A 55,957-nucleotide genomic window follows, 5' to 3' on the forward strand; every position below is an offset into this window, starting at 1 on the left:
TGGTCGAGGTCTGCAACGGCATGCCGTACCTGGCGCCCTACTGGCACCAAGGGCCCACGGTGTGCCTGGTCAACCATGTGCACACCGATCTGTGGAAGATGCGGTTCGGCGGGCCCCTCACGCCGGCCGCCCGGCTCGGCCGAAGACTTGAGCAGTGGGCGCTGACCGGTGCGCAGCACCGGAGTCTGCTGGTCGCGGTCTCTCCTTCCACCGCGCACGCGCTACGGGCGATCGGCGTCGAACGGGACCGCATCCGTGTCGTCCACAACGGTGTGGAGGAGCCGGGCCCCCGCGCCGACCGTTCGCCGGAGCCGCTGTTCGTGGCGGTGGGGCGGCTGGTCGAGTACAAGCGGATCGATCTGCTGCTCAGACTCTGGGAGCGGGTGCGGCCGGTCACCGGCGGCCGGCTGGTCATCGTCGGCGACGGACCCGAACGGGAGCGGCTTCAGCAACTCGCCGGTCCCGGCGTGGAGTTCGTCGGCCATGTCTCCGATGCCGAGAAGCACCGGCTGCTGTGCGCCGCCTGGCTGCTGCTGCATCCCTCGGCCGTGGAGGGCTGGGGGCTGGTCGTCACGGAGGCGGCGGCGCGGGAGACGCCGACGGTCGCCTTCGACGTGCCGGGGCTGCGGGACTCCGTCGTGGACGGGGAGACCGGTGTCCTCGCGCAGGGCGAGTCCTCGTTCGCCGCGGCCTGGTGCACGCTCGCCCTGTCGGGCCGCCGCCGCGAGGCGATGGGCAAGGCGGCACGTGACCGCGCGGCGCGTTTCCGCTGGCACCGCACCGTCAGACAGTTCCGCGCGGTGGCCGCAGAGGCGGTGAGGAGCTGGTCCCCGTGACCGGCCTCAAGGACCCCTCGATACGCCGCTCGGTCGCTCTCTTCCGTGCCTTCCGCCACGAACAGGACGACCCCGATGGCTGTTACGGGCTGCTCGCCCGGGACGCCGCCGACCAGGTCGAGGCCTACGACGGGTCAGTCGCCGGGCGTACGGTCGTGGACGTCGGTGGTGGTGGCGGTTGGTTCACCGAGGAGTTCCGGCGGCGGGGCGCGCACGCGTACCTCTTCGAACCGGATCTACGCGAACTCGGTGAGAAGCCGCCCGACGGCGCCGTGATCGCGGACGGCTATCTGCTGCCGCTCGCCGACGGGGTCGCGGACGTCACCTTCTCCTCGAACGTGCTGGAGCATGTCGCCGACCCGCAGACCTTCCTCAGCGAACTCGCGCGCGTGACCCGGCCCGGCGGCCTGATCTACGTGTCGTTCACCAACTGGCTGTCGCCCTGGGGCGGCCACGAGTGGGCGCCCTGGCACTACTTCGGCGCCGAGCGGGCCCGCGCCCGCTACCGGCGCCGTACCGGCAAGCCCGCCAAGCACACCCTCGGCGAGAACCTGTTCGCCGTCCACATCGGCACCACCCTGCGGCAGGTGCGCGCCCGCGACGACGTCACGGTCGTCTCGGCGCGCTCCCGCTACTGGCCGTTCCTCGCCGAGACCGTCGTGAAGGCGCCCGGCATCAGGGAGCTGGCCACCTGGAACCTCCTTCTCATCCTCCGGCGGTGTCCACCATGACGACGACCACGGTCCAGGCTCCCCCTCCGGCAGCCGTCCCCACCACCGCGGCCACCGCGGGTCCGCCCGAGGGACCGCGGTCGCGGCGCTGGCTGGCGGGGTTCTGGGCCGTGGTGTTCGTGCTGTTCCTGGTGGTGCACCCGGGGCGGCAGACCTTCGACACCAAGCTGGGTGTGACGGTCGACCCGGGAGCGTTCTTCTCCGACCTGGGGCAGTTGTGGCACGACCAGGGGTCCTTCGGCGGGATCCAGGACCAGTACGCCGGCTATCTGTGGCCGATGCTGCCGTTCTACTGGCTGGCGCACGTCCTCCATCTGCCGGTGTGGCTGGCCGAGCGGCTGTGGCTGTCGCTGATCGTGTCGGTGGCCTTCTGGGGTGCCCTGCGGCTGGCCGAGCGGCTGCGGGTCGGCAGCGGCGGATCACGGCTGCTCGCGGGGGTCGCGTACGCGCTGTGGCCGATGTTCACGATCGTCGTCGGCTCCACGTCGGCCGCCGCGCTGCCCGGTGCCTTTCTGCCGTGGGTGCTGCTGCCGCTGACCGACGAGCGCTACAGCGCGCGGATCGCCGCCCTGCGCTCGGCGCTCGTCGTGCCGTTCATGGGCGGCGTCAACGGCGCCTCCACGCTGGCCTCGCTGTTGCCGGTGGGGCTGTATCTGCTCTCCCGGCCGCCCGGTCCACGGCAACGGAAGCTCCTCGCGTGGTGGGTGCCGGGTGTGGTGGTGGCGACGGCATGGTGGTGGATCCCGCTGCTGATGCTCGGCGTCTACGGCGAGAACTTCCTTCCGTACGTGGAGACTTCGCAGACGACGACGGCCACCATGTCGGCGACGGAGGCGCTGCGCGGGGCCGGCAACTGGGTCGCGTATCTGCACTTCGGGCAGGCGTGGCTGCCGGCCGGCTGGACGGTCGCCGCGTCCGTGATCGTCATCGTCTGCTCGGCGCTGGCGGCCGGACTCGGCCTCGCGGGGCTGGCCCGACGGGACATGCCGGAGCGGCGCTGGCTGGTGCTGACCGTGGTATCGACCGTGCTGGTGCTGCTCGCCGGGTACGGCGGCGCGTTCGGCGCGCCCTTCCACGGGGTGGTGCAGGACTGGCTGAACGGCTGGCTGGTCCCCTTCCGCAACATCTACAAGTTCCAGACGGGCCTCGCCCTGGCGCTGGTGCTGGGCCTCGCCCATCTGGTGGGCGTGGCAACCGAGCCGCGCGGTGCCCGGCCCGTGCGGGGCCGCGGGTTCGCACCGCTGATCGTGGCGGTGCTGATCCTCCCGGGCCTGCTGTGGCCGTATCTGAACGGGTCGATCCTCAACCCGGGCTCCTTCCAGGAGTTGCCCAAGTACTGGAAGACCACGGCGAGTTGGCTGGAGAAGTACTCCCCCGACTCGCGTGCCCTGGTGGTCCCGGCCACCGCGCACGGCATCTACAACTGGGGCTCCCCCATCGACCAGCCCCTCGACGTCCTCGCCAAGTCCCGCTGGGCACAACGGGATTACGTCCCCTTCGGCACCCCCGGCAACCGGCGCGCGATGGACGCGGTCGAGGACGCGCTGGCCTCCGGAAGCGACGTCCCGGGGCTGGCCGACTACCTGAGCCGGGCCGGCATCTACTACGTCGTCGTCCGCAACGACCTCGATCCGAACCAGATCGGTGCGGTGCCGACCACGACCGTCAAGCGGACCCTGGAGCAGTCCGGGTATGTCCGGGTGACGGGCTTCGGACCGGTGATGACGGGGGGCGTGATCGCCCATGACGCCCCGCTCCAGGTGGAGGGGCTGTACCCGCGTCAGCGCGCGGTGGAGATCTACGAACCCGCCGACAAGAACGTCCCGCGCCCCGGCCAGGCGCATCTGCTGTCCGTGACCGACACGGCCGTCGTCTCCGGCGGCCCCGAGGCGCTGCTGCCGCTCGCCTCCCAGCTGCGCGACCGGGCGACCGTGCTGACCGGCGACAACACGCCCGGCCTCGGCACCCCGTCCCTGCAGATCGTCGGCGACGGACTGCGGCGCCAGGACACCCGGTTCGGGCTCGTCAGCGCCAACACGTCCTACACGTACACGAGTTCGGAGCGGAACTCACCGGACGCCACGCAGGACGCCGGCAGGAAGCCGCACCAGATCCTCCCCACCACGGGCCTCGACCACCAGACGGTGGCCCGGCTGCGCGGCGCCCGCACGGTGACCGCGTCCTCCAGTGGCAACTGGCTGTTCCACCTGCCCCAGTACGACCCCGTGAACGCCTTCGACGGCAACCCGGACACCGCGTGGACGGAGGGCGCGCCGGACACGGCGGACGGGCAGTGGCTGCGGATCGGCTTCAGCGGGACGTACGACATGCCGTCCTCGTTCAAGGTCACCCCGCTGCCGCAGGAGAGCGTGCGGTCGGCGGCGACGAAGGTGAGGGTGGAGACGGAGAAGGGGTCGAGGACCAGCTTCCTGCAGCCGAACGGCCAGACTCAGAGCATCAAGGCGCCTGCGGGCGGGACGAGTTGGATGAAGCTCACGATCGTCGACTCGGTGGCGCGCCACACCGGCCTCACCGGGGCGGGCTTCTCGGAGATCGCCCTGCCGCACGTCCAGGTGACGCGAGTGCTGCGGCTGCCGACGGACGCCGACGGCGCCGACGCCTCGGCCACGGAGATCTCCCTGCACCGCGCCCCCGACCCCACCGGCCTCTCCGCGACCGGCACGGAGAACGGGCTGCACCGCTCCTTCACCACGCCCACGGCGGGGACGTACACGATGAAGGCCGACGCGGCGCCGGTGACCGGTGAGGAGCTGGACAAGCTGCTCTACCGGGTCGCCCCCGACCAGCAGAACCGCATCGTGGCGACCGCCGACTCCACGGCGGCCCTCGGCGCGGGTCTGACCGCGCGCAACCTCACCGACGGTGACCTGACCACCGCGTGGATCGCGGGCGACCGGCCCACCATCCACCTCAGCTGGAACGGCAAACAGCCCATCGGGGAGGTCGTGCTGGCACCCGCCGGCGGGCTGTCGACCCGGGCCGCCCAGGTCGACATCAGCTCCCCGGACGGCGCGACGATCGCCGGCGTGGACGAGAACGGCGTGGTCCGCTTCGACCCGATCACCACCGACCGGCTGGACATCACGGTCACCCGGACGGCGCCGCTGACCCTGCACAACCCGGTCGCCGACGAGAACCTGCAACTCCCCGTGGGCTTCTCCGAGGCGTACATCCCGGCGCTGGACCAGTACCGCACCCGGCAGCCGAGCGCGAGCCGGACCTTCTCCCTGCCGTGCGGGGAGGGGCCGGACGTGGCGGTGGACGGGAAGCTGTACCAGACGGCCGTGAAGGGGACCGTACGGGATCTGACGCAGCGCCGACAGGTGGAGGTGACGCTCTGTCAGGAAGGCGTGGCCGAGGCGGACTTGGAGCTGACGTCCGGCACCCACCGGCTGGAGGCGGGGGACGCGGGACCGCTCGCGCTCACGGACGTCACGCTGACCCGGGGCACGGTCGCGACCCAGACCACGGCCGCGTCCCGCCAACTGACCGTACGGGACTGGCTGGGCGACCGCCGCGAGGTGACCGTCGGCTCGGGCGCGGCGACGTACCTGACGACGTACGAGAACTACAACGACGGCTGGAAGGCCACGCTGAACGGCAAGGAACTCACCCCGGTCCGCCTCGACGGCTGGCAGCAGGGCTGGCGGGTCCCGGCCGGGTCGGGCGGCACGGTCAAGCTGTCGTACGAGCCCGCGACGACGTACAAGGCCGGACTGATCGGCGGTGCGGTGGGGCTGGCGGTGCTGATCGGCCTGGTCGTCTGGCGCCGCCGCGAGCCCAACCCCGACCAGCCGCAGCGGGTCGCCCCGTTGCCGGGTCTGTGGCTCGGCACGGTGGCCCTGACGGTGGTGGCCGTACTGATCGCCGGCTGGTTCGCCCTGCTCGTCCCTGCCCTGGCACTGCTCGCGTACCGCCGGCACACCCTGCTCGTCCCTATCGCCTTCGTCGCCCTCGCGGGCGCCGGCATCGCGGCGGCGACGGGCGCCGGCGAGCCCCCGGGCGCGGGCCACGGCGCGTTCGGCCATCCAGCCCAACTCCTGGCGCTCATTGGCCTGTTCGCCGGCGTGGTCGCCGTACGCGAGCCGGACGAGGGCCCGGGCTCCACAGCGATCCTGCCCCCTGCGACAGCGGGCAGCGCGACGGGCCTCACGACCGGAACGACACCAGGCTCGGAGGCACCGACACAGACTCTGCCGAGACGCGGCCGCCGGGAGATCGGACAACGCACACCGGACACGGAGACGGAGAGGGAGAGGGAGAGGGAGACGGAGAGGGAGAGGGAGGGCGAACTGCGGACTCCGGGAGAGCGGACGCCGGAGTCCGGACTGAGCGGCGAGCCGTCCGCCTCCGGCAACACCGTGTCCGCGCGCGGGCCCGGAGCCGTCGAGTCCGATCCGCCGACCACTCGGTTCCCCTCGCGCAAGCCGGGGCCGCCCACGGAGAAGCAGGAGCCGGAGGACGGCAGGGGGAGGGCAACGTCATGACCGCACTGGAGCACCCCGCTCGCGCCGACGGACCGGTGCGGCCGCCGGTCCGCATACCGTTCCCGGTCGTGGACGAGGTCGCCCGGCACTGCCTCCAGGAGGAGGAACCGGAGACGGTCCACATCGAGGTCCATCTCCCGGGCCGGCTCGACCGCGACCGTCTGCGGGCGTCGTTCGCCGAGGCCCTGCGCCGCCACCCGCGCATCCTGATGCGCGAGGCGCCGGGACACTGGTACCGGCGCCGCTACGAGTGGGAGCTGACGCCGGAACCGGACGTCGAGGTGGTCACCTTCCCGCCGGGCGGACGCGGCGCGCTCCGGGACGCCCGCACCCGCGCCCTGACGACGGCCCCGCCCCTGACCCTGTCCCCACCGATCCGCCTTGAGGTGGTGGAGGGCCCGGGACCGGTGGAGGGCAGCGAGGCCACGGACGCGGTCGGCGCGGCCCCCGCGGCCACGCCCCGTCGGCCCGACGCGACCGCGGGCAAGGGCATCGTCCTCTTCCTCACCATCAACCACACCGCCCTGGACGGCCCCGCCTGCCTCCGCGTCCTCGCCACCGCCGCCGAGCTCTACGGCGGCCAGGACAACTCCCCCGCCGCACCCCCCGTCCGCACCCCCGAATCCCCGCCGCCCACCGCAGAGACTCCCTCCAACTGGTCCCCGCCCGCCCGCGTGGCCCCCGGCACCCCCGAGCCGTCCCCCGGCAACGGCATGCTCGTCACCGACCTCCCCCTCCCCCACCGCCCCAAGGGCTCCCCCTACACGGTGAACGACCAGCTGATGGTCACCACCGCCCTCACCATCGCCCACTGGAACAGGGAACACGGCGCGGAGCCCCGCCCCCTCCGCATCACCATGCCCGTGGACGACCGCCCCAGGGACGCCACCATGCCCATCGGCAACGGCACCCGGCTGGTCGAAGTCCCGTTCTCAACAGAGGAGTTGGGCGCGCACAGAGCCTCCGACATGCCCGGCCTCCTGCAGCGCACAGCGACCCGCACCCGTGCCCTCAAATCCCTCCCCCGCCCCCAACTCGGCCACGGGGCAGCCCTGCTGACCGCCCCGGTCACCCCCGTGGCCTGGCGCGCGGCCCTCACCCGCGGGCTGCGCCGGGCCGCCGCCCCCTGGACCTCGACCACGCTGCTCAGCAACATCGGCCGCATCCCCTACCCCCTGGACTTCGGCGAGGAGGCCGGTCGCGCGCACGCCGTCTGGTTCTCGGCCCCCGCCCGCATGCCCCGGGGCCTCACCGTCACCACCGCCTCCACCGCGGGCCGGCTGCACCTGGCCCTGCGCTGGTCGCGTGCCCTGCTCAGCCACGGCGACGGCGCCCACCTCAGGGACCTGTTCGAGCACTATCTGCACTCGACGGAGGTCAGCCCATGACGACCACCGCCCCCCGCCCCAAGGACCTCCGCGACTTCTACGAGGACCCGTCCGTCCCCGTCGCCTCCGGCACCCCCCGTAGCCTCCGCCAGGCCCGCATGCTCGCCGGCGCCCTCGGCCCGGCGACGGGCGGGGGCACCCCGCGCACCGTCCTCGACATCGGCTGCGGCGACGGCACGGCGGCCGCCACCGCGGCCTCCCTGCTCGCGGGCCACCGCATCGTCGGCGTCGACTGGTCCCAGGACGCCCTCCGACGGGCCCGCGCCCACCTGTCGTACACCATCCGCGGCGAACTCACCGGCGGCGGACTGCCGTTCCGGACCGGTTCCGCGGACGCCGTGCTGTTCAGCGAGGTGATCGAGCACCTCGTCGACCCCGACGCGGCCCTCGACGAGATCCGCCGTGTCCTGCGCCCCGGGGGCCATCTCATGCTCTCCACACCCAACTTGGCGGCCTGGTACAACCGCGCCCTGCTGGCGGCGGGCGTGCAGCCGGTGTTCTCCGAGGTGAGTCTGAGAGGGATCCACGGGCGGCCCGGGACGGAGGTCGTGGGTCATCTGCGGCTCTACACCGCCCGCGCACTGCGGGAGTTCGTCACCGCGTCCGGCTTCGAGGTCGTACGACTGGAAGGGGCCCCCTTCCACGGCGTACCGCGCCCCCTGCGCACCCTCGACCGGCTGGCCTGCTCGAGACCGTCGCTCGCCTCGATCCTTCTGCTGCACGCGCGGAAGACCTAGGGGGCGCGCCATGTGGTGGGGAGTGATCGCGGCCCTGATGGCGAACACCCTGTACAGCCTCGGTTTCGTCCTGGAGAAGCGGGCCCTGACCTCGCTGCCCGAGGTGTCGATCCGACAGCCCGCCCGGCTGCTGCGGCTGGTGCTGGGCAGTCCGCTGTGGATCGGCGGTTCCCTGGCCCTCGCCTCCGGCTTCGGCGCACAGCTCGTCGTCTACCGGACGCTTCCGATCGCCGCAGCGCAGGGCATCTTCGTCTCCGGCCTGGTGCTCCTGGTGCTGCTCTCCGCCCGGCTGCTGGGCGAGGAGACCACGGGCCGGGAACGGTACGCCCTCGGCGCGATCCTCGCGGCCCTGCTGATGGTCGTGCTCTCGCTCAAGGAGGGCTCGGACACGGTCAGCCGCAGCGCCCCGTACCAGCTGATCCTGTTGGTGTGCGTGCCGTCGCTGGCGGGTGGCGTGTGGCTGTACGGCGCCGCGGAGCGCCGTTCCCGACACCGGCACCGCGCGCCGACGACCGGCGTGGAGTACGGCGTGGCGGTGGGCCTGCTGTACGGCGTCAGCTCGCTCGCGATCAAGGGCGTGTCGAGCTATCTCACCACAAGTGGGCTGGGGGGTGCGGTCGTTGACGTACTGCGCTCCCCGTACCCGTACATCCTCATGTTCACCGGCGCGTTCGGCCTCGTCATGTCGCAGGCCGCGCTGCAGCGGTGCCGGGCCTCGCTGATCGTGCCGGTGTGCACGACGGTGACCTGTCTCTACACCGCCGTACTCGGCACGTTGTCGTTCGGCGAGGCGCTCCCCCACGACCCGCTGCGCCTCGCCCTGCGTCTCGCGGGTACCGCGCTCGCCGTCTCCGTCCTGCTGGCCATGCCCAAGCACGACACCGCACCACAACAACCCCCCATCGGTGCCAAGGAGTTGACACCATGAACCCCGACGACCCGCTGCTGCGGATCCTGGCCTGCCCGCTGGACAAGGGCCCGCTGCACCTGCTCGTACCGGACGGGCCGGCGGCCGAGGAAGCCCTCTACAACCCACGCCTGCACCGCCGTTACCCCATCGTCGACGGCATCCCGCAGCTGCTGCCCTCCTCAGGCGAGCAGGTGTCGGACGACGAGCACGAGGCTCTCTTGAAACGGATGGCCCAGTGACCCGGACCCGCACGATGGCCGCCCGGCTGGCCCCCCTCCTCCCCGTCCGGCTGGTCGCCGCCACCGCCCGGGCCGTCTACCCGCGCTTCGAGCCCGAGCTGGCCCGTCTCGGCGAGCTCTGTCCGGCCGACTGCCGGACGGCCGTGGACGTCGGCGGCTGGTACGGCCCGTGGACCCGCCGTCTGGCGAGACGGGCCCGCCGGGTGGTGACCGTCGAGCCAGTCCCGCACCTGGCCCGGCTGCTGACCTCCGCCGCCCCGCCGAACGTCCGGGTCGTCCAGGCCGCCGCCTCCGACCGCCCCGGCATCGCCCGGCTGTGGCTGCCGCCGGACGACGCGGGCGACCGGGGTGTGTCCTCCCTGGTCCGCCGGGACATCCACGCCCGCGCCCTGGACGTCCCGTGCGTCACCCTCGACGAACTCGGCCTGCGGGACGTCGGTTTCATCAAGATCGACGTGGACGGCAACGAACTGGCCGTCCTGCGCGGCGCGACCGGCGTCCTGTCCCGCGACCGCCCGGCGCTGTTCGTGGAGTTGGAGTCCCGCATCCAGCCGATCGCCCCGGTGGTGACGTACCTGTCGCTGCTCGGCTACGACGGCTGGGTGCTGCCCGGCACCAGCTGGGTCCCCCTGGCCCGCTTCCCCCTGGAGGCCCACCAGGCGTCCGTCCAGCACGTCGTCGCCCAGGGCCTGCTGGGCCGCGTCCTGCCCTTCCGCAGCCACCCGCGCTACGTCAACTCGGTCCTGTTCCTCCCGGACGGCCGCCGCCCCGGTGTCAGTGGCCTGAGCGACCATGGAGGACATGCCGTCCGCGAAGCGCCCCGCTAGTCCCTTCACTCCCCTCGACTTCCAACTGGTCCTGCTGCGCCGCATGGCCGACCACAACCCGGACCTGGTGGAGGACGCCCGGCACACGCTGGGCGTCTCCATCGCGGACATGCGGGAGGCCAACAAGCGCTGGCAGGCGATGCTGCACTCCTCCCGGTCCCGTGCGGCGGCCTCCCGCTACCGCTCCGTCCTGGGCGCACCCGAGTCGGTGGTGCAGCGCCGGATCGGCGACCTGGACTGCGAGGCCCTGCTGTGGCCGGTCCCCCTCTGGCCCGACCTGCGCTTCGAGGTCCTGCTCGCCCCCAACGGCGCGGTCTGGAACGAGTGGCTGATCCGCGCGCCGCACGCCCGGGGACCGCTGCTCAGGACGATCGCCGACCTGACCCCCTGGTCCTGCACGGTCGACGAGACCGCCCGCGCCTTCGCCCCCGCCCGCCCCCTGGAGGGCACGGCCCCCACCCGCTGGGGCCTGGCGTTCACGGCCCCGGACGAGGAGGGGACGACACGGCGGGAGGTGGTCGCGGAGTTCACCTGGGGCCTGCTGCAGCGCGTGGCCGTCAACGGCTGAACCGCCGGCTCACCTGTCGGCCGCCTCCAGTACCGCCGCCACGACCTTCTCCACCGACCCCGGATGCAGGAACAGGAACAGGTTCGGCTCCACCAGCTCCAGCTCCATCACCCGCGGCTGTCCGTCGTCCCCGTCCACGAGGTCCACGCGCGCGTACAGCAGCTTCGGCGCGTCCGGTACGGCGGCCAGAGCGCGTTCGGCGACGGCGAGTTCGGCCGGGGTCGGCGTCCAGGGCTCCAGGTCGGGGTGGGGCACCTTGTCGGCGTCGTAGGCGGCACCGGGTTCGAGGACGGCCCGCTTGCGGCTGGCGTGCAGCAGACGGCCGCCGAAGAACTGCAGCGCGCGCTCACCGCCGGTGTCGATGGCGCGCATGTACGGCTGCACCATCGCCGTGAACCCCTCCTCGTGCATGCGCTGGAGATGCCGTACGGCCTCCTCGCGCTGCCCGGGCGTGTAACGCGCCGCATACCGGGCCCCCGCGCCGGAGGTGGGCTTGACGACGTACTCGTGGTCCTCGGGGAGGTCCGGGGCGTCGCCGGGGGCGAGGTAGCGGGTGGGGACCACGGGCACGCCGGCCGCGGCGAGGTCGCCGACGTACCGCTTGTCGGTGTTCCAGCGCACCACCTCGGCCGGGTTGGCGAGCCGGGTGGCCGTGCCGCACTTGTGCGCCCAGGCCACGAACTCGGCCGCGCGCCAGCTGTAGTCCCAGGTCGAGCGGATGACGACCAGGTCGTACGCGGCCCAGTCGGCCTCGGTGTCGTCCCAGCACACGGCGTCCGCCTCGGCCCCCGCCTCGCGCAGCGCGGCCAGCAGCACGGGCAGGTCGCGGTCGCGGTTGGGCAGAGGCCGGGAATCGTAGGTGGCGAGGGCGATGCGGGGCACGGGGGACTCCGTTCGGGTGCGGGCCGGACCATCGCAGGCTAACCAGGACGGCCACGACCACGGCAACCGGTTTGACCTTCCCCCTCGGGGAAGCCCCAGCATCGGGCGAGGAACGAAAGGGGCGAGGAACGGATGGGGCGGGGATGGAATGCCATGGAAATGCTGACGATCGGTGCCTTCGCCACGGCCTCCCGGCTGTCCCCGAAGGCGCTGCGCCTGTACGACGAGCTGGACCTGCTGCGTCCGGCCCGCGTCGACCCGGACACCGGTTACCGCTACTACGCGGCCGACCAGCTGGAACAGGCCCGGCTGGTGGCCTGGCTGCGACGGCTGGGGATGCCGCTGGCCCGTATCCGCGAGGTGTGCGCGCTACGCCCGGCGGAGGCGGCCCGGGAGATCCGCGCGTACTGGTCGCGGGTGGAGGCGGAGCCGGCGGTACGGCGGGACCTCGCCGCGTTCCTCGTCGAGGAGCTCCTGCGGGAGCCGGGAAAGGACACCGACATGCTGGAACTGCGCTACTTCGCCCACTCCCACCCCGGCCGGGTGCGCCCCGCCAACCAGGACACGGCGTACGCGGGGGCGCGGCTGCTCGCGGTGGCCGACGGTTACGGGCCGGCCGGGGCGCCCGCGAGCAGCGCGGCCGTGGAGGCCCTGCGCTTCCTGGACACGGACGAGCTGCCGGCGGGGGACGTCCTGAACGTGCTGGAGGAGGCGGTGCGGGGCGCGACCGAGGCGGTCCGTGACGTGTCCGACGGCGCCGACGAGAACGGCACGACCCTGACCGCCCTCCTCTGGACGGGCTCCCGGCTCGCCCTGGTCCACATCGGCGACTGCCGCGCCTATCTGCTCCGCGACGGCGGACTGTTCCGGATCACGCACGACCACACGATGGTCCAGTCGCTGATCGACGAGGGCCGTCTCACCCCGGAGGAAGCGACGGCCCATCCGCAGCGCAGCCTACTCCTCAAGGCCCTCACCACCGGCACCCCGGACCTGGGGCTGCACGAGACGAGGCCGGGCGACCGCTACCTGCTGTGCTCCGACGGCCTCCCCACGGTCGTCCCCGACGCCCGCGTGCGCACCCTCCTCGCCGGCGCGCGGACGCCCGCCGAGGCGGTCCACGGCCTGGTCACGGAGGCCAACGCGGCGGGCGGCCCGGACAACGTCAGCTGTGTGGTGGCGGACGTGGTGCCGGCGTAGGCGCCCGCACCCGGTCCGTCACTCGTGGGTAGGGTCCAGTTCTGACCGGACTCAACGCTCGCGTGCACACGGACAGGAGATCGCGTGTCCTCTCTCTTCCCGGCCCTGGAGAGCCCGCACGGGCAGGTCGCCCTGCGGTTCGGCGACCGGTCGATGACCTATGCCGAGCTGGCGGGCGCGACCGGTGCCCTGGCGGCACGGCTGCCCGTCGGCAGCAGAGTCGCGGTGTGGGCCACGCCCGCGCTGGAGACCGCCGTCGCGGTGGTCGCCGCGCTGCGCGCCGGGGTGGCCGCCGTGCCGCTCAACCCGAAGTCGGGCGAGAAGGAGCTCGGGCACATCCTGTCCGACAGCGCACCGGTCCTGGTCCTGGCCGCGCCCGGCGACGAACTCCCCTCGCCGGTACGGGACTTGGCGCGCCTGGATGTCGAGGTCACCGGCGCCGGGAGCACCCTCCCCTCCCCCGCCGTCGCCGATGAGGACCCCGCCCTCGTCGTCTACACCTCCGGCACCACCGGCCCGCCCAAGGGCGCCGTCATCCCCCGTCGGGCGATCGCGCACACCCTGGACGCGCTCGCCGACGCCTGGCAGTGGACCGGCGACGACGTCCTCGTGCACGGGCTGCCGCTGTTCCATGTGCACGGCCTGGTGCTGGGCATCCTCGGCCCGCTCCGGCGCGGCGGCTCGGTCCGGCACCTGGGCCGCTTCACCACCGAGGGCGTGGCGCACGAGCTCGACAACGGCGCCACCATGCTGTTCGGCGTACCGACGATGTACCACCGCATCGCCCAGGCCCTGCCGGAGCAACCGGAGCTGGGCCGGGCGCTGGGCCGGGCCCGGCTGCTCGTCTCCGGCTCCGCGGCCCTCCCCGTGCACGACCACGAGCGCATCACGGCAGCGACCGGACAGCGGGTCGTGGAGCGCTACGGCATGACGGAGACGCTGATGAACACCAGCGTCCGGGCGGACGGCGAGCCGCGCCCCGGCACCGTCGGCCTGCCGCTGCCGGGCGTGGACCTGCGGCTCGTGGAGGAGGACGGGACGCCGATCACGGCGTACGACGGCGAGACCGTGGGCGAGATCCAGGTGCGTGGCCCGAACCTCTTCACCGGCTACCTCAACCGGCCCGACGCCACCGCCGGGGCCTTCACCGCCGACGGCTGGTTCCGCACCGGCGACATGGCGGTGCGCGACCCCGACGGCTACGTCCGGATCGTCGGCCGCAAGGCCACCGACCTGATCAAGAGCGGGGGTTACAAGATCGGGGCCGGAGAGATCGAGAACGCGCTGCTGGAGCATCCGGGGGTCCGGGAGGCGGCGGTGACCGGGGAGCCGGACGCGGACCTGGGCGAGCGGATCGTGGCCTGGGTGGTACCGGCTGACCCCCAGTCACCCCCGTCCGACAGCGAGTTGGCGGACCATGTCGCGCGCCGCCTCGCCCCCCACAAGCGCCCCCGAGTCGTGCACTTCCTCTCCTCCCTCCCCCGCAACGACATGGGCAAGATCATGAAGCGGGCCCTGACCCGTGACTGACACCGAACGCCTCGCGGCCCGAGAGTTCCTCGCACTGCTCACGGACCCCGCCACCTTCACCGAACTCCCCTCCCCCACCCGGGAGTCCGCCCCCGACGGCCCCCTCACCTGGCAGGGTTACGACGCCTCACGCGCCCGCGCCACCGAACGCACCGGCGAGTCGGAGTCCGTGGTCTGCGGCACCGCGAGCGTCCTGGGCACGCGGGCCGTGCTGATCGCCTTCGAGTTCGGCTTCCTCGGCGGCTCGCTCGGCGAACGCACCGGCGACCGGCTGGAGGCGGCGTACGGCCACGCCCGCGAACAGGGTCTGCCGGTCGTCCCCCTGGTCGCCACGGGCGGCAGCCGCATGCAGGAGGGCATGCTCGCCCTGACCCAACTCCAGCGTGTGGCCCGCCAGTCGGCGCTCACGCGAGAGGCCGGACTGCCCCAGATCGCCGTCCTGCGCGACCCGACGACGGGCGGCGGCTGGGCCACCCTGGGTGCCGGAGCGGACATCGTCCTCGCGCTCCCCCGGGCCCAGGTCGGCTTCGCCGGCTCCCGGGTGCGTCCACCCGACGCGGACCCGTCGGCGTACACGGCGGAGGCCCAGGTGGCGAACGGCACGGCGGACGCGGTGGTACCACTGGCGGAACTCCGGCAGACGCTGGGCCTTTGGCTGCGACTGCTGACGGACGGAGGGACGGGCGGGGGGAAGCAGCGGGGAACGGACGGGCACGCCGAGTTCTTCGGCATGGTCGGTGACACACCAGTACCCCGGTCCGGCATCGAACCCGCCCCCGTGCCCCACGCCCTCGGCTCCACCGACCTCCCACGCACCGGCTGGGAGGCCGTGCAACGGGCTCGTTCGCCTCAACGCCCGCGCGCCGAAGCCTACTTGGACACCTACTTCACCCGTCGCCTCGCTCTCAGCGGTGACCGGTGCGGTGGCACCGATCCCGGGATGCTCTGCGGGTTCGGTGAGCGGGACGGTCGTACCGTCGCCTTCGCCGCGCAGGCCGGCACCGCGACCCGGCCCGCCGGCTACCGCACCGCCGCCCGGCTGATCCGTCTCGCGGACCGGCTCGGGATTCCCGTCCTGACCCTGGTGGACACCCCCGGCGCCGCGAATGACGCGGAGGCCGAGCGGCAGGGCGCCGGGGCGGCGATCGCGGAACTGTTCGGCGCGGTGGCCGCCGCCCGCACCCCGATCACGACCCTGGTCATCGGCGAGGGCGGTTCCGGCGGCGCGCTGGCCCTGGCGGCCCCCGGCAACACGTACGCCACCCCGGACGGCTACTTCTCCGTCATCGCACCGGAGCTCGCGGCCGCGATCCTGAAACGCCCGCCACAACAGGCCGAACCGACCGCCGACCAACTCCGCATCCGCCCGCAGGACTTGGTGGACCTGGGCGTCATCCGCGGCATCTCGGGGCCGCCACCGCGCGGGCGTCAGGCATGAACGGCAGTGGGCTTTATTTCTGCTTTACATGAGGCTATATACTGCAAAACCCCCATTCAGCCGCACCCCACCCGGCCCCCTCCAAGCGGCGCCACCACTCCCACCCCCGCACGATTCCAGTAAGGCTCGCCGCACGGCGGGCCGAGGAACGAGGTCCGCCCACCCGGCGGTCCCCACGGTCTGTGCTCTCGGGAGGACCCGCCATGACCGCCAGTCTGGAGCAGCTGCGCCGCTGCCATTTCGCCGTCGACCTGGGGGCGGCCCGGACCCGCGTCTATGTGAAGGGCGCCGGACTCGTCGTCGACCAGCCCTCCGTCGCCGCCGTGAACACCAAGACCGGCGCCCTGATCGCCGTCGGCGAGTTCGCGGAGAAGATGACGGGCCGTACCCCGCACTACATCCGCGTCGTCCGCCCCGTCTCCGGCGGAACCGTCGTCGACATCGAGATGGCGCAGCGCATGCTCCGGCACCTGCTCGGCGACAAGGTCCGCCGCACCCTGCGCCGCAAGCCCTTCCTGCGCGCGGCGGCGTGCACCCCGCACGACGCCGATCCGCTCGCCCAGCGGGCCGCCATCGAGACGCTCGTGGGGCTGGGCGCCCGGCGCGTGGAACTGGTGGACACCCTCATCGCCGCCGCCGTGGGGTGCGGGCTGCCCGTGGAGCGCCCGGAAGCCACCATGATCATGGTGTGCGGGGCCGCGGCCACCCAGGTGGCCGTGCTGTCCCTGGGGTCCATCGTGACCGCCGAGCGCGTCCCCGTGGGCGGTGAGGCCGTGGACCATGCCATCGTCCAACATCTGCGCCACGAGCACGAGTTGATGCTGCCCAGCCAGTCGGTACGGCCCCTGCAGCTCGCCCTCTCCGGCAACGGCCTCACCCTCCAGGGGCCCGCCTCCACCGAGATCCACGGACGGGACGTCGCCACCGGCCTCGCCCGTTCCGTGCGGGTCGACACCGCCGCCGTACGGGACGCCATCGAGACGCCCCTGACCGCCGTGCTCGACGGCATCGGACGCGTCCTGCGCGACTGCCCGCCCGACCTGGTCGCCGACCTCGCCGACCGCGGAATCATGATGGTCGGCGGCTCCGCCCTGCTCCCCGGCCTCGACCAGATGCTCCGCGCGGCCACCGGCATGCCGGTGCACATCGCCGAACGGCCGGACGTGTGCGCCGTACAGGGTCTGGGGTACATGCTGGAGGGCAAGATCGAGCCACTGGTCCTCGACCCGCTGGCCACCTGAGCCTCGAGGACCCGGGTCCACCATGGGCCACCCGGCCCCGGCGGTCACCGGATGTGAACCGGTGCGCCCCGTGCGCGCCATGTCGCCCTGGGTTAGGGTGTATTCACCGATGGTGACGGGAGGGGACGCTCCGTGACAATCCATACCACCCAGTTCCTCGACGCGGCGGCCGCGGCCCCCCGCCTCAGCGTCACCCGCATCGGGGTGACCGGACACCGCTCGATCCCGCCGTCCGTCCTGCCCTACGTCCGGTCCGCCCTGCGGCGCGAATTCAGGGCCGGGGGCGTCGAGTTGGAGGCCATCAGCAGTCTGGCGGCCGGCGCCGACCAGTTGTTCGCGGACATCGCACTGGCCCATGGCGTCCCGGTGACGGCCGTGATACCGGGCATGGACTACGAGGCCCATCTGGGCGACGCCGAGACCCGCAGCACCTACCGCAGGCTCCTGGGCTCCTGCGCGACCCGCGTCGACCTGCCCCTCCAACCGACGCACGAGGAGGCGTACTTCGCGGCGGGCCGCTGGATCGTGGACCACTCCGACCGGCTGATCGCCGTCTGGGACGGCCGCCCGGCCCGCGGCCCGGGCGGCACGGGCGACATCGTGGCGTACGCGCGGCGCACCGGGGTGCCGGTGACCGTGCTGTGGCGGGACGGCGTGCACCGGGACTGACACGCACCCGCCGTCCCCTGCCACCAACTGCCCTCAACTGCCCTCAACTGCCGAACCGCACCAGCCACTCCGTGTGCGCCGGTGACATCAGACGCTCCGCCTCCCCCACCGCGTCGGCCCACCCCGCCTCCGTCACCGTGGTGGACATCGCGATCCGGGCCGTCTCCAGGTCCTGTTCGATGAGGGAGTGGGCGTGGGTCAGCGGTCCGTGCCGCCGTACCTCCTGCCAGGCGACGCCCGCCGCCGCGGCCGCGCTCAGCAGTCCCGCGAGGTCCGCGCCCCCGATCAGCCCGAAGGCACGCAGCATGGCCGCCGTCAGCGCCAGCAGGGTCAGGACGGCGGTGACGGCCGACCAGCGGGCGGCGGCGCGGTGCGCTCGCGAGGCCCGGTTCTTGTACCAGACCGTCTGCTCCAGGAGCCGGTCGCGCAGATAGATGTCCCGGCGTGCGGCGAACGACTTGGCCCGTACCGCCCGCATCTGCGGAGTGATCTGCCCCTCGCCCCGCTCCCACGTCCCCCCACGGGAGTCCTCCCAGCCGCAACTGCGCAGCTCCCGCAGCCGCTCCTCCAGCCGCGCCGCGAACACGGCGTCCGGGTCCGCGACCCGGGAGTGAAAGGGGCCGCCGTGCACCATGTACTGCCAGGCCAGCGACTTCAGCACTTCGGCCGCCGCCCGGTGCGCCTGCCAGCGGGCCCGGGAGCGGCGGCGCGAGGTGCGCAGCCCGAGGGCGATAGTCGCCGCGTACAGCGCGGCGGCGCACACCGTCCACACATGCCCGGAGGCCCGCTCGGTCAGCGCGGCGGCCGTGGTGGCCAGGAGAAGCACGATGAGGTGAGTGCGGACGGCCCGGAAGGACTCGCTCTGATGACGCAGCGCCCACTGGTCACTCACCCGGAACAGCGGTGGCAGGTCCTGATCGCTCAGTGTCGTGCTCGGTACGGGAGATGTCGCGGCTCCCATGAAGCCCCCTGAGTCCACTGCGCGCCCCCGAGTCTCCGCGCGCCCCCGGCTTCCAGCGTAAAAAGTGAATGCGTAAGGAAGCCAGTCCCGCGCGGCGGAGGTTCGCGGCAGCCGTCAGCGCCCGAACCAGCAGCGCACCGTCGTCCCCTCGTCGTCGGTGTGCAGGCGGACCAGGTCGGCGACCAGGTTGACCAACAGCAGGCCGCGGCCGCCGCGTTGGTCGCGGGAGGCGGGCCGGCGGCCGGCCAGGGGGTCGGTGATGCGGCCCGCGTCCCGTACCTCGCACACCACGGAGTCGCCCTCCGCCCACACCCGCATTGAGCCCGAACCGCCGCCGTGCACCACGCTGTTGGTGGTCAGTTCGGCGGTGACCAGGGCCAGGTCCTCGAGCCGCGCGGACGTCAGGCCCAGCCGGGCGGCCTCGGCCACGGCCAGGTGGCGCACGTCGCTGAGGGAGGCGGCCCGGAAGGCGAACACCGGGGCGTCCGGGACCGGCGGCAGGGGTTCGTTGTAGCGGGCGACGATCTCGCCGGGGGCGTACGCGCTGCTGTCCTCCGCCACGCCGGACCCGCCACGCACAAGGGTGGGGTGGGTGGCGTAGGCGTCGGCGATGACCTCGGGGGCCAGCCGCCGGGTGTCGTACGGGCACAGGATGGTCGCCGTACGCCCCTGGAAGGCGGCATTGATCAGCGCCTCGTGCTGGACGCAGGCGGGGTACTCGGTGGCGCTGCGGCCGGCCCAGATCGGCTCGCCGATGATGTGGACGCGGGTGCCGGAGGGCTGGGCGTCGGTGAAGGCCCGCAGCACGCCGGGGATGATCCGGCCGGGGTTGCGGCCGGCCTCCCGCATGTCCAGGAACCGTACGGCGTCGGCGGCGGCCCCCAGGCCGTCGCGGATCAGCCGGAGGTTCTCCGTCGGCACGGCGACGGCGACCGGTTCACCGGCCTTGAGGGCCGCCCGGACGAAGGGGACGGTGCCCTCCAGGTACTCCCGCTCGTCGGTGTAGAAGAGTGCGGGGTGGACAAAGGGGTCGTGGCGCTCGGTCGTGACGGTCATGGCGTATGCACCTCGATCGCCGGCAGCCCGGGCCAGAACATGTCCAGCAGGCGACGCAGGGTCGGTGGCGGTTGCTGCAGCACGATCCTCCTGCCCTCCTCGAGGGTCTGCGCGGCGGCCGCCAGCGCGCCCGCTCCCGCCACGTCGACGAAGGTCACGGCCGACAGCTCCAGCCGGTACACCCGCCCACCCTCGCGCACGGCCCGCTCCAGGGCCCGTTCCCAGTCGACGCGCGTCACCAGGCTCACCTCGCCCGCCACGCGCAGCCCATGGCACCCCGGCAGCGAGGACACCGTCAGCAACGGCGGTGACACCTCGGCCGGACGGGGAGCCTGGTTCCGGACACCCACGCGGTCTCCTCTCCCACCACGGGCTTCCGTACCCTACCCTCCGTCTTCTGGACGATTGGGGGGTACCCGCGACACGGGCCGGTCATTCCCCGCCCACTCCTCCGCTCATTCCCCGTCACGGGGGTATACACCGGCGCGCTTCGGGCAGGCGTCTGTCAGCACCGCCAGGTCCCCGCGGGGTTCCGGTACGGCCTCGCGGCCACACCCGGTGGCGATCGGTGACTCAACGTCGAGACGACTGTCGGGAGCAGCGAGGCGGACATGACCTCTGCGGCACACACACCCCTCGGAGGGCGGTTGAACACCCTGGTCATCGACGGCCGTGTGGTGGAGGGGCACGCCGTGCTCACTCCGCGCGGCGAGCTAGTCAGGGGCTGTGCGGACACCCTGGCCAGGAAACTGGATGAACTCCCGGACCGGGTCAGCGCGGTCGATCTGGACATGAAGGACGTCGTCTTCATGGACACGGCGGGGCTGCAGTTCCTCGACCTGCTCGACGCCTACGGCCGGCGGCACCGCGTCCCGGTGCGGGCCACGCACTGGAACGGGCAGCCGCGCCGGATCCTGGAGCTGGTCGGGCTGGACACCGAGGACCCGCTGCGGCACGCGTCCGACCGGACGGCGGGGCCGCGCACCACCTCCGCGGTCGCCCTGGAGCGCGCCGAGCAGCTGGACGAACTGCGGGTGGAGATCGAGCAGTTGCGGCAGGCGATCGTCTCCCGCCCGGTCATCGACCAGGCGCGCGGCGTGCTGATGGCCACGCATGGCTGCACATCGGAACAGGCCTGGGACATCCTGCAGGAGGCCTCCCAGCACTCCAACATCAAGCTGCGCGCGGTCGCCGCCGCGGTCGTGGCCGTGGCGGAGTCCAAGGGCCCGCCGCCCCCGGAGGAGGTGCGCCGAGCCCTTCGTACGGCGATCTCGCGCCGTCTGCACGGCAGTTCATGACGGCCGTCAGTACGGCAGGATCCGGCCCGACGGGGTCCTGCGGTCGATGGTCGTGTCGCGGGGCGTGCTGGGGCGGCGGTTGACGCGGACGCGGATCTGGCGGTTCATGACGCCTCCTCGGGCCTGGGAAGTCCCTCCGGCTGACGTGAACCAGCCTGGTCCCCGCGCCTTCCCGGCACATCGTGCCCACGAAGTCACCTGTCCTAACTCCCCGGCAGGAGACGGGGCATGACCCGCTACTCCCCGGGGAGGAGGGCGACCCCGAGACAACCCGGCCCGTTGAGGATCGTTTCCGACCGACAAGGCCCCATCTCACCCCTCACGAAAACGGAACGGAGCGGAGCGGAGCGGAGGGTGACCAGCCCACACGACCTCCGCGAAACGGCCGGTCCGGACTGCCCCCGAGTGACCGACCCCGAGAACTCGGTGACCTTCCGGCTCCATCTCGAAAGGCCCCATCCCGAAAGGCCCCCGCCCCCGAAAGGCCCCCACCGCACCATCCCCCACACCGCCCCCGAAGGCGCACACTGGAGGCCCACCCGGAGGGCCCACCCGGAGGGCGCCATGTGCACACCCCGTCTGTCCCTACGGCTCCCGCGCCTCCTGCAGTTTCCCCGCCGTCCCACCCCACCCCGGCCGCCCCGCCCGGCCCAGCTACGGGCCCTGGTCGCCGTCCTGGACGAGGCGGTGGCAGCGCAGTCGCCGGCCGACGCGGCGGTGGCCGCCTGCGGCGAACCGGGTCCCGTCTCCTGCCTCACGGCCCGCGCCTGCGGCCGCCAGAGCATCGCCCTGCACCGTCTGCGCACCCGCCTGCAGGATCTCCGCCTCACCGACCCGGACCTGGCCCTGGCCCAGGACCGGGCCGCACGTCTGCTGGCCTACGACCTGTGGATGCTGCGCGAGTCCCTGAACCTGGCCTTCACGGTCCACCCCGACCCCCGTACCGAGGCCGCGCGGCTGCGCCTGAACGGCCTCGGCCGCCACGCCGACGACCTGCGTCGCCTGCGTGACGGCCTGCGCGACGGTCTGCGCGCCGAGGTCAGCTGAGGCCGAGCGAGGACAACGCGGTGGTCCAGTCGCTCGCGATGGCCGCACGCGCGTCGTCGAGATCCACCGTGCCGTTGCAGACGGCCTTCTTCATCTTGTTCTCCACGGAGTCCTTGCTCGCGGCTGTCTCGTCGCCGTAGCGGGGCTCGGGCCAGAGGTTCTGCTCGCTCTTGGGCGCGCCGCCGAGTTCGAGCGGCACGAGGTGGTCCTCCTCGTAGTCGGACGTACTGGTGTCGTCGTAGCCGTACTCGGCTATCTGCTTGACCATGAGCGCGTTGGTGTACGAGGTCGACGGCCGTACGGTGGCGGTCCAGCCGGACACGCAGATCGTGGAGTCGATGGTGGCCTGGGTGACGTCGGGGTTGTAGGCGCCGGGCTGGCAGGTCGGGTCCGGCAGCGGCAGATAGTCCTGCGAGCAACTGGCGGCGTGGGCGGCCGAGCCGGTGCTGAGGATCAGTCCGGCGACGCCGAGGCTGAGGGACGTGGTCATGGCGGTGAGGCGGCGCGTGGGACGCATGGGGGTCTCCCGCGATCGGCCCGGGTTGTCCGGGCGGTCGTGGGCATGACAGCACCCTGAGGGTCTATGCGGGTAGAACCGTTGGCCAAAGAATCAACTACCTCGCCCAAGCCTTACCGCGCCATGGCCCTCGATTGCCCAATACCTGGGAACCCCTTGGGCGTTGGGCAACCCGCTGGAAACCAGCCCGCCCAGGAGCTCGCACGGTCGGCCCGGCGGGACCGACCGGCCTACGGAGAGGTGGTCAGCGTGCTCGGCGCGCCCGCGGGCGGCGTGCTGGAGGTCGACGTGGCCGGGGCCGGCGGCGAGGCCTCACCGGAGTCGGCCTGGGCGACGACGACTCCGATCACCGCCGCGGTCACGGCCGTCAGCGTGATCAACCACCAAATCCCGATCGGTTTCGCGTGAGCGGCCATGGCACCCTCCTTCGACGCGAGCGTAGGCGCGTCGGCGAGCTCTGGCCCGCCTTTTCCCAACACTCGACAACCGCACCACCCCACCGCCGCCCCGGCCGCCGCCCCCACCCGGCCGGATACGCCGTTGATCGACATGTCCTCAGCGCCTAGGTTCCAACGTCATGACGAACGTACGCATCGGCGTGATGTACGACCGCGACTGGGCCCCGGAGGACCTGCCCGGCTTCGCCCGGCGGGCCGAGGAACTCGGTGTGGACGACCTGTGGGTGGTGGAGGACCTCGGCTGGAACGGCGGGGTGTCGGCGGCGGCCGTGGCGCTGGCGGCGACGGAACGCGTCCGGGTGGGCATCGGCATCGCCCCCGCGCCGCTGCGCAGCCCGGCGCTGCTGGCCATGGAACTGGCCACCCTGGCCCGGGTGTTCCCCGGCCGGCTGGTGGCGGGGATCGGTCACGGCGTCCCGGAGTGGATGGCCCAGGCGGGCGTCGCCCCTCGCTCCCCGCTGGCCCTGCTGGAGGAGACGATCACGTCGGTACGGACCCTGCTGCGAGGCGAGCGCCTGAATCTGGCGGGCCGGGAAGTCCACTTGAACGAGATCCAACTGGTCCATCCGCCGGCCGAGGTCCCGCCGGTCGTCGCCGGCGTCGTACGCCCCCGCTCCCTCGAACTCTCCGGCCGGGTCGCGGACGGCACGGTGATCACCGAGGGCCACGGTCCCGCCGACCTGGCGAACGCCCGCGCGCTCGTCTCGAAGGGCGGCGCGCCATCCGACCACACTCTTACGGTCCTCGCCTTCGCGGCCGTCGGTGACGACCCCGACGAGGTGGCCGGCGCCCTGCGTCCCCACGTCGAGGGCCACGCCGCCTGGCTCGGCCGCCCGCAGGAGGAGGTCTTCACGGTCTCGGGCCCGGCCCCCCAGGCCGCGTCCCGCATCCACGACCTGGCGACGGCCGGCGCGAACACGGTCGTCCTGCGCATCGCGGGCGCGGAGCCCCTACGTCAACTGGAAGCCATACTGACCCACCGCTGACCGGGCCCGCCGCCCCGCGGCAAGAAAAGGAGGGGGCCGGAGCTCTCGCTCCGGCCCCTTTGCCGTCGTATTCGCTACTTGCGCGTCGCCGCCGTGGGCCTGGGCTCCGTGCCCTCCGCGCGGAGCGGGCTGCGGTCCGGGCGGGGCTTGGGGGTGCCGCCCTGGGCCGTGGTCGTCTTCTTCTTGGGCTGGGGGGTGACGTCCTGCGGGAAGGTCAGCTGGTCGTTCATCCAGGTCAGGGTGGCGGGCATCTCCCGTACCCAGGTGGGGAAGTTGTGGCTGCCGTTGTCCGGGAGGATCGAGGCCACCCGCATGGGCGCCTTGACGGCCTTGATGAAGGCCTGGGTCTGCGTGTAGCCCTTCTCACCGTGCTTGCTGGTGGCGACCAGGACCGAGACCTGGGGCGCCGGCAGGTGCTTCAGCCGCCACATCAGGTCGTGGCCGTTGACCCGGGCCTGACGGCCCAGACCGCTGCCGAAGAGGTTGCCGGTGGTGGGGTCGTCCTTGACCCGGTAGTCGGGCGACAGGGCCGCGGCCGTGGTGTAGACGTGCGGATCGCGCATCGCGAGCTGGAGGGCGCAGCTGGCACCCGAGGAGTAGCCCATGACGCCCCAGGCGCTGGCGTAGTGACCGGCCCGGTAGACGGACTTGATGGCCTCGGGGAGGTCCTTCGCCAGGAACGTCTCGGTCTGCGGTCCGCCGGGGACGTTCACGCACTCGGTGTCGCGGGGCGGGGCGATGGTGGGCCGGATCATCACCACGATCGTCGGCTGCATCTGGCCCTTGCTCTGCAGGTCCGCGGCGGTCTGCGGGACCCGCAGGTGCTGCGCGAGGTTGAAGATGGAACCCGGGTAGCCGCTGAGCGCGACGATCACCGGGAAGCGCTGGCGGTGGTACGCCTTCTGGAAGTACTGCGGCGGCAGATAGACGAAGGCCGGGTCGACCACACCGGTGCGCTTGCCGATGATCTTGACCGACTCCACCCGCCCGACGGACGCGGCCGGGCCGTTGGGCAGTCCGCTGACCCGGCTGAGCTGGTCGTTCCCGGCGGGCTGCACGAGCGAGCCGTGGACACTGCTTATGCCGTTCACCGCCCCGTCACCGTTCTGGTCGGCCGCCTGCGTCACACCGACGGGAGCGGTGTCGACGTGGCCGAACAGCTCGCCCCAGGAGCCGAAGAACTGGTACGACGAGTTCACCGCGCAGGCGAACGCCGCGACGATGGTCACCTGCGTCACCCCGATGGCGCCCAGCCGGCCCAGCACATGCCACAGTCCCGGCTTCGCGAACCGTGGCCACAGCCAGACCAGCAGCGCCACACAGAGGGCGGCCAGCGCCACCATCGCGTATACGGTCGTTTGACTGGTCAAACCCATGTCACTCAGTCCCTGACTTCCTGCCCGTGCACAGTTCCTACGCACAGAAGGAGGGCAGAAGAGCCTTCCGCGTTCCGTAACGAGAGTTTTAGGCGTAAGACATGGCCTGTTCCGCTATGTCATACAGGGAATCCCGCCCCCACGAGTGACGAAGGTCATGGGGACCGCACGCACCGCTGCTCAGTGCCACGCCTCCGAGAGGCGTACGAAGGTGTGGCCCGATGCCAGCAGGCGGGGGACGGCGGATGCGATGCCGCGGGCCGTGCCGCCCTCAGGGTGGTTCATGTGGCAGATGACGACGGAGCCGGCCGGGGCCGAGCCGACGGTCGTGCTGACCTGTTCGGGGCTGAAGGTGGCGCCCGCGTCGCCGTTGACGGAGAAGCCGGCGAACCGTTCGCCGAGCGCGGTGACGATGCCGGCCGCCACGTCGTCGCAGTACGCGGTGCCGGAGCGGAAGAAACGCGGTGGGCTGCCCAGCAGCCGGGTCAGCTCCGCCCGGTTTCCGGCGACCTCGTCGTAGACCTCGGCGGCGCTGCGGGTGCCGGGGATGCCGTAGGCGGAGCGGCCGGTCACGGAGAGGGGGAGGTGACGGGTGCCGTGGTTGGCGATCTCGAAGAGCGGCTCGGCGGCGAGGCGGCGGAAGACGGCCGGGTTGGCGTCGATCCAGCGGGAGTTGAGGAACAGCGTCGCCGGTATCTCGCGCCTGCGCAGAAAGTCGATCAGGGCACGGTCGTAGCCGCTGCCGCCCCGGCCTCCGCAGGCGTCGAAGGTCAGCGCGATGGCCTTCTGGCCGACGGGGAGCCGATGCAGTACGCCCGGTGCGTCGAAGCCCCACGTGCGGGGCACGGCGTGACCGTAACGCGCGACGATCTCGGCCCGGGTGACGGCGGGAAGGCGAGCCGGCCTGACCGTCACGGTGGGCGAGGGGGCGGCGGAGGAGTCCGCCGTGGGGGGAGCGGGAGTGGGGGAGAGAGAGGAGGCGGAGGGGGTCGTCGCCGCTGCCGGTCCGGTGGGCTTCCCCGGCGCCCCGCAGGCGGTCAACGCTCCCCCCGCCAAGGCCGCCAGCACCAGCCGCCGAGTCGTACTCATCCACTCCCCCACCTGCCGAAACGTCCGTCGGCCATGCTAAGCAGCGCGCTCCCCGCCCCCGACCGCACACCGGACAAGCCTTCCCCAACAATCCTTTGTTGATCATTTGCCGCACCCGACCGAACCATCCCGGCCGAGCAGCTCCCGGCGCGACACCGGGCGGGCTGGAACCTCCATGGCGGTGCACCTCTCAGCTGAGCAAGCCGAACACAAACGAACAGCACGGCTGGGGCGGGAGGTCAACAGTTCCGCACGGGAAAAGCGCCAATACGGCATACCCGCCCACCCATTCCTTCATGAACAAACAAAGTCGATCGCACGCTTCTTGACGTCCCGGTGGACAGGCGGCTCTCATGGCCCACTGAACGCCGACGGCATGACGTCGGGACCTCGAAGGAGAGGCGGAACCATGCCCGATCGAGCCCCCCAAGACTGACCCCCGCGCGAGCGGTGGCGGACGGCCTGCGCCGCGTTCCTCGCCCTGCTCGCGGGCCTCGCGCCACTGCTGCTGCCCGCCACGCCCGCCAATGCCGCCACCGTCTCCTTCACCCTGGGCGCGACCAGGACCGACCAGAACGGCAACACCCTCCAGCTGCACGGGCTGGGCATCGTCAAGGTCGGCGGTACCTGGTACGGCTTCGGCGAGGACAAGACGGGCGAGACCTCGTCGGACACGTCCTTCCAGGACATCCCCTGCTACACGTCCACCGATCTGGCCACCTGGACGTACCAGGGCGTGGCCCTGGCCAAGCAGGCGAGCGGCGACCTGGGCCCGAGCCGGGTCGTGGAGCGGCCGAAGGTCATCTACAACGCGTCGACCAGCACGTACGTGATGTACATGCACATCGACAGCACCAACTACGGCGACGCGCGGGTCGGCGTGGCCACCAGCAGCACCCCCTGCGGGCCCTACAGCTACCGCGGCAGCTTCCGCCCGATGGGCAACCTCAGCCGGGACATGAACCTCTTCCAGGACACCGACGGCACCGCCTATCTGCTGAGCGAGGACCGCAACAACGGCCTGCACATCTACCGGCTCTCCGCCGACTACCTCTCCGTCGACAGCGCGGTGGCCGTGCTGGGCGGCAGCGGCTCGGCCAGCTACGAGGCGCCCGCGATGGTGAAGAGCAACGGCGTCTACTACCTGCTCGCCTCCCATCTGACCGGCTGGAGCGCCAACGACAACGTCTACACCACCGCCACCTCGCTGAGCGGACCATGGGCGCCGATGCGCGACTTCGCGGCGCCCGGCACCCACACCTACAACAGCCAGACGGCCAACATCATCACCGTGCAGGGGAGTTCCGGCACCACCTACCTCTACGCCGGTGACCGGTGGACCACCGGTGATCTCGGCAACTCCCCGCTGATCTGGCTGCCGTTGACCATCCGGGGCACCGTGGTCAACCTCGGCCAGTACCCGAACTGGTCCCTCGACACCGCCGCCGGCACCTGGACGCCCGACTCCGGTGTGCCCACCAACGCGGTGCACACCCTCACCAATGCGGGCAGCTCGATGCTGATGGACGTCTCGGGCGGGTCGACGGCGAACGGTGCCAAGGTCATCCAGTGGCAGTCCAACGGTGGCGACAACCAGAAGTGGACGCTGAACCGGGTGGCGGACAACGTCTACACGCTCAAGAGCGTGAAGAGCGGCCTGTGTCTGGACGTACCGAGCAAGTCCACCGCGGAGAACGTCCAGTTGCAGCAGTGGACCTGTAACGGCGGTGCCAACCAGCAGTTCGCCGCCGATCTGGTCGGCAGCCTCACCGGCACCAAGTTCATGCTGGTCAACGTGGGCAGCGGGCTGAACATCGGGGTTGACTCCTCCTCCACCACCGCGGGCGCCGGCGTCGTCCAGCTGACCGGCACCGGTGCCACCGGTCAGCAGTGGACGCTGTGAGCGGCCGCCGGTACGTCACCTGACGTCGACGAAGTCCCCCGCCGTCTTCGCCGGTCCGGTCGTGGCCGTGCCGGCGAAGACGAAGCGGAAGTAGCCGTCCCTGGTGGCCTTGGTGGTGGTTTTCAGCGAGCCGCCGCTGCCGCTGGTGACGGTCTTGAGGGTGGTGTAGGTGTCGCTGTCCTTCTTGCGGAACTGCAGCAGCACCGGCCGCCCCTGGTAGCCGGTGTACTTCCCGCTCCCCCAGTCGGCGCGGGTCAGCTTGCCGGTGACGGTGATGGTCCGGCCCTTCTTCACCGGCTCGGGCGAGGCGTTGACCGTCAGCGTTGCGTACCGCTTGAACTGCGCCGTGCCGGCGACGTCGGCGTCCGTCCAGTCGTCGGTGGTGTCCTGTGCCTCGGCGAGCACCTTCCAGGTGCCGGCGAGGCCGTTGTGGCGGAAGTCCCGCTTCGCGTCCACCCCGAAGCTCACGGTGCAGTCGGAGGTGGTGGGGTCGGTGGCCGAGACCGTGCAGGTGCCCGGCGGCGGATACAGGGGCAGGTGGCCGTCGGCGTCGTCGGTGTTGGGACCGTGCCACAGGTAGGCCCAGGTCTTCGCGACGCCGTCCGGGTCCGTGGCCCTCCAGGTGATGGTGACGGTCCGCTTGGTGGTCAGGCCGAGCACGATGTCCTTGCCGCCGTTGACGACGACGTCCGAGAAGGTGGTGTCACTGGGGGCGGCCCGGTCCGCCGCGTGGGCGGCTGCGGGAACCACCGACGCGGACAGGGCGGTGGCGAGGGACACGGCGGCGAGGGCCGGGCGGATACGCATGGCTTTCCCCTTCGGGATCGGAGGACTCGCCCGTCTCCCCATGGCGAGACCTGATGATGCGTCACGCGTGTTGGACACTCTCGGGCCCGTGGTGGTTGTCCCGAGGTTGCCGGCAGTTCTTCGAAAGAAAAGGCGGTGTTCGCGTCCGCCGGGCCGGGGTCGGCAGGTCGGACGCGGACACCGCCGCGGACGGGTCGGTCAGAAGGCCGCGAGTCCGTTCGGGGTTCCGTTGCCGGTGGGGGCGTCGTAGCCCGGTACCGCGGTGCAGATGTAGTCGCCCTCGCAGTTGCCGTTCGAGCCGTCGGTGACGTCGTTGAGGCTCGCCGCCGGGGCGGAGTAGAGGCGGGAGGCGTCCGCGTAGGCGCCGGGGTGGCCCGCGAGCGCGATCACGCCGGCCACGTACGGTGCGGAGGCGCTGGTGCCGCCGACGATCGTCCAGCCGCCGCTGCCGCGCGGCACGGAGGTGACGTAGACCGCGAGTCCGGTGTCGGGGTCGGCGACGGCGGAGACGTCCGCGATCGTGCGGCCGGGGCAGTCGGTGTCCTGCTGCCAGGCCGGTTTGTCCACCCAGGCCGAGCAGCCGCTGCCCGACCCGGACCAGGCGGTCTCCTGCCAACCCCGGTCGTTGTCGGCGCGGTTGAGCGAGGTGCCGCCCACCGCGACCACGCCGGAGTACGCCGCCGGGAAGCTCGGGACGGTGTAGCCGGAGTCGCCGGAGGAGGCGACCACCGCCACGCCGGGGTGGCTGTAGTCCTTCGCGAAGGCGGTCGTGCCGTGGTTCTCGGTGCCGCCGTAGCTGTTGGACACCTCGGTGGCGCCCAGGGCGACGGAGGTGTCCACCGCTGCGGCCAGGTCACCGATGGTGGGTTGGTCGGCCTCGACCAGCAGGATGCGGCAGCGGGGGCAGGCGGCGGAGGCCATCTCCAGGTCGAGCGCCGTCTCGGTGGCCCAGCCGCTGACCGCGCCGGACGCCGGCAGGGGCCCGGTGTCACCGCGCTGGTTGACCTTGCGGAAGCAGCCGTTGTCCGTGGTGCACGGGGGCAGTCCGTAGGTCGCGCGGTAGACGGCGAGGTCGGCCTCCGCGGTCGGGTCGTCGTAGGCGTCGACCAGGGCGATGGTCTGGTCCTCGCCGCCGGTCGCGGGCAGCCGGTAGGCGGCGCGCAGGTCGGCCGGGCCGTAGCCGTCGGGGAGCCGGGTGTCCGCGGTGGTCGCGCCGGCGCGGAGCCTGGCGGCCGCGGCCGGTCCGCGTACGCCCAGGCCGCCGTGGACGTCGGTGCGGACCAGGGCGAGGCACCGGGCCTGTCCGGCGGGGGCGGTGGCGCAGGCGTGCTCGACGTTCGGCCGCGCGCTCGCGGTGCCGGCCGCGTGGGCGGTGCCGGCGGCGGGGAGCGCGAGGGCGACGAGCAGGGCGGTCACGGCGGGGCGGGCGGCCCGTATCAGGCGGGTGACGCGTCTGGGGTGGGCTGTCATCCGGGGCTCGTTCTCCTGGTTCTCCCGGTCGGGGGCGGGGGTCGTCATGAGGTGGTGGCCGCGACGGAGTAGGCGTGTGTGATGGTCTCGGTGAGACCGTTGCCGTCGGCGTCGGCGGCGGTGACGCGGAGCGCCGGGCTGCTGCCGCGCGCGGAGGCCGGGTTGGACCAGCGGGCCCGGTAGTGGCCCTTCGACCCGTGCAGGGCGGTCTTCTGCCAGGTCGTGCCGCCGTCGAAGGAGACCTCAACGGTGGCGGAGGTGATCGCCGCCCGCGAACCGGCCCCGCCGAAGGTCACGTGCGAGATGTCCAGGCCCATGCTCTGCGTGGTCCGGTGACTGGTGTTCAGGTCGTCCGCGGCCAGGTCGAAGCGCGCGGTGAGCAGCGGCAGCACCCGGCAGGGCGTGGACGCCGACTGTCCTTCGCAGGTGAACGGGGCCGGCAGCAGGGAGTGGGTGTCGTTCGCCGAGGGCAGCCCGAAGGTCAGCTCGGTGCGGGCGGTGGTGGACTGGCTCAGGGTGCTGTCACCGCTGAAGTCCTGGTCGGCCACCAGGCGGTAGCGGGCGTCGGGCGCGGTCTGACCGTCGACGTAGACCGCCGTGTTGCCGGGCCTGTCGTCCAGCAGGGTGCCGTCCCGGTAGAGCTGGGCGGCGAAGGCGGCCGGCTGCTCGTCGTAGACGCTGGGGCCGCCGTCGTGGTCGGCCTCGCTGTCGGTCGTGGAGAGGTAGGCCAACAGGTTGCCGTCCGCGAGACAGGCCGAGCAGTCCGAGCCGCCGAACGGGCCGCGGGTGTACTGACCCAGTCCCAGGCCGATCGGCCCGCGGGCCCAGTCCTGCGTGTAGGTGCGGCCGGCGGTGAAGGGACGGTCGCCCGAGGTGAAGGCGAGGCTCGTGCCGGGGAAGGACTGCTGGACCCAGACACCGCCGTTGTTGGCGCTCAGGTAGTCGGTCACCCGGGCCGGCATGGTCTGCGGCACCGCCGCCGAGAAGGCGGCCGGGAGCCCGGGGCCGAGTTCACCGCTGGTGATGATGCCGTCCGGGGAGGCCGCGGGGTCGCGGACGTAGCGTTGCCGTACGGCGGCGAGCTGCTTGCCGGTGACCGTGATCCGCTGGTCGGCCGTCACCGCGTCGGAGAGCCGCCCGGCGAGGTCGTAGCGGTAGGGGTCGCCGGTGGCCGGGCCGTGGCCGGACCACTGGGTGAAGTAGGCGACCTTGCCGGTCGTGGCGGCCGGCTGGGGATTGACGTAGACGGGGGTGGTGTCGGTGGTGACCGCCGAGGCGGTGGGAGCCCAGTCGATGGAGCCGTCGGCGACGTCGGTGACGTCGGTACGGCCCCAGGTGGCGGCGGCGTAGTCGGCCGTGGCCGGGCGCGGTGTGGCGGCGGTGACCTGCGCCGTGGCCGTACGGGCGTCCAGGTCCGTGGTGGTCGCGCCGGTCACGTCGAGGTCGGTCAGCGTGACCAGGGACTGCGCGGTGACGTTGCCGGAGGCGTCGAAGTCCACGACCGGCGCGGCCAGGCTGTAGTGACCGGAGGGCACGGCGACCTTCTCGATGCCGTCGTCCACCGGGACGACCACGCTCATCCTGGTGGCGTCGTCGGTGTTGGTCACCAGGACCTGCCCGTTGAACCCGGCGCCGGACCGGTCCTCCGCGGTGATCCGGAGGATGTTCAGCTTGTACTTGGCCGAGGCGCCGCCGCCCGCCGTCGCGTTCTTCGTGCTCGCGCCGGTGCGGCCCACGGAGGTGACTCCCGTGAACAGCGGGGTGCTGCCCGGCCGGTGACCGGCCTTCACGTCGGCGGCGATCCGCTGCTTCAGCAGCCGCGTCAGCTTCCTGCCGGAGGCGGCCGTGGTGTACCCGCGGGCCGAGGTACCACTCGTGGACGTCAGCGTCAGCCCGGTGGGGGTGCTCGGCTTCGCGCCCCGGGCGTAGGACACGGTCACCGGGACGCGGCCGGCCGCCGTCGTCCCCTTGGCCAGCGCGGTCACGTCGAACAGCGAGAGGTCCAACTGCCTGCCGACGTACGGCTGGGCCACGGCGGGGATCACATAGCGGTCCCCGGAACCGTCCTGGAAGGAGAGGAACGAACCGTTGCCGGAGGTGTGCGAGGCCGGGCGCACGGCGAGGACGCTCGGCTGCCCGGACCTCGAGGTGACCGTGACCCGGTCGCCCGTCACCAGCGTGACGGTACGGGTGTCGGAAACCTCCAGGACCGCCTTGCCCGGCGGGGTTTCCTGGGCGGCGAGGGCCGGGGCACCGAGGGTGGCCGCGGCGGTCACCAGGACGCCCAGGGCCAGGGCTCCGGTCGTTGAGAGCCTGCTGGAGGACAGGGTTGATCTGGGGCGGGGCCCCGTCGGTGTGGTCATGGACGCCCAGGCTGGACCAGCCATGTGATCGCGACCGGTTGGGAATATGACCGGACCGCAACAGCCCCGGCTATGTGATCATCGTGTAACAGCGCCGCGATCGGTCGACGGGCGCCGCCGATACTGAGCGCATGCCTCGTGTGCTCCTCGTCGAAGACGATCCCGGCGTCCGCGAAGGGGCCCGGCTGGCCCTGCGCCGCCAGGGGCACGACGTCGCCGCGGCCGCCACCGGGGAGGAGGGGCTGGACCGACTCCGGGCGTTCCGGCCGGACGTCGTGGTGCTCGATCTGATGCTGCCGGGGATGACCGGTCTGGAGGTGTGCCGACGGATCCGCGCCGACAGCCAGGTGCCGATCATCATGGTGACGGCGATGGGCGACGACATGGACATCGTGGTCGGACTCGAAACCGGTGCGGACGACTACGTCGTCAAACCCGTCCAGGCCCGGGTGCTCGAGGCCAGGATCCGCGCCGTACTGCGCCGCCTCGACACGGGACCGGCACCGGACGGTGGTGGCCCGACGATCGAGACGTACGGCGAGCTCCGCATCGACCGGGCCGGGCTCAGCGTCACCTGTGCGGGCGCCGAAGTCCCGCTGGCACCCTCCGAGTTACGGCTGCTGCTGTCCCTGTCCGCCTCCCCCGGCCGCGTGTTCAGTCGCCAGCAACTCCTGGAAGCCGTCTGGGAACACGGCTACCACGGTGACGTCCGGCTGGTGGACGCCTGCGTCAAACGCCTGCGGACCAAGCTGGGCGAACCCCCGCGGCAACCGCGTTACGTCCAGACCGTCCGGGGGTTCGGCTACCGGTTCAACAGTCCCCGGTGACATCTCAGGTGCCGCAGCATACGTCTCTCTGGCGCCGCAGGCCGCGTGGCCTACGGCTCCGTCTCGGACCCGACGGGCGGCATGTCCGCGGGAGCAGCGGCGGCTGCTCCCGGTGAGGCTTCAGGAGGCGATGGTCGTCGCCTGGCCGGTGCCGCTGTTCTGCAGCCACTGCGACCAGGACAGGTTGAAGTCCGCGTAACCGTTGTCGCCGGCCGCCTTGCCGCGGGGAGAGCCGGTGATGGTGATCGGGTCGCCCTGCTTGACGAAGTCGTAGAACCACTTGGCGTCCGACAGCGACAGGTGCACGCAGCCGTGCGAGCCCTCACCGTGGCCCGGATACGGGTCGCCGGTGGAGTAGTGGACGTAGGTGCCGGAGTTGGTGAGGTGAACGTCCCACGGGAGGGTCAGGTCGTAGTAGTTCGGGTCGCCCTTGGTGCAGCTGATGCCGACGCTGCACGAGGTCATGTGGACCTCGGCCTCCTTGTCGATGACCGCCATGGTGCCGTCCCACGAGGGGAACGCCGCGCTGCCCGCATCGATGGGCAGGGTCTTCACGAGCGTGCCGTCGTGCGTGACCCGCATGGTGTGGCCGGTCACCGACACGGTGGCCTCGTTGTCGTCGCCGATGGTGAAGGCGTGGTGGTAACCGTGCGTGCCGTAGCGGCCGTTGCCGTCGGTGACGCCGGTCAGCTCGGCGTCGACGCTGACCGAGGTGCCCGGCTTCCAGTAGGTCTTCGGCCGGAAGTCGACCCGCGTGTCGCTGAACCAGTGCCATGCGCCGATCGTCGGCACCGAGGTCGTGATCTTGAGGGCCTTCTCGATCCCGGCCCGTGCTGAGACGGCGACCGGCTTGCTGAAGACCACGGACACCGGCATCGCCACACCGACGGTGGTGCCGGTGCGCGGGGTGATGGACTCCAGGAGCATCGGCGGCCCGGCCGGCGTGCTCGGCTTGGCGTGGGCACCGGACTTGCCCGTGGCCGCGGCCGCGTTCGCCGAGGCCGCCTTGCCGTTGGACGTGGTCGCCGGGTGGTTTCCGGTACCGCACGCGCTCGTCCCCACGAGCACCACGCCGGTCAGCAGCGCGATCGCGACGGCCGTCCTGCGCCGGCCCGCGGTCACGCGCTTGTTCCCCCACAGCTGTGCATGCCTGCGCAATTCATCGCTCCTTGGATCGTCCCCCATGTCGAACATCTCATCGCACGCGTGCGCCCGATCCATGACCGATTCGTCTTGACCGTGTAACCGTCGTCCCGCTCACCGGGTCAGTGGTGGGGTGAGCGCATCACCCGCTGGATCCGGTCCTCGCGGGCGTGCACCTGCGGCCAGCGGCCGGCTGCCCGTACTGCGGCCACAGTGGCCGCCGTGGCCACCAGGACGACCACGGTGACCAGGACGACCACGGTGAACATCAGCGGTTGGCTCGCTGCGGTTCGGCCGTGGCCAGCGCCCGGAACGCCGCCCACCGCACGCGGGGCCGTGGCAGGCCACGGCGTTCCAGATAGCGTGCGGTGGCCCGATGCGTCCGGCGCAGCACCCGCAGCGCGTCACTGGGGCGCCCGGAACCCATCGGCTCCACCACGGTGCCGGGCACCAGCAGCCAGCCACCGTCGGTGTGCCGCAACTCTCCACGGACGAGGGTGTTCCGCATGGTGTTCAGCCGCTCGTCATGCCGGTGCACCAACAGGGAGGCGGGACCGGCCGTCACGGCGACGTCGGCGGGTACCGTCACCGCGAAACCCGCGTCCGTCGCCACGGGCCGAGTCCGGGCGAGTACGGGTGCTCCCGTCCCGTCGCACGCAGCGAGCACCGCGTCCGGGTAGCGGGCGAGTTGCGCGGCCCCGAGCAGGGGTGACGCGGGGGAACCGGTGACCGGCCCGGTCGCGGGCAAGGAGGCCGACGGAGGACGCACAACGGCCTGCTCCGGGGTGACCGTGATGAGCAGACGCAGGTAGTACCACTCCATCAGCCGTCGGACGCCGGGGGCGAGGTAGGACCGGCTGTGCGGCTGCCGCTCGAAGAGCATCCGCCAGTAGTCCTCGGCGCCTTCCGGCCCCGTCATGATCTCGTCCGGGCAGACGGCCCGGCCGCGGACGAGGATCTGCGGTGCGTGGTCGAGGCCGCTGCCGGTGGGGTCGGACCAGAGCAGGGCCACCCGCCCGTCCCGGCGTATGTTCAGCGCCTTCTGCGCGAAGGCCAGGGACGTGGTCAGCAGCAGCGTGCCGTCGGGCCGACGTCTGACCGCGGCGGGCCAGGCCACCGGTGCGCCGTCCCGGCCGAGCGTGACGAACTCGCAGGTCCGGTAGGCGTCCAGGACGTCGAGGGGGACGGAGTCGAGGACGGTCACCGGCCCGCCTCCTCGGGCAGCGCGCCGCGCAGGGCACGGCAGGACGCGACGTACTGCCGTCGGCCGACGGTCTTCCACAGCAGACGGCCGAGGAAGGGGGCCTTGCCGAGGAAGTAGGCGCGCTCCTCGGGCGTCGCGTCCTCGAGGATCGCGCCGACGGCCGTCATCACCTTGTTCCTGGGCAGCTCCTCCAGCCCCCGTCGGCCCAGCACGTCCCACTCGGCGACGGTCAGGTGGGTGGCGACCAGCGGCAGCACCAACCGCTCCTCGTCGTCGAGGTGTTCGAGCAGCGCGGTGCGATGCTCGGTCAGGGCCAGGGCCAGTTCCTCCCGGGCCATGGGGTCGGCATCCCGCAGCCACACGGGCAGCCACTCGGCCACGATCGTGAGGCTCCGGTCGATGCGCTGGTGCTGTTGCTCCATCCGGTCGACCAAGTCACCGTCCGCGCCCCGGGCGTGCAGCAGTGGCCACACCAACTCGTCCTCCAGGGAGTGGTGATGGTGCAGCCCCATGACGTAGTCGTCCAGGTGGGTCGCGATCCGTGCCGCGCGGGTGGTGTCGCCGTCCGGCACCGCCCGTACCAGTCGGGGCGCGAGCGCCGACTCTCGCCGGAAGACGCGGTGGACGACCACCATCTCGTGGGTGTAGGGCCGTTGGCCGGAAGGGGAGGGAAATGCCGTACTGCGGGACACGCCTGCTTGCTCCAACATCGAGGGCCGTCAGATCCCGCCCACGGTCGCCCGACCGTCTTGGCATCTGCTTGGCATCTGCTTGCCACCACCCTTGGGAAGACCCTTGGGACACCGCTGACCAGCGCGTTTAGCGTCTGTTGAACGGCCTGTCCGCGCCGCTCGGGTAGATTCGCGCAGCGTGCTGCGTATTCGAGTCCTCGGCCCCCTGGGCGCCGAGCTCCGGGGGACGTCCGTCGCCCTGGGAGCTCCCCGGCAGCGGGCCGTTCTCGCGCTGCTGGTCGCGGCCCGCCAGGAGGTGGTGCCCGTCGACCGCATGGTCGACGAGCTGTGGCGCGGGGCGCCCCCGGCCAAGGCCACCGTCTCCCTGCACGCCTATGTGTCGAACCTGCGCCGCCTGCTGGAACCGGAGCGACGCCCGCGCACCCGCCCGGCCGTCCTGGTCACCTCCCCACCGGGTTACGCGCTGCGGCTGCCCGCCGAGGCGGTGGACGCCTGGCGGTTCGAGGCCCTCGTCTCCCGGGCCTGGAGCGCCCCGCCCGCCCGGGCGCGGGAGTTGCTGGCCGAGGCGCTGGGGTGGTGGCGGGGTCCGGCGTTCCTGGGGCACCGGGACGAGCCGTGGGCCGTGTCCGAGGTGGCACGGCTGACCGAACTGCACGCTCAAGCTCGCGAGTTGGCCGTGGCGGCCGACCTGCGCACCGGACACGCGTCCGAAGCGGTGCTGGCGGCCGAAGTCCTGGTGCGGGACAGCCCGTTGCGGGAGGAGGGCTGGCGGCTGCTCGCCCTCGCCCACTGGGCCTGCGGCCGCCAGGGCGACGCCCTGTCCTGTCTGCGCCGCGCCGCCGCCGTGCTGCGCGAGGAGCTCGGCTGCGACCCCGGACCGGCCCTGGCCGAGCTGGAACACGCCGTCCTCGCCCGGCGGTTGGACGTACTGCGCGCTGCCGTACCGATGGATGCGCCGGGGACGGCCGCCGGTGTTCCCGACGAGGAGGACGGCCTCTTCGTCGGCCGGGAGGCCGAACTGAGCGCCGTGGACGCGGCCGCGCGGGCGGCCCGGCGCGCGGGCGGTGTGGTCCTGGTGACCGGCGAGGCCGGAGCGGGGAAGTCGGCACTGCTCGAACGGCTCGCCGAGCGGCTTGAGTCCACGGGGTGGACGGTGGTCATCGGGCGCTGCCCCGAGTACGAGGGGGCGCCGCCCGCATGGGCCTGGGTGGAGGCGCTCGGCGCCCTCGCCGAGCACGTGCCGCCGACGCACCCCGAGGAACTGGTCGCCCTGCTGCGCGAGCCGGAGGCCATGGCCGCCACGACGCGAGACGAGGCCGCCGCGGGACGCTTCCGTACCCACCGTGCCTTCGCCGCCTGGCTGCGGGCCGCGGCGGCCGGACAGCCGCTCGCCGTCCTCCTGGAGGACCTGCACCGCGGCGACGGCGAGACCCTGGCCCTCCTGGAGGCCGCCGCGCAGATCACCGGTGTCCCCCTCCTCATCGTGGCCGGCTACCGCCCGGCCGAGGTGGGCGAAGACCTGGTCAAGACCCTCGGCCGGCTCGCCCTCCGGGCCCCGCGCCGCATCGCGCTCGGCGGACTTCCGCCCCGGGACGTCGCGACGGTGGTCACCGCCGTCTGCGGCGAACCCGTCGACGAGGACACGGTGACGGCGCTCGCCGAACGCACCGGCGGCAACCCGTTCTACGTCCTCGAAAGCGCCCGTCTGCTGGTCAGCGAGGGCGCCCTGGTGGCCGTGTCCGAAGTGCCGCAGGGCGTACGGGACGTACTGCGCCGACGCCTGGCCCTGCTGCCCGCCCAGGCCCGGTCGGCCGTGCAACTGGCGGCCGTGGCGGGCCTGGAGGCCGAGGTCGCCCTGCTCGTCGACGCGGCGGAGACCGACGAGGACACGGTGCTGGAAGGACTCGACGCCGCGCTGGCCGCGGACCTGCTGAGCGAACCCGGGCTCGGGCGGGTGCGCTTCGTGCACGCGCTGGTCCGCGACACCGTGTACACCGACCTGTCCGGGCTGGGGCGGGCCCGGCTGCACGACCGCATCGCGCAAGGGCTGCGGCGCCACCGCCCGCACGATCTCGCGGCCCTCGCCTTCCATTTCGCCCGCTCGGGCAGGACGGCGAACGCGCCCCTGGCCGTCGACTACGCGCTGCGGGCGGCCGAGCTGGCCGAGCGGCGGTACGCCCACGACGTCGCCGTGGGTCTGATCGAACAGGCTCTCCACGCGCACCGGGCGGCCGTCGCCGACCCCGGTGCCGCGCCGGACGAGACAGTCGCGCTGTTCGTACGGCTGCTGGGCGCGCAGCTGCGGGCCGGGGCGACGGGCGCCGCGCGGGACACCCGGCAGCGGGCGGTCGACCTCGCGGTGCGGGCCGGCCGGGACGACCTGCTCGCCACGGTCTACGGCGCCTGGACCGAGCCCTCGCCTTGGCGCACCCGGCTGGAGGGCTTCTTCGACCGGACCGCCCTGGCCCGCCTGGAACGGCTCGCCGGCGACCGCGCGCTCGACCGTGCGACACGCGCCCGGGTCCTCCAGGTCCTCGTCGACGCCGTGGCCGCCGAGGAGGTGCCGCGGGCCGTGGAGGCGGCGCACACGCAACTGGCGCTGGCCCGGGCGGAGGGCGAACCGCGCCTGCTGGCCTCGGCGTTGATGACCTCGGCCAAGTTGCTGCCGCACGAGGTGCAGGGTGCCGTCCGTATGCCGCTCGTCGCGGAACTGCGGCAGCTGGCCGAGACGCACGACCTGCCGGCCTACCGCTGGGTGTGCGAGCACCTCTACGGCATGACCGCCGCGACCCGCAACGACCCCGCCGGGCTGCGCCGGCACAACGCCGAAGGGCTGGAACTCGCCCTGCGCTACCGCATGGTGTGGGCTCAGGGCATCGCCGCCGCGACCTCGGCGATGCTGGCCGCGGTCACCGGCCGCTTCGACGAGGCCGAGGCCCGCTACGCCGAGGCCGACGGTCTGTTGCGGCGCGTCGGGGCCCACCACGCCACCGGCCCCCGCACCCTGGGCCTGATCACCATCCGTCTCGCGCAGGGGCGGGCGGACGACATCGAACCGGTCGTCCGCGATCTGCACGCGGAGATCGGCACCCCCGTCGCCGTCGCCCACGCCCTGGTCCTGGCCCGACTGGGACGGCTCGAGGAGGCGGCGGCGGTGTCCTTGCTGCCGCGCCCGGTCACGGACCACCTCTACGGGATAGAGCTGGACTACCGCTGCGAAGTGGCGGTCCTGCTCGGCGACACGGAGACGGCGGCCATGCTGATCGAACAAGTCCTCCCGATCCGCGACCAGTTCGCCGGGACGGCCGGCGCCGCCTACGCGACCCGCCCCCTGGCCCACGCGCTGGCCGATCTGTACCGGCTCGTCGGGGAGGACCGGGCGGCGGCCGACCACTACGCGCTGGCCGAACGCGTCGCGCTCGCCTGGGACGCGCCGCACCGCGTCACCGAGGCCCGCCGGGCGGCCGTACAACTGGAGGCGGAACGGAAGCGCCGCCGAACCCTGGGTGTCTGATGTCCGTCCCGCCCGGGCGGCGTAGGCGCGTCACGACCGCCGTGCGTCGGAGACGAGCGGCAGGCGCAGGGTGAAGACCGTTTCCGTGTCCGGGGTGCTGGTCACCGAGACCGTGCCACCGTGCGCCTCGGTGAGCTGGCGGACAATGGCGAGGCCCAGGCCGCTGCCGCCCGTCTGGCGGCTGCGGGACTTGTCGGCGCGCCAGAAGCGGTCGAAGACGTGGGGCAGGTCGTCGGCGGCGATCCCGGTGCCGGTGTCGGCGACCTCGATCAGGATCTCGTCGCCCGCCCGGCGGCAGCGCAGGGTGACACTGCCGCCGGGAGGAGTGTGCCGGATGGCGTTGGACAGCAGGTTGCCGACGGCCTGACGCAGGCGTACGGGATCGGCGGACAGGGCCGGGGTGTCCTCGACGCGGGTGGTGAGCGTGACGCCGACGGTCTCGGCCCGGCCGCGGTGGGCCCCGGCGACGTGGTCGAGGAGGTCCCGCAGCCGCAGGGGCTCGGGGTGCAGCCGGAAGCGGCCCGCGTCGGCCTGGGCCAGATGCTGGAGGTCGTCGACGATGTGCTGGAGCAGCAGGGCCTCCTCCAGCAGGGAGGCGACGAACGCGTCGTCGGAGACGGCCAGTCCGTCCTGGGCCGCCTCCAGCCAGCTGCGGATCGTGCTGAGCGGGGTGCGCAGTTCATGGGCGACATCGCTGACCATGGCCTTGCGCTGGACCTCCACCCGCTCGCGGCGCTCCGCCAGGTCGTTGAAGGCGGCTGCCAGCCGGCCGATCTCGTCGTGGGTGGTCACCGGTACCCGCAGATGCTGCTGGGCCGGGTGGCGGGCGGCGTCGGTGAGCGCGCGCAGGGGCCGTACCAGGCGGGTGCCGACGGTGACGGTGACGGCCACGGTGAGGACGAGGACGAGCGCGGCGACACCGGCGACCCGGGCCGTGTTGGCCGAGGAGAGGTCGAAGCCGGGTGCGGCCGTCGATCCGGCGGGGGTGGCGACGAACAGCAGCGCGGCCGGAGCGACGTACGGGGCGAGCTGCTCGCGGCGGGCGGTGTCGATGCACGGCTGGACGGCCGCGCCGCCGGCGTTTCCGAGGGGACTGAAGCTGAGATCGACCTCCACGGGCCCCAGGTTCTGGCGTCTCAGGCAGCCGGTGACCAGGGCGTTGAGCTGGTCGAGCGCCCGTTTCTCGGTGAGAGTGGGATCGTCCAGCCGGTACAGCTGGCACACCTCGCCGACCTTTCGCTGGGTCCCGTTGTCGCCGCCGAGGACGAGGGCGGGCCTCCCGCTCGGCTCCTCGGTGACTCCGGCGGGGGAACCGACGCCGCGCAGACAGGACTGCAACTTCCCCACCCGGCTGAGCAGTTCGGCACGCTCGGTTTTCGGCAGCCGGTACGGGCCGACCGCCCGTGGGTCGATGCCGTCCGCCTTGACTCCGGGCAGCAGCGCGGGGTCGGCCCGCAGGGGGTCGATCAGCGCCGAGGCCTTGGTGGGGAGGGTGGTCATGGTGCCGGACGCGGCGATGGGCAGACGGTCCTGGGTGGTCAGGGTGATACGGCGGCCGGTCCGTTCGGTCAGCCGTTTCAGGACGGGCGTGACCGCAGACCAGCCGGTGTGGCCTGCGGCGTAGCCGATGAGCGTGTCGTAGATCTGGGCGTCGTCGGCGAGGACCTGTCCCTGCTCCTGCTGGATGGCGCTGGTGGTGGTGCGCGCGGCGAGCCAGGCGGTGGCCGCGACCGAGCACACGGCGATGGTGATCGACGCGGCCAGCAACCGGACCAGCAGACTGCGCCGCAACGGCACTCTGCCCCCGGCCCTGCTCCGCTCAGCGTCCACGGCTGCCGTCGCTGAGGCGGTAGCCGACTCCGAACACCGTCTGCAGATAGACCGGCCGGCGGGGTACGGCCTCGATCTTCTTGCGGAGGTTCAACACGTGGACGTCGATGGTGCGTTCGGTGATGTAACGGTCGTCCCCGCGCGTGCCGGCCAGGAGCTGGCGCCGGGTGAAGACGCGCTCCGGTTCGGCGGCCATCGTCGCGAGGACGTCGAACTCACCCGGGGTGCAGGCCACTTGGCGGCCCTCGATCTCGACGGTACGGCGGACGGGGTCCACCGCGAGGGCGCCGACCCGCAGCACCGGGTCGTTCGGGGCGGCGGCCGTCCGGGTGCGCCGGAGCAACGTGCGGACACGGGCCATGAGTTCACGGGGGCTGTAGGGCTTGGTCAGGTAGTCGTCGGCGCCGAGGTCCAGGCCGAGCAGCAGGTCCTCCTCGGTGCTGCGGGCGGTCAGCATCAGCACCGGCAGATCGCTCTCGCGCCGGAGGATCCGGCACACGTCCAGACCGTCGACGACCGGCATCATCACGTCGAGGACCAGCAGGTCGGGCCGTTGCCGGCGGACTTCGTCGAGCGCCGTGCGCCCGTCGTGGACGAGCAGCGCGGTGTGCCCCTCCCGCTCAAGGTAGCGGCGGATCACCTCGGCCTGTTTGATGTCGTCCTCGGCCACCAGGACACGGGCGTTCATGACGGTCAGGGTAGGCAGGACGGGATCAGGTCAGACGGCTTTCTGACGGCGTCCTGACAGGATCGTCATAACTTCGGGCCATGGTCTGCGCCATGTTGAAACCCTCCACTCGAGCCGCGGTGTTCACCTCCGTCGGCGCGGCCGGCCTGCTCCTCCTCACCGCGTGCGGGGGCGCCGGCGGGAACGACGACGCGGACAAGGGCGGCAAGGACGAGGTCGCCTCGCTGAACACCCCTGCGGCGAAAGGCGGTTCGGCCAGTGCGAGCGCCGATCCCGACGCGGGCCGGCCGCAGATCCGGCTGGACAGCACCCAGGACGACGTCAACCGCATGTGGGACGGCTGGACCGCCTGCCTGAAGGAGCACGGCGTCGACAAGACGTACAAGAGGCACCCGGACGCCCCCGGCGTGAAGGCCTGCGACGGGAAGCTGCCACTCGATCCGCCGGAGCTGGACCCGGCCAAGAACCCGGACTTCGACGACGACACACGGGCCATGGTGAAGTGCATGAACGAGCACCACATCAAGAGCGTGGTCACGGACCGGGGCTGGGGCCTGGTCGACGGGGCGAGCCTGAACGCCCCCAACTACGACCAGATCATGGTCGCTTGTCAGGTGAAGGCGTTCGGTGACCACAACTGACGACACGGAGGCCGCAGTTCCGTCGAGCAGACGGCGCGTACCACCGGGCAGACGGCGGGTGGTCATCGGAGCGGTGGCCGTGGCGGTCGTCGTGGCGAGCGCGCTGACCGTGACCGCGTGGCGGCAGAACGGCGGCGGGAAGCCGGACTCCGGCGGCGGCGCCGTACACACCGCGACCGCCGTGGTGACCAGGAGCGACCTCTCCAACGCCCAGACGCTGGACGGAAATCTCGGCTACGGCCGGGCCACCACGGTGAAGGGCGGCAGGAGCGGCCTGCTCACCTGGCTGCCCGCGACGGGGGCCACGGTGCGCCGGGGCCGGCCGCTGTACCGCGTGGACAACGTGCCGGTACCGCTCTTCTACGGCGGCACACCGCTGTACCGGACCCTGGAGGCCAGGGGCACCACCGGGCCGGACGTGAGGACGGTGGCCGACAACCTCAGGGCACTCGGTTACGACATCGGCGTACAGCCCGCGGTGGGCACCTGGGTCACCCCGCGGCACGTCACGCCGACGGCCCCCGTGAGCCCGTCGAGCGCACCGTCCAGCGCCTCCCCCTCCGCCCCTGCGGCGCCCTCCACCACCCCCGTCCAGGTCAAACGGGGCGACGGTGTCCTGACCGCCGGCCTCATCGCCGCGATCAAACGGTGGCAGACCGCGGCCGGCATGCCGGCCACCGGTGTGCTGGGCGTCGGTGACGTCCTGGTGCTGTCCGGCGCCGTACGGGTCGAGGGCGTACAGGCGCAGCTCGCCGACCCGGCCGACGGGACCCTGATGACGGTCACCTCCACCGCCAAGTCGGTGACCGTCCAGGTGGACCCGGGCGAGGCGGGCTCGATGAAGCGGGGCGACACGGTGACGGTGAGCCTGCCCGACGGCTCCACCGCCCCGGGCACCATCGCCTCCATCGGCGCCACCGTCCGCACGACCGACGCCTCAAGCGGCGACGACTCCTCCGGGCAGCCCCGGCTGACCGTCGGCATCGACCTGCGCGACACCGCGGCGGTGCGCGGGCTGAACTCCGCCCCGGTCCAGGTGAAGTTCACCTCGGAGACCCGCAAGGGCGTGCTCACCGTGCCCATCGGGTCCCTGACGGCGCTGCGCGAGGGCGGCTACGCGGTCCAGTTGCCCGGCGGCCGGCTGGTGGCGGTGAAGACCGGCATGTTCTCCAAGGGCGTGGTGGAGATCAGCGGTGACGGCATCAACGCCGGGACCAAGGTGGTGACGACGTCATGAGCGCGCCACCGGTGCTGGCGGTGCAGGGCGCGAGCATGGTGTACCCGGGCGGGGTCACGGCGCTGCACGACGTCTGGCTGGCCGTCGAACAGGGCGAACTGCTCGGCATCGTGGGCCCGTCCGGGTCCGGCAAGTCGACGCTGCTGAACATCATGGGCACGCTAGACCGGCCGACCAGCGGCACCGTGGAGATCGACGGCCAGGACGTGGCACGGCTCTCCGACCGCAGCCTGTCGGCGTTGCGGGGCCGCCGACTCGGGTTCGTCTTCCAGCAGTTCCACCTCACCGACGGGCTGACCGCCGCCGAGAACGTCGCCACCGGCCTGTTGTACGCCGGGGTGCCGCGCCGCAAGCGCCGGCCGCTGGCCCTGGAGGCACTGGACCGGGTGGGGCTGGCCCGCCGGGCCCGTCATCTGCCGCAGCAGCTCTCCGGCGGTGAGCGGCAGCGGGTGGCCATCGCCCGCGCCCTCGTCAACCGGCCCGTCCTGGTGCTCGCGGACGAGCCCACTGGCGCTCTGGACACCGCGAACGGTGTGGCCGTACTGGATCTGCTGACCACGCTGAACCGCGAGGGGACCACCATCGCGGTCATCACCCACGATCGGGACATCGCGGCCCAGTTGCCGCGCCGGGTGGAGATCCGCGACGGCCGCCTGCGCTCCGACACCCGCGTCGACGCCGACGCCCGCATGGAAAGCTGGTCATGACCATCACATCGACGCGGCGGCACGCCACCGGCGGGGTCGGCGACAGCAGGCCGGTGCGGCTGGCGCCGCTGGACATCCTGGGCCTGGGGCTGCTGGGCATCCGTACCCGCAAGATACGCGCGGCCCTGTCCGCGCTCGGCATCTCGATCGGCATCGCCACCCTGATCGTCGTCACCGGGATCCCGGCGTCCAGTCAGAAAGCGCTGATGAAGGAACTCTCCGCGCTGGGCACCAACATGCTCAAGGCCGTACCCGCCAACCAGGACCCGCCGGTGCTGCTGCCTCCCGAGTCGGTGGACATGGTGCGCCGGATCGGGCCGGTCACGGCGGCCAGCGCGGTCGCCAACACCCATACGGAGGTCTTCCGCAACGACCGCCTGGGCGCCGACGACTACACCGGCCTGACCGTCCTGGCCTCCAGACTCGACCTGCTGCGGACGATCAACGCGCGGGTGGCCTCGGGCCGCTTCCTCACTCCGGCCACGGAGAGGTTCCCCACGGCCGTCCTCGGCTCGGTGGCCGCCTCCCGTCTCGGCATCCCGAGGATCACCACCGGGCGGCCCGCCCCGCAGATCTACGTCGCCGGCCACTGGTTCACGGTCATCGGGACCCTCGCCACGACCCCCCTCTCCCCGGACATCGACCGCTCGGTCCTGGTCGGCTGGGACGCTGCGCGCACCCTGCTGAAGTTCGACGGCCACCCGACCGTGCTCTATCTCAAGGCCAGGGAGTCCCAGATCGAGGCCGTACGTGACGTACTGCCCGCCACCATCAATCCCCCACTGCCCGGCGTGGTCCAGGTCAGCCGCCCGTCCGACGCGCTGGCCGCCAAACGGGCCACCGCGTCCACGTTCTCCGCGCTCTTCCTCGGACTCGCCGGGGTCGCGCTCCTCGTCGGCGGCATCGGAGTCGCCAACACCATGGTCATCTCGGTCCTCGAACGCCGCCGCGAGATCGGCCTGCGCCGGGCCCTGGGCGCCAACCGGGGCCAGATACGCGCCCAGTTCCTCACCGAGTCGGTCGTCCTGTCAGCCCTCGGCGGCCTGGCCGGCACGGCCCTGGGCACCCTGGCCACGGTCGCCTACGCCACCCACCAGCACTGGCCCCCGGTCATCCCCCTCACCTCGGTGACGGCCGGCCTCACCGGCGCGATCCTGATCGGCATGCTGGCCGGCGTCTACCCGTCCCTGCGAGCGGCCCGGTTGACACCGACGGAGGCACTGGCGACGGCCTAGTGGCACGTGCCGAGTACGATGCCGACGTATGCGCTGAACAGTTACATTGAATCCCGGAACATTGTTCAGCAGTACCGAATCGGAGATCTCCATGGTCCAATCTGTGCATCGAGCGGTGCAGATCTTGCGGGAACTCGCCTCCGGCGGGCCCCGGCTGGGTGTGACGGAACTCGCCGAGCGGCTGGGCGTCGCCAAGCCCACGGTGCACGCGCTGCTGCGCACGCTGGAGATCGAGGGGCTGGTCTCGCAGGACCGGGACAGCTCGAAGTACCAGCTGGGGCCGGACCTGGTGCAGCTGGGCAACGCCTATCTGGACACCCAGGAACTGCGCACCCGGTCACTCACCTGGGCGGACACCCTGGCCAATCGGACGAAGGAAGCCGTGTGGGTGGGAGTTCTCACGGGCGACCACGTGCTGATCGTCCACCACGCCTTCCGCCCCGAGGGGGCCGTGCAGATTCTCGAGGTGGGCGCGAGCATCCCGTGGAACACCTGCGCCCTGGGCAAGGCCATCGTGGCGTCGCTGCCGGCGGATGAGCGCGACCGCCTGCTCGCCGGGGAGCTGGCGGTGCTCACCGGCACCAGCATGACCGACCGGGAGGAGCTGGACCGGCATCTGCAGGACGTCTTCAAGGCGGGATACGCCGTCGAGGACCAGGAGTCCGCCATCGGGGACGCGGGGATCGCCTCGCCGGTCCACGACCGCTCCGGCCAGGTGGTGGGCGCCATCGGCATCATCGGCCCGGTCGAGCGCATGCTGGCCGAACCGGTGCGCCAGGAACTCGCCGTCGCCGTCCGCGAGACCGCCCGCAACCTCTCCCGGGACCTGGGTGCCCCACGCCGGGGCGCCATCACCACGGGATCCTGAGCGTACCGAGGCGCGACAGAGCGGTCCGTCGCCGCTGTTCCACCCCCTTGACAGCCGCGAAACCCGGGCTTAGCTTCCGGAACAACGTTCATCAATGATGAAAAACCCGGATTGTGGGACCGCATCACGATGTGCGGGGCGGATGCCGACATGCTGACGTTGTGGGACGCGCCCGATCGAATGGAGACGCCATGGATGCCGACCTCGCCCTCGCGTGGGTGCGGGCCATCGCCGTTGCCGTCGGCCGGCACAGGGACTACCTCACCCAGCTCGACTCGGCGATCGGCGACGCGGATCACGGGGCCAACCTGGACCGTGGGTTCACCGCGGCCGTCACGGCCGTGTCCGACCTCGACGCGGACACCGTCGGAGCCGTGTTCCTCAAGACCGGCACCGTCCTCATCTCCACCATCGGGGGCGCCTCGGGACCGCTGTACGGCAGCGCGTTCCGCGCGCTGGGCAAGGCGCTGGAGATTCCTTCCGCCGACCCCGCGGCCTTTGCCGCGGCTCTCGCCGCCGGGCTGGAGAGCGTCCAGAAGCTGGGCACGGCGGTCCCCGGGGACAAGACCATGATCGACGCGTACGCGCCCGCCGTCGCCGCGTTCGAGGAACAGGCGCGCCGGGAGGCCGGCTTCGCCGCGGCCGCGGCAGCCGCCGCCGACGCCGCGGAAGAAGGCATGCGCGCCACGACACCCCTGCAGGCGCGCAAGGGCCGCGCCTCCTACCTCGGCGCACGCAGTGTCGGCCACCAGGACCCGGGGGCCACCTCGACCGCCCTGATCTTCCGCGCCCTCGCCGACACGACGGCCCGTCTCTGACGCCCGGGGGCGCGGGTCAGGGCAGCGAGGGCACGCAGGACCGCTGGACGAGTTCCCAGACCTCTTGCGGTGTCTGGCAGGTGAGGGCGGCGGCGGCAACGGAGGAACAGGCGTCGTACCTGAGGCGGCGGATACGGGCGCGGACCTCGTCCAGCGCGGCGGGAGCCACGGAGAGGATGTCGCAGCCGACACCGATCAGCAGAGGCATGACGAGGGGGTGGGCGGCGGCGTCGCCGCAGACGGAGACCTGGCGGTGGTGGCGGTGCGCGGCCGTGACGACCCGGGCGATGGCGTTCAGTACGGCGGGGTGTGCGGCCATGGCCGGGGTGGCGGCGGGGTCGCGGCGGTCCATGCCCAGGATCTGACTGGTGAGGTCGTTGCTCCCGATGGAGATGAAGGCCGCTTCGCGGGCCAGCTCATCGGCGGCGGCGACCGCTTCGGCAAGTTCGACCATGATGCCCAGCGGGGGCGCGCTGACCCCGAGTTCGTCGGCCGCGGTCCGCAGGAGGTCGCGGCAGGCGCGCAGTTCGTCGATGCTCGCGACCATGGGGATCATGATGCGCAGGTCGGTGTCGGCTCCGGCCCCGAGCAGACTGCGGAACTGGTCGGTGAAGGCGTCGGGTTCGGCCAGCATCAGGGGCAGGCCGCGGCCGAGCCGCTCGCCCGCGCGGCCCGGGGCGAGGAACGGCGGCAGTTTGTCGTCGGCGAAGTCGAGGGTGCGGACGGTGACGGTCCGTCCGTGGAGGGCGCGCAGGAGGGGGACGAGGGCGGCCGCGTGCTGGTCGCGGGTGGGCCAGGCGGCTTGGTGGAGGAACGGCAGCTCGGTGCGCAGCAGGCCGACGCCGTCGGCGCCGGCGGTCAGGGCCGCGCGGGCCTCGGGCGGCGTGGCCACATTGGCCCGCAGCACGACGGTGTGCTCGTCGACTGTCCGGCTGGGCAGGTGGCGCTCTCGCGCGAGCGCGAGCCTGCGGGTGCGGACGCCGTCGATGGCGTCGAGAGCGGTGGCGCGTTCGCTGTCGTCGGGATGCACGACGGCGGTGGCCCGCTCGGCGTCGAGGAGGATCTCCTGCCCGTCGGGCAGTTCCAGCAGCCGCTCGTCGACGGCGAGCAGAAGCGGGATGCCCTGGGAGCGGGCGACGATCGCGGCGTGGGAGTTCGGTCCACCGGTGACGGAGATGGCGCCGGTCACGGTCTGGCCGGGTTCCAGGAGGTCCGCCGCGCCGATCTCCTGGGCGACCAGGACGAGGGGCTGGTCGGGTGCGGGGCCGGTGTCGCCGTACAGGTGGGCCAGGACCCGGCGGCCGACCTGGCGGACGTCGGCGGCACGGTCGGCGAGGGTCGGGTCGTCCAAGGCGGCGATGATGCCGGCATAGGCGTCGACGGCCTGCCGCACGGCGACGGCCACCGGCCGGCCCTCCCCCGCCCGCTGGACGGCCTGGTCGCGCAGATCCGGGTCCTGCGCGATGTAGCAGTTGACCTCCATGATGTCGGCCTGTTCGTCCTTGCCCTGTTCGCGCAGCGAGGTCGACAGCTCCAGCAGGCGAGCGGCGACGGCGTCGAAGGCATCGGTGATCTGCCGCGCGGGCTCCCCGCCGGTGCGCCGCGGCAGCGAGCCGTGCGGGGACGGACGGTCGGTACGGCGCAGGAAGCCCAGGGCGATGCCGGCTGCGGCGGGGCGCCCCTCACAGGCGAGGCGGCCGGTCATCGGGCGGCCGCCGTCTCGGCGAGGGCGCGGAAGATCAGGGCGGTGGAGGCGGCGCCGGGGTCCTGGTGGCCGATGCTCCGTGCGCCGAGGTAGGAGGCACGGCCCTTGCGTGCCTGCAGCGGGGCGGTGGCGCGCAGACCGTCCTCGGCTGCGTCTGCCGCGGTCAGGGCGGCCGCGGCGAGGGTGGCTCCGGCGTCGGCCTGCTGCCGGAAGGCGGCCAGTGCGGGCGCGTAGGCGTCGATCATGGTCTTGTCGCCCGGGGCGGCCGATCCGAGCCTCTCGATGCTCGCCAGGCCCGCCGCGAGAGCGGCGGCGAACTCCTGGGGCGTGGCGGTGGGGGCCTCCAGCGTCTTGCCGGCGGCACGGAAAGCGCCCCCGTACAGCGGGCCGGAGGCGCCGCCGACGCTGGAGATGAGGGTGGTGCCCGCCTTGACCAGCAGGGCTCCGACGGTGTCCGGCACGAAGCCGTCCAGGGCTGTGCTGACGGCGGAGAAGCCTCGGTGCATGTTGACACCGTGGTCGGCGTCGCCAATGGCCGAGTCGAGCTGGGTGAGACGGTCTTTGTGCTGGTCCACGGCGGCGGCGATGGCCTGCACCCAGGCGCGGGCGAGGTCGATGTCCACGGAGACTCCGTTCATGGCTTGCGTGGCAGGTGGCAGGTGGCAGGTGGCAGGGCGAGGGTGGAGCCGGGGGTGGGGCGGTCGGATCGCGAGGCATGCGATCGGGGAGAGCCAGGGGCGGGTCGATCGGATGGCGACGGGCATGGTCGGGGATGAGCCTGGACGGGGCCGTCCGATGGCGACCGGCACAGTCGGGGATGAGCCTGGACGGGGCCGTCGGATGGCGACCGGCACAGTCGGGGATGAGCCGGAGGCGAGTCGAGCGGATCGCGAGGGATGCGGTGGGGATGAGCCGGGGGCGGGTCAGTCGGATGACGACGGGGACGGTCGGGGAGGGGCCGTTGCCGGGCAGGCGGCCCGGTCCTCGCGCGTCCGCGACGGGCAGCCGGCCCCGCCCTCGCATCTCCGCGGCCGGCAGGTGGCCCCCGCCCGCGCGTCCTGAGGATCCGCCCCCGGCCCGGTCAGGCGCCCCAGCGCAGGGCGGCGGTGTTCACGGGCGCGTCCCACAGGGCAAGCATCTCGGCGTCCGCCCGGCACACCGTGATGGAGACGCCCGCCATGTCCAGGCTGGTGACGTAGTTGCCGACCAGGCTGCGGGCGATGGTCACGTCCTTCTCGGCGAGCACGGAGGCCACCTCGTTGAACACCACGTACAGCTCGATGAGCGGGGTGGCGCCCAGGCCGTTGACCAGGACGATGGTCTCCTCCCCCGCGTCCAGGGGCTGGTCGCCGAGGATCGCGGCCAGGGCGGTGGCCACGATCTCCTTGGCCGTGGCGAGCTTCTCCCGGCGGCGGCCGGGCTCGCCGTGGATGCCCACGCCGACCTCCATCTCGTCCTCGGGCAGGTCGAAGCCGGGCTTGCCGGAGGCGGGAGTGGTGCACGCGGTCAGCGCCACGGCGAAGGACCGGGAGGAGGAGTTGACCCGCTTGGCCATTTCCGCGACGGCGGCGAGGTCGGCGCCCTGCTCGGCGAGAGCCCCGGCGATCTTCTCCACGAAGACGGTGGCCCCGGTGCCCCGGCGGCCGGCCGTGTAGGTCGAGTCCTGGACGGCGACGTCGTCGTCGACCAGGACGGTCTCCACGGTGATGCCTTCCTCGGCGGCGAGTTCGGCGGCCATCTGGAAGTTGAGGACGTCGCCGGTGTAGTTCTTCACGATGAACACCACGCCCGCGCCGCCGTCGACGGCCTGGGCCGCGGCCAGCATCTGACCCGGCACCGGTGAGGTGAACACCTCCCCCGGGCAGGCAGCGTCCAGCATGCCCGTTCCCACAAAACCGCCGTGCAGGGGCTCGTGCCCGGAACCACCACCGGACACGAGGGCCACCTTGCCCGCCCGGGTGCCGCCGGCGCGGGTGATCACCTTGTTCTCCGGGTCGACCTTCAGGCCCGGGTGAGCGGCGGCGACACCGCCCAGGGCATCGGCGAGGACCGACTCGGGAGCGTTGATGAGCTTCTTCACGACAGGGCTCCTTCGGCCGTGGCGGACTCGACCGCATGGGTCTCGACGGGGGATGCGGCGACAGCGCGGTGGGCGTTGAGGGCGGTGTAGAGGAGGCCGGCGGCGATCGCGCCGACGATCTCGGCGACCAGGTAGACCGGCAGTTGGTCCCAGTGGACGGTGCCCCCGAACAGCTGGCCCGTGATCATGGGGCCCAGTGTCCTGGCGGGGTTGATGGACGCCGATGTGGCGGGCGCCACCGGGAGGATGATCGCGAAGACGGCGAGGCCGATGGCCAGGCCCGCGAATCCACCGGCCGCACGCCGGTCGATGGCGCCGAACACGACGAACGCGAGGATGAACGTGCCGACGGCTTCGGCGAAGAAGGCCTGTCCGGCGCCGACACCGCTGCCGTAGGCGGCGATGCCGAGGCCGACGTCGACCGCCTTCTTTCCCAGCACCCCCACGATCGCGAGCGAGCCCAGTGTCGCGCCGGCCACCTGGGCCGCGATGTAGCCGGGGACGTCCCGCCAGGGCATCTTCTTCGTCGCGGCCAGGGCGAGGGTGATGGCCGGGTTGATCTGGCAGCCGGATATGTGGCCGATCGCGTAGACCATCGCGATGACCGCGGTGGCGAACGCGAGCGAGATCATTCCCAGCTGCGCCATGGTGAACGGGGCGTTGCCGCCGACGATGAGCGTCGCCGGGACCGAACCGACGCCGATGAACACCAGTACCGCGGTGCCCAGCGTCTCGGCGAGAAGTTTCTGCGAGTAGCTGTTCTCTTCCATAGTCGGGCGCCCGTGCCACATTGCGCCGGGCGCCTCACCTCCTCCGCATGAGCGGGCTGTGAAGGGGAGGGGGCCGTCAGAAAGCCGACGACATCCGAACTAGCGTTCATCATTGATGAACGATGTTCCGAAAATTAAGTGCCCGTTTCGCCCGTGTCAAGAGGTTCGACGAGTACTCCGAACCGAGGGCAGATCCGAATCACCGGTCGACACGCACGCAGGCGCACCCAGAGGCACACACCCGACTCCACATCGAGGAACTTCCGACTGGTTCGGTATTGCTGAATGGTGTTCCGAGATCTAACGTTGCCGTTCATGACAGCACCTGTTGGAATCGTGCTTGTGTCTCACAGCGCCGAACTCGCCTCGGGTCTTCGCCGGCTGGTGGAGCAGATCAGCTCCGAGGACGTCCCCCTCACCGCCACGGGCGGAACCGACGACGGCCGCATCGGCACGAGCTACGACCTCGTTCTCAAGGCGATCGAAGGCGCCGACCGTGGGGGCGGCGTCATCGTCCTTCCCGACCTCGGCAGCTCCGTCCTGACCGCCCGTACCGTCCTCGACGACCATCCCCGCCCCGACGTCGTCATCGTCGACGCCCCCTTCGTCGAAGGAGCCGTCGCCGCCGCCGTCACCGCCGCATCCGGTGCCGACCTCGAGACCGTCGTCGCCGCCGCCAAGGAGGCCCGCAATGTCTTCAAGCTCTGACTCCGCCACGACCGCAGCCGCCCACGAAGCCGCCGTCGTCCTGCCGGCCGACCTGCACGCCCGCCCGGCAGGCCGGATCGCCCGCGCCGCAGCCGGCTTCACCAGCACCGTGCGACTCCGGTACGCCGGTCGGACCGTCGATCCGAGGGGCGTCCTGTCCCTCATGAGCCTGGGCGCCCTCGCCGGAAGCACCGTGACCGTCCACGCCGAGGGCACCGACGCCGAAGCGGCCGTCGCGGCATTGGCCGACATCCTCGCCACGGCGGAATAGCCCGGCGGCCGCCACCCGGCACCGCCGTGCCGCCCGGATCCCAGGCCCCCGTCGGCCTGGGAGAGTCTCGCCTCACCCCCTTCGCACGGAGCTCAAGATGGAGCCCGGGTGAAACGGTGGGCCGCGGCCGGTACGAGGGCCATCAGGGCGGCGGCACCTCTTTGGCCATTCGGAAGTGGCCGGTGGAGCCGATCACTCCGCTCAGGGCTCCCGCGGTGACGACGCCCACGTAGTTGAAGAGGTTCAGGCGGGCCAGGACCGCTTCCGAGGCCGTGGAACCCGGCCGGGCGGCGGAGGCCGAGCCGCTCCGCCATGGCCCAGCCGACCCGCGGCCAGCGGGGCCGCGAGGCGGACGACACGCTCGGCCAGGGCCCTCGCGACCGCCGGCCCCACAGGTCCCGTCCCGGTCACACACGTGTCCAACGTGTCCGACGATCGCGAACTGACCCGCGCGACCACGGACCGGACCTCAGCGGCCGCACCGCCAGGACACGTCCCCGTGGGCAGACGCAGACGGACGGCGCTGGTGGGGCGCTGCGCGGCGGCGCTGTTGGCCACGGCTGGCGGTACGGCGTACGCGGTGGACAACCTGCCGCCGAAGCAGCCGCTCGTCCAGGACCTCAAGTCGGAAGGCAAGACCTGCGCGACCGGCGAGGACACGCCGTACGTCTCGGCGCCGCCCAGGCTCAGCGCAGTGCTGTACGACCCCGAGGAGGACAACCAGCCCTCCGAGGCCAGCCCGCTCAGCGGCGAGTTCGAAGCCTGGTGGACGGACGCGGCGGGGGTGGAACAGCGGCGCACCTACACCACCGTCACCCTGACGTCGGGGCAGAGCCAGTACTGGAGGATGCCGAGCGACATCCCGGCGAACACGGTCATCTCCTGGCATGTCCGCGCGAACGACGGCAAGTCGACCTCCCCGTGGAGCGACGAGGGCGACGGCTCGGGCCGCGTCGACGGGCACTACGCCTGGTCCAACACCTCGTAGCCGCCAGAATCGCAGATGGTTCAGTTGACGGCGTCGTACAGCAGATCCCGCAGTTTCAGTGCCGCCGGTAGCGGGACAGCAGGCAGTGCCACATGGACGGTCCGGCGCAGCGCCGAGTCGGTGAGGCGGCACAGGACGAGTTCGTCGGGGACCGCCCGTGCGGCCAGCGAGGGCACGAGCGCCACTCCCAAGCCGACGGCCGCGTAACCGAATTTCGCCGTCCACTCCGCGATCCGGATGATCTTCCGGGGCACGAAGCCCGCCCGCGCGCAGGCGTCGGCAAGCATCGTCGGACGGTCGCCGTACGCGCTGTGAAGCCATGTCTCGTCGTGCAGTTCACGCAGGTCGACCGCCTCGGCTCCGGCCAGGCGGTGCCCGCGTGGGAGAGCCACGAACAGCTCGTCCTCGCACAGCACGGTCGTCGTGACACCGTCGGCCGACGGCAGACCGGAGGGGTAGTCGCTGACGACGGCCAGGTCCAGCGCCCCGTCCGCGAGACGCTCCATCAGCGTGTCGGTCCAGCCCTCCACCGCGACGACCTCGACATCCGGCCTGGCGTCCCCGAGCGCCCGCAGGGCGGTGGGCACCAGCGAGATGTTGGCGGTGGCGAACGCGCCCACGTGCAGCAGTCCGCCGAACCCCGCGTGCAGCACGGCCAGTTCCCGCTCCGCCCGCGAGAGCCGGTCGAGCACGTCCATGGCGTGCCGGTGCAGCGTACGGCCGGCGGGATTGAGCCGTACGCCCCGAGGGAGGCGGTCGAACAGCGGCCCGCCGGCCTGTTGTTCCAGCGCGGCGATCCGCCGGGACACCGCGGACTGTGTGTAGCTGAGCCGGACCGCGGCTTTCGTGAACGACCCTGTCTCGGCCACGGCCACCAACAGCCGCAGCGCGTCGACCTCGAACACGTTCCCCCCTCCCCCGAGACCTGTTTTCCTCAAGCGCCATCCTCCCACGACACATTCCTCCAGCGCATAGATCCCATGCAATCCAGTCGCT

Annotated in this window: 51 protein-coding genes (1 of these 51 cut by a window edge); 30 read left to right on the plus strand and 21 right to left on the minus strand. The window is 72.4% G+C overall.

The window, feature by feature from the left end; genetic code table 11:
- The 9 genes in view from ABZZ74_RS11655 to ABZZ74_RS11695 are tightly spaced (at most 22 nt apart) and all read left to right on the plus strand, a layout consistent with a single transcriptional unit that may run on beyond the window.
- Nucleotides 1–836, plus strand: the 3' portion of a protein-coding gene (locus ABZZ74_RS11655) for a glycosyltransferase family 4 protein (RefSeq protein WP_356763592.1). 316 nt of this gene lie to the left of the window's left edge; the window shows 836 of its 1,152 coding nt (coding positions 317–1,152); its start codon lies off the left edge, out of view; it ends in the stop codon at nt 834–836.
- Nucleotides 833–1,567 carry a class I SAM-dependent methyltransferase gene (locus ABZZ74_RS11660; protein WP_356763594.1) on the plus strand — a complete coding sequence of 245 codons (735 nt, stop codon included), beginning with the start codon at nt 833–835 and terminating at the stop codon, nt 1,565–1,567. The genes ABZZ74_RS11655 and ABZZ74_RS11660 overlap by 4 nt, the downstream gene beginning before the upstream one ends.
- Complete coding sequence (locus ABZZ74_RS11665) at nt 1,564–6,075, plus strand: alpha-(1->3)-arabinofuranosyltransferase family protein (RefSeq protein ID WP_356763596.1); 4,512 nt, start codon at nt 1,564–1,566, stop codon at nt 6,073–6,075. The genes ABZZ74_RS11660 and ABZZ74_RS11665 overlap by 4 nt, the downstream gene beginning before the upstream one ends.
- A complete protein-coding gene (locus ABZZ74_RS11670) occupies nt 6,072–7,463 on the plus strand; it encodes a condensation protein (protein WP_356763598.1) in 1,392 nt (463 codons plus the stop codon). The genes ABZZ74_RS11665 and ABZZ74_RS11670 overlap by 4 nt, the downstream gene beginning before the upstream one ends.
- Nucleotides 7,460–8,200, plus strand: a complete 741-nt coding sequence (locus ABZZ74_RS11675) for a class I SAM-dependent methyltransferase (RefSeq protein WP_356763600.1) — start codon at nt 7,460–7,462, stop codon at nt 8,198–8,200. The genes ABZZ74_RS11670 and ABZZ74_RS11675 overlap by 4 nt, the downstream gene beginning before the upstream one ends.
- 22 nt (nt 8,201–8,222) lie before the next feature.
- Nucleotides 8,223–9,128, plus strand: coding sequence for a hypothetical protein (locus ABZZ74_RS11680; protein ID WP_356763746.1), 906 nt, complete (start codon nt 8,223–8,225; stop codon nt 9,126–9,128).
- Nucleotides 9,125–9,349 (plus strand): Trm112 family protein, encoded by a 225-nt coding sequence (locus tag ABZZ74_RS11685; protein ID WP_356763602.1) that lies wholly within the window; start codon nt 9,125–9,127, stop codon nt 9,347–9,349. The genes ABZZ74_RS11680 and ABZZ74_RS11685 overlap by 4 nt, the downstream gene beginning before the upstream one ends.
- Before the next feature lie 14 nt (nt 9,350–9,363).
- The gene (locus tag ABZZ74_RS11690) at nt 9,364–10,176 is read left to right on the plus strand and encodes an FkbM family methyltransferase (RefSeq protein WP_356763748.1); all 813 of its coding nucleotides are present in this window, start codon (nt 9,364–9,366) and stop codon (nt 10,174–10,176) included.
- Entirely contained in the window at nt 10,142–10,744 is a 603-nt protein-coding gene (locus ABZZ74_RS11695; protein WP_356763604.1) for a hypothetical protein, read from the plus strand. The genes ABZZ74_RS11690 and ABZZ74_RS11695 overlap by 35 nt, the downstream gene beginning before the upstream one ends.
- 9 nt (nt 10,745–10,753) lie before the next feature.
- Here ABZZ74_RS11695 and ABZZ74_RS11700 read toward each other — a convergent pair whose 3' ends face one another.
- Nucleotides 10,754–11,626: a hypothetical protein gene (locus tag ABZZ74_RS11700; protein ID WP_356763606.1), complete on the minus strand. Its 873-nt coding sequence runs from the start codon at nt 11,624–11,626 to the stop codon at nt 10,754–10,756.
- A 153-nt stretch (nt 11,627–11,779) separates the two neighbouring features.
- Between ABZZ74_RS11700 and ABZZ74_RS11705 the strand changes: the two genes are divergently transcribed.
- The 5 genes from ABZZ74_RS11705 (at nt 11,780) to ABZZ74_RS11725 (ending at nt 17,704) form a co-directional block, all read left to right on the plus strand.
- Nucleotides 11,780–12,826: a MerR family transcriptional regulator gene (locus tag ABZZ74_RS11705; protein ID WP_356763608.1), complete on the plus strand. Its 1,047-nt coding sequence runs from the start codon at nt 11,780–11,782 to the stop codon at nt 12,824–12,826.
- An 84-nt stretch (nt 12,827–12,910) separates the two neighbouring features.
- On the plus strand, nt 12,911–14,356 hold the full coding sequence (locus tag ABZZ74_RS11710; RefSeq protein WP_356763610.1) for an acyl-CoA synthetase: 1,446 nt from the start codon (nt 12,911–12,913) through the stop codon (nt 14,354–14,356).
- The gene (locus tag ABZZ74_RS11715; protein WP_356763612.1) at nt 14,349–15,794 is read left to right on the plus strand and encodes a carboxyl transferase domain-containing protein; all 1,446 of its coding nucleotides are present in this window, start codon (nt 14,349–14,351) and stop codon (nt 15,792–15,794) included. The genes ABZZ74_RS11710 and ABZZ74_RS11715 overlap by 8 nt, the downstream gene beginning before the upstream one ends.
- A 203-nt stretch (nt 15,795–15,997) precedes the next feature.
- Nucleotides 15,998–17,035: a rod shape-determining protein gene (locus tag ABZZ74_RS11720; RefSeq protein WP_356763614.1), complete on the plus strand. Its 1,038-nt coding sequence runs from the start codon at nt 15,998–16,000 to the stop codon at nt 17,033–17,035.
- Between the two features lie 132 nt (nt 17,036–17,167).
- Nucleotides 17,168–17,704 carry a hypothetical protein gene (locus tag ABZZ74_RS11725; RefSeq protein ID WP_356763616.1) on the plus strand — a complete coding sequence of 179 codons (537 nt, stop codon included), beginning with the start codon at nt 17,168–17,170 and terminating at the stop codon, nt 17,702–17,704.
- 43 nt (nt 17,705–17,747) lie between these two features.
- On the opposite strand, the gene ABZZ74_RS11730 is transcribed toward ABZZ74_RS11725, so the two are convergent.
- The 3 genes from ABZZ74_RS11730 to ABZZ74_RS11740 form a co-directional block, all read right to left on the minus strand.
- Nucleotides 17,748–18,665: a DUF4231 domain-containing protein gene (locus ABZZ74_RS11730; RefSeq protein ID WP_356763618.1), complete on the minus strand. Its 918-nt coding sequence runs from the start codon at nt 18,663–18,665 to the stop codon at nt 17,748–17,750.
- A 114-nt stretch (nt 18,666–18,779) separates the two neighbouring features.
- Nucleotides 18,780–19,721: a sensor histidine kinase gene (locus ABZZ74_RS11735; protein ID WP_356763620.1), complete on the minus strand. Its 942-nt coding sequence runs from the start codon at nt 19,719–19,721 to the stop codon at nt 18,780–18,782.
- Nucleotides 19,718–20,071, minus strand: a complete 354-nt coding sequence (locus ABZZ74_RS11740; protein ID WP_356763622.1) for an STAS domain-containing protein — start codon at nt 20,069–20,071, stop codon at nt 19,718–19,720. The genes ABZZ74_RS11735 and ABZZ74_RS11740 overlap by 4 nt, the downstream gene beginning before the upstream one ends.
- A 261-nt stretch (nt 20,072–20,332) precedes the next feature.
- Between ABZZ74_RS11740 and ABZZ74_RS11745 the strand changes: the two genes are divergently transcribed.
- On the plus strand, nt 20,333–21,019 hold the full coding sequence (locus ABZZ74_RS11745; protein WP_356763624.1) for an ANTAR domain-containing protein: 687 nt from the start codon (nt 20,333–20,335) through the stop codon (nt 21,017–21,019).
- 564 nt (nt 21,020–21,583) lie between these two features.
- Complete coding sequence (locus ABZZ74_RS11750) at nt 21,584–22,066, plus strand: hypothetical protein (RefSeq protein ID WP_356763626.1); 483 nt, start codon at nt 21,584–21,586, stop codon at nt 22,064–22,066.
- On the opposite strand, the gene ABZZ74_RS11755 is transcribed toward ABZZ74_RS11750, so the two are convergent.
- Nucleotides 22,059–22,583: a hypothetical protein gene (locus ABZZ74_RS11755; protein WP_356763628.1), complete on the minus strand. Its 525-nt coding sequence runs from the start codon at nt 22,581–22,583 to the stop codon at nt 22,059–22,061. The genes ABZZ74_RS11750 and ABZZ74_RS11755 overlap by 8 nt on opposite strands.
- 249 nt (nt 22,584–22,832) lie before the next feature.
- Here ABZZ74_RS11755 and ABZZ74_RS11760 point away from each other — a divergent pair, with 249 nt between their 5' ends.
- Both ABZZ74_RS11760 and ABZZ74_RS11765 read left to right on the plus strand, forming a co-directional pair.
- Nucleotides 22,833–22,991 (plus strand): hypothetical protein, encoded by a 159-nt coding sequence (locus ABZZ74_RS11760; protein ID WP_356763630.1) that lies wholly within the window; start codon nt 22,833–22,835, stop codon nt 22,989–22,991.
- Nucleotides 22,992–23,160: 169 nt separating this feature from the next.
- The gene (locus tag ABZZ74_RS11765) at nt 23,161–24,027 is read left to right on the plus strand and encodes an LLM class flavin-dependent oxidoreductase (RefSeq protein ID WP_356763632.1); all 867 of its coding nucleotides are present in this window, start codon (nt 23,161–23,163) and stop codon (nt 24,025–24,027) included.
- A 74-nt stretch (nt 24,028–24,101) separates the two neighbouring features.
- Here ABZZ74_RS11765 and ABZZ74_RS11770 read toward each other — a convergent pair whose 3' ends face one another.
- Together ABZZ74_RS11770 and ABZZ74_RS11775 are read right to left on the minus strand one after the other, a co-directional pair.
- Nucleotides 24,102–25,403, minus strand: a complete 1,302-nt coding sequence (locus tag ABZZ74_RS11770; RefSeq protein WP_356763634.1) for an alpha/beta hydrolase-fold protein — start codon at nt 25,401–25,403, stop codon at nt 24,102–24,104.
- A gap of 180 nt (nt 25,404–25,583) precedes the next feature.
- A complete protein-coding gene (locus ABZZ74_RS11775; protein ID WP_356763636.1) occupies nt 25,584–26,492 on the minus strand; it encodes a polysaccharide deacetylase family protein in 909 nt (302 codons plus the stop codon).
- A 607-nt stretch (nt 26,493–27,099) separates the two neighbouring features.
- Between ABZZ74_RS11775 and ABZZ74_RS11780 the strand changes: the two genes are divergently transcribed.
- Nucleotides 27,100–28,395: an RICIN domain-containing protein gene (locus tag ABZZ74_RS11780; protein WP_356763750.1), complete on the plus strand. Its 1,296-nt coding sequence runs from the start codon at nt 27,100–27,102 to the stop codon at nt 28,393–28,395.
- Between the two features lie 15 nt (nt 28,396–28,410).
- Here the strand turns inward: ABZZ74_RS11780 and ABZZ74_RS11785 are convergent, their stop codons facing one another.
- The 3 genes from ABZZ74_RS11785 to ABZZ74_RS11795 form a co-directional block, all read right to left on the minus strand.
- Nucleotides 28,411–29,202, minus strand: coding sequence for a hypothetical protein (locus tag ABZZ74_RS11785; protein ID WP_356763638.1), 792 nt, complete (start codon nt 29,200–29,202; stop codon nt 28,411–28,413).
- Between the two features lie 198 nt (nt 29,203–29,400).
- The gene (locus ABZZ74_RS11790) at nt 29,401–30,720 is read right to left on the minus strand and encodes a S53 family peptidase (protein WP_356763640.1); all 1,320 of its coding nucleotides are present in this window, start codon (nt 30,718–30,720) and stop codon (nt 29,401–29,403) included.
- Complete coding sequence (locus ABZZ74_RS11795) at nt 30,717–33,035, minus strand: hypothetical protein (protein WP_356763642.1); 2,319 nt, start codon at nt 33,033–33,035, stop codon at nt 30,717–30,719. Before ABZZ74_RS11795 ends, ABZZ74_RS11790 begins: the two co-directional genes overlap by 4 nt.
- A gap of 131 nt (nt 33,036–33,166) precedes the next feature.
- On the opposite strand from ABZZ74_RS11795, the gene ABZZ74_RS11800 reads away from it, so the two are divergent.
- Nucleotides 33,167–33,862 (plus strand): response regulator transcription factor, encoded by a 696-nt coding sequence (locus ABZZ74_RS11800; protein ID WP_356763644.1) that lies wholly within the window; start codon nt 33,167–33,169, stop codon nt 33,860–33,862.
- Nucleotides 33,863–33,982: 120 nt separating this feature from the next.
- On the opposite strand, the gene ABZZ74_RS11805 is transcribed toward ABZZ74_RS11800, so the two are convergent.
- The 4 genes from ABZZ74_RS11805 to ABZZ74_RS11820 all read right to left on the minus strand — a co-directional run bounded on the left by ABZZ74_RS11805 (nt 33,983) and on the right by ABZZ74_RS11820 (nt 36,901).
- The gene (locus ABZZ74_RS11805; RefSeq protein ID WP_356763646.1) at nt 33,983–35,020 is read right to left on the minus strand and encodes a L,D-transpeptidase; all 1,038 of its coding nucleotides are present in this window, start codon (nt 35,018–35,020) and stop codon (nt 33,983–33,985) included.
- Nucleotides 35,021–35,127: 107 nt separating this feature from the next.
- Complete coding sequence (locus tag ABZZ74_RS11810) at nt 35,128–35,274, minus strand: hypothetical protein (protein WP_356763648.1); 147 nt, start codon at nt 35,272–35,274, stop codon at nt 35,128–35,130.
- Nucleotides 35,274–36,209, minus strand: a complete 936-nt coding sequence (locus ABZZ74_RS11815; protein ID WP_356763650.1) for a pyridoxamine 5'-phosphate oxidase family protein — start codon at nt 36,207–36,209, stop codon at nt 35,274–35,276. Before ABZZ74_RS11815 ends, ABZZ74_RS11810 begins: the two co-directional genes overlap by 1 nt.
- A complete protein-coding gene (locus ABZZ74_RS11820) occupies nt 36,206–36,901 on the minus strand; it encodes a hemerythrin domain-containing protein (protein WP_356763652.1) in 696 nt (231 codons plus the stop codon). Before ABZZ74_RS11820 ends, ABZZ74_RS11815 begins: the two co-directional genes overlap by 4 nt.
- 178 nt (nt 36,902–37,079) lie before the next feature.
- Here ABZZ74_RS11820 and ABZZ74_RS11825 point away from each other — a divergent pair, with 178 nt between their 5' ends.
- Entirely contained in the window at nt 37,080–40,415 is a 3,336-nt protein-coding gene (locus ABZZ74_RS11825; protein WP_356763654.1) for a BTAD domain-containing putative transcriptional regulator, read from the plus strand.
- 30 nt (nt 40,416–40,445) lie between these two features.
- On the opposite strand, the gene ABZZ74_RS11830 is transcribed toward ABZZ74_RS11825, so the two are convergent.
- Both ABZZ74_RS11830 and ABZZ74_RS11835 read right to left on the minus strand, forming a co-directional pair.
- Complete coding sequence (locus ABZZ74_RS11830; RefSeq protein ID WP_356763752.1) at nt 40,446–42,212, minus strand: HAMP domain-containing sensor histidine kinase; 1,767 nt, start codon at nt 42,210–42,212, stop codon at nt 40,446–40,448.
- A 22-nt stretch (nt 42,213–42,234) separates the two neighbouring features.
- On the minus strand, nt 42,235–42,933 hold the full coding sequence (locus tag ABZZ74_RS11835) for a response regulator transcription factor (RefSeq protein ID WP_356763656.1): 699 nt from the start codon (nt 42,931–42,933) through the stop codon (nt 42,235–42,237).
- Nucleotides 42,934–43,025: 92 nt separating this feature from the next.
- Here ABZZ74_RS11835 and ABZZ74_RS11840 point away from each other — a divergent pair, with 92 nt between their 5' ends.
- The 6 genes from ABZZ74_RS11840 to dhaL (ABZZ74_RS11865) all read left to right on the plus strand — a co-directional run bounded on the left by ABZZ74_RS11840 (nt 43,026) and on the right by dhaL (ABZZ74_RS11865) (nt 48,439).
- The gene (locus tag ABZZ74_RS11840) at nt 43,026–43,574 is read left to right on the plus strand and encodes a hypothetical protein (RefSeq protein WP_356763658.1); all 549 of its coding nucleotides are present in this window, start codon (nt 43,026–43,028) and stop codon (nt 43,572–43,574) included.
- A complete protein-coding gene (locus ABZZ74_RS11845; RefSeq protein WP_356763660.1) occupies nt 43,561–44,811 on the plus strand; it encodes a hypothetical protein in 1,251 nt (416 codons plus the stop codon). Before ABZZ74_RS11840 ends, ABZZ74_RS11845 begins: the two co-directional genes overlap by 14 nt.
- On the plus strand, nt 44,808–45,518 hold the full coding sequence (locus ABZZ74_RS11850) for an ABC transporter ATP-binding protein (RefSeq protein WP_133041173.1): 711 nt from the start codon (nt 44,808–44,810) through the stop codon (nt 45,516–45,518). Before ABZZ74_RS11845 ends, ABZZ74_RS11850 begins: the two co-directional genes overlap by 4 nt.
- Nucleotides 45,515–46,753, plus strand: coding sequence for an ABC transporter permease (locus ABZZ74_RS11855; protein WP_356763662.1), 1,239 nt, complete (start codon nt 45,515–45,517; stop codon nt 46,751–46,753). The genes ABZZ74_RS11850 and ABZZ74_RS11855 overlap by 4 nt, the downstream gene beginning before the upstream one ends.
- A gap of 91 nt (nt 46,754–46,844) precedes the next feature.
- Nucleotides 46,845–47,621 carry an IclR family transcriptional regulator gene (locus tag ABZZ74_RS11860; protein WP_356763664.1) on the plus strand — a complete coding sequence of 259 codons (777 nt, stop codon included), beginning with the start codon at nt 46,845–46,847 and terminating at the stop codon, nt 47,619–47,621.
- Nucleotides 47,622–47,812: 191 nt separating this feature from the next.
- On the plus strand, nt 47,813–48,439 hold the full coding sequence (dhaL, locus tag ABZZ74_RS11865; protein WP_356763666.1) for a dihydroxyacetone kinase subunit DhaL: 627 nt from the start codon (nt 47,813–47,815) through the stop codon (nt 48,437–48,439).
- Between the two features lie 16 nt (nt 48,440–48,455).
- Here dhaL (ABZZ74_RS11865) and ABZZ74_RS11870 read toward each other — a convergent pair whose 3' ends face one another.
- From ABZZ74_RS11870 to ABZZ74_RS11885, 4 genes are all read right to left on the minus strand, one after another.
- Nucleotides 48,456–50,144, minus strand: coding sequence for a putative PEP-binding protein (locus ABZZ74_RS11870; protein ID WP_356763668.1), 1,689 nt, complete (start codon nt 50,142–50,144; stop codon nt 48,456–48,458).
- On the minus strand, nt 50,141–50,782 hold the full coding sequence (gene dhaL, locus ABZZ74_RS11875; protein WP_356763670.1) for a dihydroxyacetone kinase subunit DhaL: 642 nt from the start codon (nt 50,780–50,782) through the stop codon (nt 50,141–50,143). The genes ABZZ74_RS11870 and dhaL (ABZZ74_RS11875) overlap by 4 nt, the downstream gene beginning before the upstream one ends.
- 443 nt (nt 50,783–51,225) lie before the next feature.
- Nucleotides 51,226–52,224 (minus strand): dihydroxyacetone kinase subunit DhaK, encoded by a 999-nt coding sequence (dhaK, locus tag ABZZ74_RS11880; RefSeq protein WP_356763672.1) that lies wholly within the window; start codon nt 52,222–52,224, stop codon nt 51,226–51,228.
- The gene (locus ABZZ74_RS11885) at nt 52,221–52,994 is read right to left on the minus strand and encodes an aquaporin (RefSeq protein WP_356763674.1); all 774 of its coding nucleotides are present in this window, start codon (nt 52,992–52,994) and stop codon (nt 52,221–52,223) included. The genes dhaK and ABZZ74_RS11885 overlap by 4 nt, the downstream gene beginning before the upstream one ends.
- Before the next feature lie 315 nt (nt 52,995–53,309).
- Between ABZZ74_RS11885 and dhaM the strand changes: the two genes are divergently transcribed.
- The 3 genes from dhaM to ABZZ74_RS11900 all read left to right on the plus strand — a co-directional run bounded on the left by dhaM (nt 53,310) and on the right by ABZZ74_RS11900 (nt 54,961).
- The gene (gene dhaM, locus ABZZ74_RS11890) at nt 53,310–53,702 is read left to right on the plus strand and encodes a dihydroxyacetone kinase phosphoryl donor subunit DhaM (RefSeq protein WP_356763676.1); all 393 of its coding nucleotides are present in this window, start codon (nt 53,310–53,312) and stop codon (nt 53,700–53,702) included.
- Nucleotides 53,686–53,973 (plus strand): HPr family phosphocarrier protein, encoded by a 288-nt coding sequence (locus ABZZ74_RS11895; RefSeq protein ID WP_356763678.1) that lies wholly within the window; start codon nt 53,686–53,688, stop codon nt 53,971–53,973. The genes dhaM and ABZZ74_RS11895 overlap by 17 nt, the downstream gene beginning before the upstream one ends.
- A gap of 499 nt (nt 53,974–54,472) precedes the next feature.
- Nucleotides 54,473–54,961, plus strand: a complete 489-nt coding sequence (locus ABZZ74_RS11900) for a hypothetical protein (protein ID WP_356763680.1) — start codon at nt 54,473–54,475, stop codon at nt 54,959–54,961.
- Between the two features lie 20 nt (nt 54,962–54,981).
- On the opposite strand, the gene ABZZ74_RS11905 is transcribed toward ABZZ74_RS11900, so the two are convergent.
- On the minus strand, nt 54,982–55,866 hold the full coding sequence (locus tag ABZZ74_RS11905) for a LysR family transcriptional regulator (RefSeq protein ID WP_356763682.1): 885 nt from the start codon (nt 55,864–55,866) through the stop codon (nt 54,982–54,984).
- Between the last annotated feature and the right edge of the window lie 91 nt (nt 55,867–55,957).

Source organism: Streptomyces sp. NPDC006476 (assembly GCF_040612015.1).
Lineage (GTDB): Bacteria > Actinomycetota > Actinomycetes > Streptomycetales > Streptomycetaceae > Streptomyces > Streptomyces griseorubiginosus_B.

Excerpts from the sequence above, each read along its gene's own strand:
- ABZZ74_RS11665 (WP_356763596.1), top strand. The coding sequence starts at position 1,564 with ATGACGACGACCACGGTCCAGGCTCCCCCTCCGGCAGCCGTCCCCACC.
- ABZZ74_RS11670 (WP_356763598.1), top strand. The coding sequence starts at position 6,072 with ATGACCGCACTGGAGCACCCCGCTCGCGCCGACGGACCGGTGCGGCCG.
- ABZZ74_RS11675 (WP_356763600.1), top strand. The coding sequence starts at position 7,460 with ATGACGACCACCGCCCCCCGCCCCAAGGACCTCCGCGACTTCTACGAG.
- ABZZ74_RS11685 (WP_356763602.1), top strand. The coding sequence starts at position 9,125 with ATGAACCCCGACGACCCGCTGCTGCGGATCCTGGCCTGCCCGCTGGAC.
- ABZZ74_RS11690 (WP_356763748.1), top strand. The coding sequence starts at position 9,364 with ATGGCCGCCCGGCTGGCCCCCCTCCTCCCCGTCCGGCTGGTCGCCGCC.
- ABZZ74_RS11695 (WP_356763604.1), top strand. The coding sequence starts at position 10,142 with ATGGAGGACATGCCGTCCGCGAAGCGCCCCGCTAGTCCCTTCACTCCC.
- ABZZ74_RS11705 (WP_356763608.1), top strand. The coding sequence starts at position 11,780 with ATGGAAATGCTGACGATCGGTGCCTTCGCCACGGCCTCCCGGCTGTCC.
- ABZZ74_RS11720 (WP_356763614.1), top strand. The coding sequence starts at position 15,998 with ATGACCGCCAGTCTGGAGCAGCTGCGCCGCTGCCATTTCGCCGTCGAC.
- ABZZ74_RS11730 (WP_356763618.1), bottom strand. The coding sequence starts at position 18,665 with ATGGGAGCCGCGACATCTCCCGTACCGAGCACGACACTGAGCGATCAG.
- ABZZ74_RS11735 (WP_356763620.1), bottom strand. The coding sequence starts at position 19,721 with ATGACCGTCACGACCGAGCGCCACGACCCCTTTGTCCACCCCGCACTC.
- ABZZ74_RS11745 (WP_356763624.1), top strand. The coding sequence starts at position 20,333 with ATGACCTCTGCGGCACACACACCCCTCGGAGGGCGGTTGAACACCCTG.
- ABZZ74_RS11750 (WP_356763626.1), top strand. The coding sequence starts at position 21,584 with ATGTGCACACCCCGTCTGTCCCTACGGCTCCCGCGCCTCCTGCAGTTT.
- ABZZ74_RS11755 (WP_356763628.1), bottom strand. The coding sequence starts at position 22,583 with ATGCGTCCCACGCGCCGCCTCACCGCCATGACCACGTCCCTCAGCCTC.
- ABZZ74_RS11765 (WP_356763632.1), top strand. The coding sequence starts at position 23,161 with ATGACGAACGTACGCATCGGCGTGATGTACGACCGCGACTGGGCCCCG.
- ABZZ74_RS11770 (WP_356763634.1), bottom strand. The coding sequence starts at position 25,403 with ATGGGTTTGACCAGTCAAACGACCGTATACGCGATGGTGGCGCTGGCC.
- ABZZ74_RS11775 (WP_356763636.1), bottom strand. The coding sequence starts at position 26,492 with ATGAGTACGACTCGGCGGCTGGTGCTGGCGGCCTTGGCGGGGGGAGCG.
- ABZZ74_RS11785 (WP_356763638.1), bottom strand. The coding sequence starts at position 29,202 with ATGCGTATCCGCCCGGCCCTCGCCGCCGTGTCCCTCGCCACCGCCCTG.
- ABZZ74_RS11790 (WP_356763640.1), bottom strand. The coding sequence starts at position 30,720 with ATGACGACCCCCGCCCCCGACCGGGAGAACCAGGAGAACGAGCCCCGG.
- ABZZ74_RS11795 (WP_356763642.1), bottom strand. The coding sequence starts at position 33,035 with ATGACCACACCGACGGGGCCCCGCCCCAGATCAACCCTGTCCTCCAGC.
- ABZZ74_RS11800 (WP_356763644.1), top strand. The coding sequence starts at position 33,167 with ATGCCTCGTGTGCTCCTCGTCGAAGACGATCCCGGCGTCCGCGAAGGG.
- ABZZ74_RS11810 (WP_356763648.1), bottom strand. The coding sequence starts at position 35,274 with ATGTTCACCGTGGTCGTCCTGGTCACCGTGGTCGTCCTGGTGGCCACG.
- ABZZ74_RS11835 (WP_356763656.1), bottom strand. The coding sequence starts at position 42,933 with ATGAACGCCCGTGTCCTGGTGGCCGAGGACGACATCAAACAGGCCGAG.
- ABZZ74_RS11840 (WP_356763658.1), top strand. The coding sequence starts at position 43,026 with ATGTTGAAACCCTCCACTCGAGCCGCGGTGTTCACCTCCGTCGGCGCG.
- ABZZ74_RS11850 (WP_133041173.1), top strand. The coding sequence starts at position 44,808 with ATGAGCGCGCCACCGGTGCTGGCGGTGCAGGGCGCGAGCATGGTGTAC.
- ABZZ74_RS11855 (WP_356763662.1), top strand. The coding sequence starts at position 45,515 with ATGACCATCACATCGACGCGGCGGCACGCCACCGGCGGGGTCGGCGAC.
- ABZZ74_RS11860 (WP_356763664.1), top strand. The coding sequence starts at position 46,845 with ATGGTCCAATCTGTGCATCGAGCGGTGCAGATCTTGCGGGAACTCGCC.
- dhaL (WP_356763666.1), top strand. The coding sequence starts at position 47,813 with ATGGATGCCGACCTCGCCCTCGCGTGGGTGCGGGCCATCGCCGTTGCC.
- ABZZ74_RS11870 (WP_356763668.1), bottom strand. The coding sequence starts at position 50,144 with ATGACCGGCCGCCTCGCCTGTGAGGGGCGCCCCGCCGCAGCCGGCATC.
- dhaL (WP_356763670.1), bottom strand. The coding sequence starts at position 50,782 with ATGAACGGAGTCTCCGTGGACATCGACCTCGCCCGCGCCTGGGTGCAG.
- ABZZ74_RS11885 (WP_356763674.1), bottom strand. The coding sequence starts at position 52,994 with ATGGAAGAGAACAGCTACTCGCAGAAACTTCTCGCCGAGACGCTGGGC.
- dhaM (WP_356763676.1), top strand. The coding sequence starts at position 53,310 with ATGACAGCACCTGTTGGAATCGTGCTTGTGTCTCACAGCGCCGAACTC.
- ABZZ74_RS11895 (WP_356763678.1), top strand. The coding sequence starts at position 53,686 with ATGTCTTCAAGCTCTGACTCCGCCACGACCGCAGCCGCCCACGAAGCC.